Annotated in this window: 54 protein-coding genes (1 of these 54 cut by a window edge); 18 read left to right on the plus strand and 36 right to left on the minus strand. The window is 67.3% G+C overall.

The window, feature by feature from the left end; all coding sequences use genetic code 11:
- Both BKG60_RS15285 and mtr read left to right on the plus strand, forming a co-directional pair.
- Window positions 1-88, plus strand: the 3' portion of a protein-coding gene (locus BKG60_RS15285) for an alpha/beta hydrolase (RefSeq protein ID WP_075909745.1). The gene continues 944 nt to the left of window position 1, outside the view; only the last 88 of its 1,032 coding nucleotides appear in the window; the start codon falls outside the window, past its left edge; it ends in the stop codon at window positions 86-88.
- Window positions 89-97: 9 nt separating this feature from the next.
- Entirely contained in the window at window positions 98-1,483 is a 1,386-nt protein-coding gene (mtr, locus tag BKG60_RS15290; protein ID WP_075909746.1) for a mycothione reductase, read from the plus strand.
- Here mtr and nicT read toward each other — a convergent pair.
- From nicT to BKG60_RS15330, 8 genes are all read right to left on the minus strand, one after another.
- A complete protein-coding gene (gene nicT / locus BKG60_RS15295) occupies window positions 1,480-2,586 on the minus strand; it encodes a Nickel transporter NicT (RefSeq protein WP_070187986.1) in 1,107 nt (368 codons plus the stop codon). The two genes, mtr and nicT, sit on opposite strands and share 4 nt — an antisense overlap.
- Window positions 2,587-2,642: 56 nt before the next feature.
- Window positions 2,643-2,972 (minus strand): ArsR/SmtB family transcription factor, encoded by a 330-nt coding sequence (locus BKG60_RS15300; protein WP_171054962.1) that lies wholly within the window; start codon window positions 2,970-2,972, stop codon window positions 2,643-2,645.
- A gap of 9 nt (window positions 2,973-2,981) precedes the next feature.
- On the minus strand, window positions 2,982-3,734 hold the full coding sequence (locus BKG60_RS15305; protein WP_075909747.1) for a FadR/GntR family transcriptional regulator: 753 nt from the start codon (window positions 3,732-3,734) through the stop codon (window positions 2,982-2,984).
- Window positions 3,735-3,751: 17 nt separating this feature from the next.
- Window positions 3,752-4,525 (minus strand): 3-oxoacyl-ACP reductase, encoded by a 774-nt coding sequence (locus tag BKG60_RS15310; protein ID WP_070187983.1) that lies wholly within the window; start codon window positions 4,523-4,525, stop codon window positions 3,752-3,754.
- Entirely contained in the window at window positions 4,526-5,890 is a 1,365-nt protein-coding gene (locus BKG60_RS15315; RefSeq protein WP_075909748.1) for an aldehyde dehydrogenase family protein, read from the minus strand. It lies immediately after the preceding gene.
- Complete coding sequence (locus tag BKG60_RS15320; RefSeq protein ID WP_207553884.1) at window positions 5,887-6,627, minus strand: gamma-glutamyl-gamma-aminobutyrate hydrolase family protein; 741 nt, start codon at window positions 6,625-6,627, stop codon at window positions 5,887-5,889. The genes BKG60_RS15315 and BKG60_RS15320 overlap by 4 nt, the downstream gene beginning before the upstream one ends.
- A gap of 1 nt (window position 6,628) precedes the next feature.
- Window positions 6,629-7,996, minus strand: a complete 1,368-nt coding sequence (locus BKG60_RS15325; RefSeq protein WP_075909749.1) for a glutamine synthetase family protein — start codon at window positions 7,994-7,996, stop codon at window positions 6,629-6,631.
- Window positions 7,997-8,170: 174 nt separating this feature from the next.
- Window positions 8,171-11,497, minus strand: coding sequence for a DEAD/DEAH box helicase (locus tag BKG60_RS15330; RefSeq protein ID WP_075909750.1), 3,327 nt, complete (start codon window positions 11,495-11,497; stop codon window positions 8,171-8,173).
- A gap of 97 nt (window positions 11,498-11,594) precedes the next feature.
- Here BKG60_RS15330 and BKG60_RS15335 point away from each other — a divergent pair, with 97 nt between their 5' ends.
- Both BKG60_RS15335 and ngg read left to right on the plus strand, forming a co-directional pair.
- Window positions 11,595-13,400 carry an N-acetylglutaminylglutamine amidotransferase gene (locus BKG60_RS15335; protein ID WP_070944090.1) on the plus strand — a complete coding sequence of 602 codons (1,806 nt, stop codon included), beginning with the start codon at window positions 11,595-11,597 and terminating at the stop codon, window positions 13,398-13,400.
- Window positions 13,397-15,202 (plus strand): N-acetylglutaminylglutamine synthetase, encoded by a 1,806-nt coding sequence (ngg, locus tag BKG60_RS15340; RefSeq protein ID WP_423226856.1) that lies wholly within the window; start codon window positions 13,397-13,399, stop codon window positions 15,200-15,202. Before BKG60_RS15335 ends, ngg begins: the two co-directional genes overlap by 4 nt.
- Before the next feature lie 140 nt (window positions 15,203-15,342).
- Here the strand turns inward: ngg and BKG60_RS15345 are convergent, their stop codons facing one another.
- From BKG60_RS15345 to map, 3 genes are all read right to left on the minus strand, one after another.
- Complete coding sequence (locus BKG60_RS15345) at window positions 15,343-15,906, minus strand: alpha/beta fold hydrolase (protein ID WP_070187977.1); 564 nt, start codon at window positions 15,904-15,906, stop codon at window positions 15,343-15,345.
- A 170-nt stretch (window positions 15,907-16,076) separates the two neighbouring features.
- On the minus strand, window positions 16,077-17,576 hold the full coding sequence (locus tag BKG60_RS15350; RefSeq protein ID WP_075909751.1) for a cobyric acid synthase: 1,500 nt from the start codon (window positions 17,574-17,576) through the stop codon (window positions 16,077-16,079).
- A gap of 19 nt (window positions 17,577-17,595) precedes the next feature.
- A complete protein-coding gene (gene map / locus BKG60_RS15355) occupies window positions 17,596-18,453 on the minus strand; it encodes a type I methionyl aminopeptidase (RefSeq protein WP_070944092.1) in 858 nt (285 codons plus the stop codon).
- A 115-nt stretch (window positions 18,454-18,568) separates the two neighbouring features.
- Here map and BKG60_RS15360 point away from each other — a divergent pair, with 115 nt between their 5' ends.
- Window positions 18,569-18,949 carry a PaaI family thioesterase gene (locus tag BKG60_RS15360; RefSeq protein WP_070187974.1) on the plus strand — a complete coding sequence of 127 codons (381 nt, stop codon included), beginning with the start codon at window positions 18,569-18,571 and terminating at the stop codon, window positions 18,947-18,949.
- A 12-nt stretch (window positions 18,950-18,961) separates the two neighbouring features.
- On the opposite strand, the gene BKG60_RS15365 is transcribed toward BKG60_RS15360, so the two are convergent.
- From BKG60_RS15365 to BKG60_RS15375, 3 genes are all read right to left on the minus strand, one after another.
- Window positions 18,962-19,549: a DUF1707 SHOCT-like domain-containing protein gene (locus BKG60_RS15365; RefSeq protein ID WP_070944093.1), complete on the minus strand. Its 588-nt coding sequence runs from the start codon at window positions 19,547-19,549 to the stop codon at window positions 18,962-18,964.
- A gap of 23 nt (window positions 19,550-19,572) precedes the next feature.
- A complete protein-coding gene (locus BKG60_RS15370) occupies window positions 19,573-21,396 on the minus strand; it encodes a penicillin-binding transpeptidase domain-containing protein (RefSeq protein ID WP_075909752.1) in 1,824 nt (607 codons plus the stop codon).
- A gap of 91 nt (window positions 21,397-21,487) precedes the next feature.
- Window positions 21,488-22,096: a TetR/AcrR family transcriptional regulator gene (locus tag BKG60_RS15375; protein ID WP_070944094.1), complete on the minus strand. Its 609-nt coding sequence runs from the start codon at window positions 22,094-22,096 to the stop codon at window positions 21,488-21,490.
- 75 nt (window positions 22,097-22,171) lie between these two features.
- On the opposite strand from BKG60_RS15375, the gene BKG60_RS15380 reads away from it, so the two are divergent.
- Window positions 22,172-22,729 (plus strand): peroxiredoxin-like family protein, encoded by a 558-nt coding sequence (locus BKG60_RS15380; protein WP_070944095.1) that lies wholly within the window; start codon window positions 22,172-22,174, stop codon window positions 22,727-22,729.
- Window positions 22,730-22,752: 23 nt separating this feature from the next.
- Here BKG60_RS15380 and BKG60_RS15385 read toward each other — a convergent pair whose 3' ends face one another.
- From BKG60_RS15385 to sigI, 5 genes are read right to left on the minus strand one after another with little or no spacing between them, the layout of a single operon-like run.
- A complete protein-coding gene (locus BKG60_RS15385) occupies window positions 22,753-23,607 on the minus strand; it encodes a GNAT family N-acetyltransferase (RefSeq protein WP_070944096.1) in 855 nt (284 codons plus the stop codon).
- Between the two features lie 55 nt (window positions 23,608-23,662).
- On the minus strand, window positions 23,663-24,832 hold the full coding sequence (ispG, locus tag BKG60_RS15390; RefSeq protein WP_171054961.1) for a flavodoxin-dependent (E)-4-hydroxy-3-methylbut-2-enyl-diphosphate synthase: 1,170 nt from the start codon (window positions 24,830-24,832) through the stop codon (window positions 23,663-23,665).
- A 10-nt stretch (window positions 24,833-24,842) separates the two neighbouring features.
- On the minus strand, window positions 24,843-26,063 hold the full coding sequence (locus BKG60_RS15395) for a M50 family metallopeptidase (RefSeq protein WP_070944098.1): 1,221 nt from the start codon (window positions 26,061-26,063) through the stop codon (window positions 24,843-24,845).
- Window positions 26,060-27,244 (minus strand): 1-deoxy-D-xylulose-5-phosphate reductoisomerase, encoded by a 1,185-nt coding sequence (gene dxr / locus BKG60_RS15400; RefSeq protein WP_070944099.1) that lies wholly within the window; start codon window positions 27,242-27,244, stop codon window positions 26,060-26,062. Before dxr ends, BKG60_RS15395 begins: the two co-directional genes overlap by 4 nt.
- A 33-nt stretch (window positions 27,245-27,277) precedes the next feature.
- Window positions 27,278-28,123 carry an RNA polymerase sigma factor SigI gene (gene sigI, locus BKG60_RS15405; RefSeq protein WP_070944100.1) on the minus strand — a complete coding sequence of 282 codons (846 nt, stop codon included), beginning with the start codon at window positions 28,121-28,123 and terminating at the stop codon, window positions 27,278-27,280.
- A gap of 93 nt (window positions 28,124-28,216) precedes the next feature.
- Here sigI and BKG60_RS15410 point away from each other — a divergent pair, with 93 nt between their 5' ends.
- Window positions 28,217-28,483, plus strand: a complete 267-nt coding sequence (locus BKG60_RS15410; protein ID WP_070944101.1) for an NAD(P)-dependent oxidoreductase — start codon at window positions 28,217-28,219, stop codon at window positions 28,481-28,483.
- A gap of 12 nt (window positions 28,484-28,495) precedes the next feature.
- A complete protein-coding gene (locus BKG60_RS15415) occupies window positions 28,496-28,948 on the plus strand; it encodes a nitroreductase family deazaflavin-dependent oxidoreductase (protein WP_070944102.1) in 453 nt (150 codons plus the stop codon).
- Here BKG60_RS15415 and BKG60_RS15420 read toward each other — a convergent pair.
- Genes BKG60_RS15420 through BKG60_RS15430 form a run of 3 tightly spaced genes read right to left on the minus strand, consistent with a single transcriptional unit; the run spans window position 28,945 to window position 31,187 of the window.
- Window positions 28,945-29,760, minus strand: a complete 816-nt coding sequence (locus tag BKG60_RS15420) for a DUF4097 family beta strand repeat-containing protein (RefSeq protein ID WP_070944103.1) — start codon at window positions 29,758-29,760, stop codon at window positions 28,945-28,947. The two genes, BKG60_RS15415 and BKG60_RS15420, sit on opposite strands and share 4 nt — an antisense overlap.
- Window positions 29,761-29,780: 20 nt before the next feature.
- Window positions 29,781-30,260, minus strand: coding sequence for a histidine kinase (locus BKG60_RS15425; protein ID WP_070944104.1), 480 nt, complete (start codon window positions 30,258-30,260; stop codon window positions 29,781-29,783).
- A 57-nt stretch (window positions 30,261-30,317) separates the two neighbouring features.
- Window positions 30,318-31,187: a TIGR03619 family F420-dependent LLM class oxidoreductase gene (locus BKG60_RS15430; protein WP_070944105.1), complete on the minus strand. Its 870-nt coding sequence runs from the start codon at window positions 31,185-31,187 to the stop codon at window positions 30,318-30,320.
- Between the two features lie 47 nt (window positions 31,188-31,234).
- Between BKG60_RS15430 and BKG60_RS15435 the strand changes: the two genes are divergently transcribed.
- Window positions 31,235-32,569: a cryptochrome/photolyase family protein gene (locus BKG60_RS15435; RefSeq protein WP_070944106.1), complete on the plus strand. Its 1,335-nt coding sequence runs from the start codon at window positions 31,235-31,237 to the stop codon at window positions 32,567-32,569.
- Between the two features lie 87 nt (window positions 32,570-32,656).
- Complete coding sequence (locus BKG60_RS15440; protein WP_070944107.1) at window positions 32,657-32,911, plus strand: DUF2631 domain-containing protein; 255 nt, start codon at window positions 32,657-32,659, stop codon at window positions 32,909-32,911.
- 22 nt (window positions 32,912-32,933) lie between these two features.
- Here BKG60_RS15440 and BKG60_RS15445 read toward each other — a convergent pair whose 3' ends face one another.
- Window positions 32,934-33,800, minus strand: a complete 867-nt coding sequence (locus tag BKG60_RS15445; RefSeq protein ID WP_070944177.1) for an acyl-CoA thioesterase — start codon at window positions 33,798-33,800, stop codon at window positions 32,934-32,936.
- Entirely contained in the window at window positions 33,800-34,387 is a 588-nt protein-coding gene (locus tag BKG60_RS15450; RefSeq protein ID WP_131827520.1) for a hypothetical protein, read from the minus strand. The genes BKG60_RS15445 and BKG60_RS15450 overlap by 1 nt, the downstream gene beginning before the upstream one ends.
- A 206-nt stretch (window positions 34,388-34,593) precedes the next feature.
- Here BKG60_RS15450 and BKG60_RS15455 point away from each other — a divergent pair, with 206 nt between their 5' ends.
- Window positions 34,594-35,301, plus strand: a complete 708-nt coding sequence (locus BKG60_RS15455) for a DUF427 domain-containing protein (protein WP_070944108.1) — start codon at window positions 34,594-34,596, stop codon at window positions 35,299-35,301.
- Window positions 35,302-35,328: 27 nt separating this feature from the next.
- Window positions 35,329-35,823, plus strand: coding sequence for a polyketide cyclase (locus tag BKG60_RS15460; RefSeq protein WP_070944109.1), 495 nt, complete (start codon window positions 35,329-35,331; stop codon window positions 35,821-35,823).
- 9 nt (window positions 35,824-35,832) lie between these two features.
- Here the strand turns inward: BKG60_RS15460 and BKG60_RS15465 are convergent, their stop codons facing one another.
- From BKG60_RS15465 to BKG60_RS15500, 8 genes are all read right to left on the minus strand, one after another.
- Window positions 35,833-37,074: a MinD/ParA family ATP-binding protein gene (locus BKG60_RS15465; protein ID WP_075909753.1), complete on the minus strand. Its 1,242-nt coding sequence runs from the start codon at window positions 37,072-37,074 to the stop codon at window positions 35,833-35,835.
- Window positions 37,075-37,236: 162 nt separating this feature from the next.
- Window positions 37,237-38,160, minus strand: a complete 924-nt coding sequence (locus BKG60_RS15470; RefSeq protein WP_070944110.1) for an alpha/beta hydrolase — start codon at window positions 38,158-38,160, stop codon at window positions 37,237-37,239.
- A gap of 3 nt (window positions 38,161-38,163) precedes the next feature.
- A complete protein-coding gene (locus BKG60_RS15475) occupies window positions 38,164-39,696 on the minus strand; it encodes a flavin-containing monooxygenase (protein WP_075909754.1) in 1,533 nt (510 codons plus the stop codon).
- Window positions 39,678-40,382, minus strand: coding sequence for an SDR family NAD(P)-dependent oxidoreductase (locus tag BKG60_RS15480; RefSeq protein WP_242671605.1), 705 nt, complete (start codon window positions 40,380-40,382; stop codon window positions 39,678-39,680). The genes BKG60_RS15475 and BKG60_RS15480 overlap by 19 nt, the downstream gene beginning before the upstream one ends.
- A gap of 38 nt (window positions 40,383-40,420) precedes the next feature.
- Window positions 40,421-41,206, minus strand: a complete 786-nt coding sequence (locus BKG60_RS15485; RefSeq protein ID WP_075909756.1) for an HpcH/HpaI aldolase family protein — start codon at window positions 41,204-41,206, stop codon at window positions 40,421-40,423.
- Window positions 41,203-42,171, minus strand: coding sequence for a zinc-binding dehydrogenase (locus tag BKG60_RS15490; RefSeq protein WP_075909757.1), 969 nt, complete (start codon window positions 42,169-42,171; stop codon window positions 41,203-41,205). Before BKG60_RS15490 ends, BKG60_RS15485 begins: the two co-directional genes overlap by 4 nt.
- A 1-nt stretch (window position 42,172) precedes the next feature.
- Window positions 42,173-43,402, minus strand: a complete 1,230-nt coding sequence (locus BKG60_RS15495) for a cytochrome P450 (RefSeq protein ID WP_075909758.1) — start codon at window positions 43,400-43,402, stop codon at window positions 42,173-42,175.
- Window positions 43,403-43,410: 8 nt separating this feature from the next.
- Window positions 43,411-44,115 carry an NIPSNAP family protein gene (locus BKG60_RS15500; protein WP_075909759.1) on the minus strand — a complete coding sequence of 235 codons (705 nt, stop codon included), beginning with the start codon at window positions 44,113-44,115 and terminating at the stop codon, window positions 43,411-43,413.
- A 75-nt stretch (window positions 44,116-44,190) separates the two neighbouring features.
- On the opposite strand from BKG60_RS15500, the gene BKG60_RS15505 reads away from it, so the two are divergent.
- Together BKG60_RS15505 and BKG60_RS15510 are read left to right on the plus strand one after the other, a co-directional pair.
- Window positions 44,191-45,057, plus strand: a complete 867-nt coding sequence (locus BKG60_RS15505) for an SMP-30/gluconolactonase/LRE family protein (protein ID WP_075909760.1) — start codon at window positions 44,191-44,193, stop codon at window positions 45,055-45,057.
- 9 nt (window positions 45,058-45,066) lie between these two features.
- Window positions 45,067-45,888, plus strand: a complete 822-nt coding sequence (locus BKG60_RS15510; protein WP_075909761.1) for a thioesterase family protein — start codon at window positions 45,067-45,069, stop codon at window positions 45,886-45,888.
- Window positions 45,889-45,901: 13 nt separating this feature from the next.
- Here BKG60_RS15510 and BKG60_RS15515 read toward each other — a convergent pair whose 3' ends face one another.
- The 3 genes from BKG60_RS15515 to BKG60_RS15525 form a co-directional block, all read right to left on the minus strand.
- Entirely contained in the window at window positions 45,902-46,861 is a 960-nt protein-coding gene (locus tag BKG60_RS15515) for an IS481 family transposase (protein WP_083650305.1), read from the minus strand.
- A 106-nt stretch (window positions 46,862-46,967) separates the two neighbouring features.
- A complete protein-coding gene (locus BKG60_RS32695; protein WP_083650307.1) occupies window positions 46,968-47,315 on the minus strand; it encodes an alpha-hydroxy-acid oxidizing protein in 348 nt (115 codons plus the stop codon).
- Window positions 47,316-47,339: 24 nt separating this feature from the next.
- Complete coding sequence (locus BKG60_RS15525; RefSeq protein ID WP_075909763.1) at window positions 47,340-48,596, minus strand: cytochrome P450; 1,257 nt, start codon at window positions 48,594-48,596, stop codon at window positions 47,340-47,342.
- An 88-nt stretch (window positions 48,597-48,684) separates the two neighbouring features.
- Between BKG60_RS15525 and BKG60_RS15530 the strand changes: the two genes are divergently transcribed.
- Window positions 48,685-49,218: a TetR/AcrR family transcriptional regulator gene (locus BKG60_RS15530; RefSeq protein WP_075909772.1), complete on the plus strand. Its 534-nt coding sequence runs from the start codon at window positions 48,685-48,687 to the stop codon at window positions 49,216-49,218.
- Between the two features lie 35 nt (window positions 49,219-49,253).
- Complete coding sequence (locus tag BKG60_RS15535; protein WP_075909764.1) at window positions 49,254-51,467, plus strand: glycoside hydrolase family 3 C-terminal domain-containing protein; 2,214 nt, start codon at window positions 49,254-49,256, stop codon at window positions 51,465-51,467.
- Here BKG60_RS15535 and BKG60_RS15540 read toward each other — a convergent pair.
- Complete coding sequence (locus BKG60_RS15540; RefSeq protein ID WP_075909765.1) at window positions 51,455-52,636, minus strand: CaiB/BaiF CoA transferase family protein; 1,182 nt, start codon at window positions 52,634-52,636, stop codon at window positions 51,455-51,457. The two genes, BKG60_RS15535 and BKG60_RS15540, sit on opposite strands and share 13 nt — an antisense overlap.
- Before the next feature lie 54 nt (window positions 52,637-52,690).
- Between BKG60_RS15540 and BKG60_RS15545 the strand changes: the two genes are divergently transcribed.
- Together BKG60_RS15545 and BKG60_RS15550 are read left to right on the plus strand one after the other, a co-directional pair.
- The gene (locus BKG60_RS15545; protein ID WP_070944122.1) at window positions 52,691-53,830 is read left to right on the plus strand and encodes a phosphotransferase; all 1,140 of its coding nucleotides are present in this window, start codon (window positions 52,691-52,693) and stop codon (window positions 53,828-53,830) included.
- A 43-nt stretch (window positions 53,831-53,873) separates the two neighbouring features.
- Window positions 53,874-54,431: a TetR/AcrR family transcriptional regulator gene (locus tag BKG60_RS15550; RefSeq protein WP_070944123.1), complete on the plus strand. Its 558-nt coding sequence runs from the start codon at window positions 53,874-53,876 to the stop codon at window positions 54,429-54,431.
- The last annotated feature ends 249 nt before the right edge of the window (window positions 54,432-54,680 follow it).

The following is a 54,680-nucleotide window of genomic DNA, read 5'->3' on the forward strand; positions in this document are numbered from 1 at the left end:
CAGGGCGGCGGCCTACCACGAGCTCGATCGCTGGCTCGATTTTTACCTGAGCCGTCAAACCTGGCCGAGCACAACATCTTCCGGATAGGGCGCACACATGGAGCACTACGACCTGACGATCATCGGCACCGGCTCGGGGAACAGCATTCTCGACGAGCGTTACGCCGGCAAGAAAGTCGCGATCTGCGAACAGGGCACCTTCGGCGGCACCTGCCTCAACGTCGGCTGTATCCCCACCAAGATGTTCGTCTACGCCGCCGACGTGGCCGCCACGATCGAGAATTCCGCCCGGTTCGGCATCGATTCCCACATCGACAAGGTGCGATGGCCGGACGTCGTGTCCCGGGTGTTCGGCCGCATCGATCCCATCGCCGCCGGCGGCGAGGACTACCGCCGCAACGACCCGCACATCACGGTGTACGCCAGCCACACCCGGTTCGGACCCAAGAGCGCCGACGGCCGCTACACGCTGCGTACCGAGGCCGGGGACGAATTCAGCAGCGATCAGGTGGTGATCGCTGCAGGGTCGCGCGCCTACGTCCCGCCGGCCATCGTGGACTGCGGCGTGACGTACTACACCAGTGACGACGTCATGCGCATCCCCGAACTCCCCGAGCACCTGGTGATCGTCGGCGGCGGTTTCGTCTCAGCCGAGTTCGCTCATGTGTTCTCGGCACTGGGCGTACGGGTCACGATCGTGGTGCGTGGCGACTGCCTGCTCAGTCATTGCGACGCGACGATCTGCCACGAGTTCAGCGCGCTGGCCGCCGAGAAGTGGGATCTGCGTACGCATGAGAACGTGATCGGCTCCCACCACGACGGAGACAAGATCGTGCTCGAGCTCGATGACGGCAAGACGCTGCCTGCCGACATGTTGCTGGTGGCCACCGGCCGGGTGCCCAACGGCGACCTGCTCGACGCCGAGCTCGCCGGGGTGGAGGTCGACGAGGACGGCCTGGTCATCGTCGATGACTACCAACGCACCACCGCGCGTGGCATTTTCGCCCTCGGCGACGTGTCCTCGGAGTATCAGCTCAAGCATGTGGCCAACCACGAGTCACGGGTGGTCAAGGAGAACCTGCTGCGCGACTGGGATGACACCGATTCAATGGTGCGCAGCGATCACCGGTTCGTACCGTCGGCGGTGTTCACCGAACCTCAGATCGCGATGGTGGGGTTGACCGAGGAGCAGGCCCGCGACGAGGGCTACGACTACGTCACCAAGGTTCAGGCCTACGGCGACACCGCCTACGGCTGGGCCATGGAGGACACCACCGGCGTCGCCAAGCTGATCGGCGATCGGGCCACCGGCAAGATCCTGGGCGCCCACATCATGGGCTACCAGGCGTCCGCGATCATCCAGCCGCTGATCCAGGCCATGAGCTTCGGACAGACCGCTCACGAGATCGCCCGCGGCCAGTACTGGATTCACCCGGCCCTGCCCGAGGTGATCGAGAACGCGCTGCTGGGCCTGACGGACTAGGCCCGGACGGCCCAGCGCTGCTCGATCCGGCCGAATCGCCAGACCGCCAGCGCCACAAGCCAGCTCACCACGAAGAGTCCGACGATCGCGAATCCGACGAACTCCAGGTCGGCCGACCCGACGAACGCCAACGGCCCCGTCGTGATGCCGAGACGCTCGACCAGCAGGCCGGTCAGCACGATCACCCCGACCACCAGCGCCACGATCACCGACAACACCGTGACGGTCAGGTTGTAGTACACCTTGCGCACCGGCTGCAGGAAGGCCCAGCCGTAGGCCCGCGACATGAAGATGCCGTCCAGGCTGTCGAACAGGCTCATCCCCGCCGCGAACAGCACGGGCAGCACCAGCATCGCGTACCAGGGCAGGGTGAAGGCCGCCGTTCCCGCCGCCAGCACCAGCAACGCGACCTGGCTGGCGGTGTCGAAGCCCAGCCCCATCAGGAAGCCCACCGGGTACAGATGCCATGGCTTGTTGACCCGACGCATCACCCGGCCCAACAGGCGGGCGACGAAGCCCCGGTTGTCGAGCTGGCGTTCGAGCTCGGCCTCGTCGTACTCACCGCTGCGCATGGCCCGGAATACCTTGGCGATCCCGACCGCCGCGAACAGATTCGTCAGCCCGACCAGGATCAGGAACGTGCCGGCCACCAGCGAGCCCACCAGCCCGAGGGTCTGCAGCATCGTGGAGTCGGCGTCCTGCACCGGGCCGACGAGCGCCCGTACCCCCAGCGCCAGAAGCAGAGCCAGCCCGAACACCACGCTCGAATGCCCGAGTGAGAACCAGAATCCGGCCGACACCGACCGGGTTCCCTCACCGACCAGTTTTCGGGTGGTGTTGTCGATGACCGCGATGTGATCGGCGTCGAAGGCATGACGCACCCCCAGCAGGTACGCCGTGACACCGAGGCCCACCCCGAACACGCCGGCCGAGCCCAAGGTGATGTGTTGCGGGGCCACGCCGAAAACCAGTACGCCCCAACCGATGGCATGCAGCAGCAGGACGAATCCGGTGACAGCGGCGATGGATGTCCAGTCCGCGCGATCGAATCGGGTTGCCAATCGGGCGGATCGGGCGGTTGCCTGCGATGCACCGGTGGTCATCGATCGAGCCTAAGGCGACCGCCGATATCTGTCCATATGAACAGATGAGAACCCCGTCAGCCGTGCCGTGCACCGATCCAATGCAGCAGGTCGTGCACGGTCTCGTCGTCCAGCCGGTAGTTCACCGTGCGGCCCGCCCGAGTCGCGATGACCCAACCCTGTTCGCGCAGCACCCGCAAAGCCTGCGATACCGCGTTCTCCGAACGCCCCAGGGCCGCGGCCAGATCACCGACACAGATCCCGGGCGCCCGGTGCAAACCGAGCAGGATCTCCAGCCGGTGCGGATCCGACAGCAGGTCGAAGCGCTGCGCCCACCCTGACGTGTCGACGTCCGCCAGTGCCGATGTCGCGCGCTCGACCTGGCCGGCCTTACCGTGCTGGTCCACGATACGAATCTAATCCAGAAAGCCGTGCAGCAAGGCCGACGATCCCCCGACGTGGGCCAGCATGGCCGCGGCGGCCCGTTCGCTGTCCCCGGCCAGGATCGCCATCACGATCTCCTCGTGCTGCTCGTCGGAGTGGGCGATGTTGCGGGCCAGCAACGGAATCTGATCCAGCAGGGCGTTGAGCCGCATCCTGTTCTCGGCGACCAACGGCACCAGCGACGGTGACCCGGCCGCCTCCGCGATGGCCAGGTGCAGCCGCGAATCCAACCGCCGGTAATCGTCGGGTCCGGCGGCCCGGACATCGGCCAGCCGTGACCAGAGCCCGTCGCGCTCTGCCGCACTCAGCGTGCGCCCGGCCGCCATCCGCGCCGCTCCGACCTCAAGGATCTCGCGCAACCGCAACGCGTCGTCGATCTCCTCGCGGGTCGGGCGATGGCTGGCCGTGGGCAGCGCAGGTAGCTCAGCGGCCAGGAAAGTGCCGCCGTAGCGGCCCCGTTTGGACACCAGGTAGCCGGCGTCGGCCAGGGATTTGATGGCGTCCCGGACCGTGTCGCGGCTGACCCCGAGGCGAGCCGCCAGCTCACGCTCGGGCGGCAACGACTCCCCCGGACCCAGCACCCCCAGCCGGATCGTCTCCAGTAGCCGGCCCACGGTGTCCTCGAAGGCATTGCCCAACCGGACCGGGCGCAGCAGTGCACCGGCCGCAGCGGGCTGCGAATCAGGCTCTGTTGCGGCTTGCTGTGGATCCGGTTCGGCTGCCATGGCGAGCTACCAGGGTGTCACAGCGGCGTCACGTACGCGGAGCTGATGCCCCCGTCGACCAGGAACGTCGAGCCCGTGATGAACGAGGCGTCGTCACTGGCCAGGAACGCCACCGCGGCGGCCAACTCCTCGGGCTCGGCGAAACGGCCCAGCGGGATGTGCACCAGCCGCCGGGCCGCACGCTCGGGATCCTTGGCGAACAGCTCCTGTAGCAGCGGGGTGTTGACCGGGCCGGGGCACAGCGCATTGACCCGAATGCCCTGCCGCGCGTACTGCACACCGAGTTCGCGGGACATCGCCAGCACGCCGCCCTTGGACGCGGTGTAGGAGATCTGGGAGGTGGCCGAACCCATGACTGCCACGAACGACGCGGTGTTGATGATCGAGCCCTTGCCAGCGGGCACCATGTGGCGCAGCGCCGCTCGGCAGGACAGATACACCGACTTCAGGTTGATGTCCTGCACCCGCTGCCAGGCGGGCAGCTCGGTGGTCTCGATCAGATCGTCTTCGGGAGGTGAGATCCCGGCGTTGTTGAAGGCGATGTCCACCGAGCCGAATGTTGCTGCCGCAGTGTCGAAGAGATGGTCGACGGCATCTTGATCGGACACATCGACGCCGACGAACAGCCCGTCGAGCTCGTCGGCGGCAGCCTCCCCGGTGGTGGCGTCGATATCGCCCACCACGACGGTGGCGCCCTCGGCGCGCAGCCGGCGGCCGGTGGCCAGACCGATGCCGCCGGCGCCGCCGGTGATGACGGCGACCTTGCCGGCCAGACGCTGGGTCAGATCCATCTACAGCTCCTCTGTTGCGAAGAATACGTTCTTGGTCTCGGTGAAAGACAGCGGCGCGTCAGGGCCCAGTTCGCGTCCCAGCCCAGACTGCTTGAAACCCCCGAAGGGGGTGTTGTAGCGCACCGACGAGTGCGAATTGACGCTGAGATTGCCCGAATCCACCGCCCGCGAGACCCGCACCGCACGCGAGAGACTGTCGGTCCAGATCGAACCCGACAGGCCATAGGGCGTGTCGTTGGCCAGCGCGATGGCGTCGGCCTCGTCCTCGAACGGCAGCACGGTCACCACGGGGCCGAAGATCTCGTCGGTCACCGTGCGGTCGGTGCGCTGCGGCGTCAGCACCGTTGGCGGAAACCAGAATCCGGGACCCTCGGGGGCCGAACCCCGAAATGCCACCGGCGCCCCGTCGGGTACGTACGACGACACCGACTCCCAGTGCGGACGCGAAACCAAAGGGCCCATCTCGGTGTCACGAACCTTGGGATCTCCGACCGCGACACCTTTGACGGCCGGCTCCAGCAACTCCATGAAACGGTCATAGACACTGCGCTGCACCAGGATCCGGCTACGGGCGCAGCAGTCCTGCCCGGCGTTGTCGAACACCCCGTAGGGCGCGGTGGCCGCCGCCTTCTCCAGATCGCAGTCGTCGAACACGATGTTGGCGCTCTTGCCACCCAACTCCAGCGTGACCCGCTTGACCTGAGCTGCCGCCCCGGCCATCACCCGCATCCCCACCTCGGTCGAGCCGGTGAACACCACCTTGCGCACGCCCGGATTGGTGACGAAGCGCTCCCCCACCACCGACCCCTTGCCCGGCAGCACCTGGAAAAGCCCGGCCGGCAAACCTGATTCGATCGCGAGCTCGCCGAGCCGGATCGTGGTCAGCGGAGTCCACTCAGCGGGCTTGAGCACCACCGCATTGCCGGCTGCCAGCGCCGGGGCGAACCCCCAGGCCGCGATGGTCATCGGGAAGTTCCACGGGGTGATGATCCCGACGACACCGAGCGGTTCGTTGAACGTGACGTTCAAGCCACCGGCCACCGGGATCTGCTTGCCGCTCAAGCGTTCCGGGGTGGCGGCGTAGTACTGCAGGACATCCCGGACGTGGCCGGCCTCCCATTCCGCCTGCCCGATCGGGTGCCCGGAATTGGCCACCTCCAGGGCAGCCAGCTCATCGATGTGGGCATCGATGACGGCGGCGAAAGCGCGTAGCGCCGCGGCTCGCTCGGCCGGCGCCAGCCGGGCCCAGGCCCGTTGCGCGGCTGCGGCACGGGTCACCGCGTCGTCGACGGCGCTCACGTCGAGGAGGTCGACCGTGGTCAGCACCTCCTCGGTGGCCGGGTTGACGACCTGGCTCGATGTCATGAGATCCTCTCTGTCGCATAGGTTCTGGCCGCCTCGACGACAGCGGCGAACAGCCGTAGGTCATCGAGGGTCTCCTCGGGGTGCCACTGGACGCCCAGCACAAATGCCTCGCCGGGCAGCTCGACCGCCTCGATCACACCGTCGTCGTCGCGAGCGCTGACCACCAGGCCGGTACCGAGTCGGTCGATGGCTTGGTGGTGATAGCACTGCGCGTCGGATGTCTCACCGATCAGACCGGCCAGTCGGGTGCCGGGCACGGTGTGCACCGACGACGTGCCGAACTGGGCATTGCCCAACTGATGATGGGTATGCCCGATCACGTCGGGCAGGTGCTGATGCAGGGTGCCACCCAGTGCCGTGTTGAGCACCTGGGCACCCCGGCACACGCCGAGCACCGGCGTACTGCGCCGCAGTGCGGCTTCCAGCAGTGCGAACTCCCAGGCATCGCGAGCGGTGGCCGGCGCGTTGGTGGCCGGATGCGGTTGCTGGCCGTAGCGTGCCGGATCGACGTCGGGGCCGCCGGTGATCACCAGACCGTCGACACCGTCGAGCACCCGGTGGGCGATGTCACCGTCGACGGGTTGTGGGGGCAGCAGGACGCCGATACCACCGGCTCGGGTGACGCCCTCGAAGTAGACCTGCGGCAGGAAACTCGCCTGCACATCCCAGACCCCGGTCTGCGCCTGCTGCAGATAAGTGGTCATCCCGATGATCGGGTGGGTGCGCGAACCGCACATCTCAGAGCCGCTCAAACCCGCGCACCCTTTCCCAATCGGTCACCGCGGAGTTGAACGCCGCCAGTTCGACCCGCGCATTGTTCAGATAGTGCTCGACGACGTCGTCCCCGAACGCGGTGCGTGCCACCTCGGACTTCGCGAACAGCTCGGCGGCCTCGGCCAGGGTGGTGGGCAACCGTTGCGCCTCACTGGCATAGGCGTTGCCAGGCAGCGGATCGGGCAGCTCCAGCTCGTGATCGATACCGTGCAGGCCACCGGCGATCAGCGCCGACACCGCCAGGTACTGGTTGACGTCGCCGCCGGGCGCCCGGCATTCCACCCGCATGCCCGAGCCCTGGCCGACCACCCGCAACGCGCAGGTGCGATTGTCCACGCCCCAGGCAATGGCGGTGGGCGCGAAGCTGCCGTCGGCGAATCTCTTGTAGGAGTTGATGTTCGGTGCGTAGAACAGGGTCAGCTCGCGCAGCGTGGCCAGCTGGCCGGCGATGAAGCTGCCGAACATCGGCGACATCCCGCGCGGGCCCGCCTCGTCGGCGAAGACCGGCGCCCCGTCCTCACCCCGCAGCGAGATATGGATGTGGCAGCTGTTGCCCTCGCGTTCATCGAATTTCGCCATGAACGTCAGACTCTTGCCGTGCTGATCGGCGATCTCCTTGGCACCGTTCTTGTAAATGGTGTGGTTGTCACACGTGCGGCGAGCGTGGTCGTAGCGGAAGGCGATCTCCTGCTGGCCGAGGTTGCACTCCCCCTTGACCCCTTCGCAGTAAAGGCCCGCCCCCTCCATGCCGAGCCGGATGTCACGCAAGAGCGGCTCCATCCGGGTGGACGCCATCATGGCGTAATCGACGTTGTAGTCGCTGGCCGGTGTCAGGTCGCGATAGCCCGCGGCCCAGGCCTCGCGGAACGTGTTGTCGAACACCATGAATTCGAGCTCGGTCCCCACATAGGGCACCAGGTTGCGCTCGGCCAGCCGGTCGATCTGGCGGTTGAGGATGCTGCGGGGCGCCTGCTCGACGGAACGGCCGTCGAGCCACGACAGATCGGCCATCACCAACGCGGTACCGGGCAGCCACGGGACCAACCGCAAGGTGCTGAAATCGGCGGTCATCACCATGTCGCCGTAGCCGGTGTCCCAACTCGACATCGAGTAACCGTCCACGGTGTTCATGTCGACATCGACCGCGAGCAGGTAGTTACAACACTCGGCACCGTGGGCGGCGACCTCCTCGACGAACAACCGGCCCGAAACCCGCTTCCCGGTCAGCCGGCCCTGCATATCGCAGAAGGCGAGGATCACGGTGTCGATCTCACCAGCCGCCACCATTTGCTCCAGGTCGGCTCGTGCCAGCATGCCGGGGTTCTGGCTCATTGCGCACCCTCCTGTCCGTGTGGGACTCGGTGGCCAACGTGGGGTCCAGCCGACCATTGCCTTGCCGATGACGTGATGATCGTGCCCCGAGTCAGCACGATTGTCACCCCTTAAAGGTAGGACATCAGACCAATAACGGGCTGCAGTGCCTCCGGCGTAGAATTGCCGAGCCGATCACCCGAGCAGTTCACGAATGTCGGAGGCCGTGATGGCCGAGCCGAACAGGTCGCCGTCGTCGACCACGGCGGCGAACAGGGCCCGCTTGCGGTCCTGCAGTGCGACCACCTTCTCCTCGATGGTGTCCTCGGAGACCAGGCGGTAGACGGTGACCGGTCGGGTCTGCCCGATGCGGTGGGCCCGGTCGACGGCTTGCGCCTCGGCGGCCGGGCTCCACCACGGGTCGCACAGGAAGCAGTAGTCGGCGGCGGTGAGATTGAGCCCGAATCCGCCGGCCTTCAGGCTGATCAGGAAAACCCGCGAGTTGCCGGCGCCGAACTCCTCGATGGCTCTGGCCCTTCCGGCAGAGTCGACAGAGCCGTCCAGATAGCTGTAACCGATACCCGCCGCATCCAGATGCGCTCGCACGATGCCGAGGAACCCGGTGAACTGGCTGAACACCAACGCACTGTGGCCCTCGGCGACCAACTGATCGAGTTGTTCGACCAGGAAGTCGATCTTGGTCGACCCCACCGAACGAGCCGAGTCGTCGACCAATCCGGGGTGCAGACTCAGCTGCCGCAGCAGGGTCAGCGACCGGAAGATCTGGAACCGGTTCTTCTCCCAGTCGCCGAGCAGCCCCAACACCTTCTGCCGCTCGCGGGCCAGCCGCGTGTCGTAGACCTTGCGGTGCTTGGCACTGAGCCCGATGGTGAGCACCTGTTCGCTCTTGGGCGGAAGCTCGCCGACAACCTGACTTTTCGTGCGGCGCAACAACACCGGCTTGATCCGCCTGCGCAAGACCGGCAACAGGTCGTCGGCCGAGCCCGATTCGATCGGCTTGCGGAAATAGGTCTCGAACACCTTGGGAGAAGGGAAGAGCCCGGGCACCGTGATGGACAGCAGCGACCACAATTCCATCAGGTTGTTCTCCATCGGGGTGCCGGTGATGGCCAACTTGAACGGCACGTCGAGCAGGCGCGCGGCCTGGTGAGTCTTGCTGTGGTGATTCTTCACGAACTGCGCTTCATCGAGAACGATTCCGGCCCATTGGATTTGCGAGTACGCCGCGACATCCATGCGCAGCAGCGTGTAGGACGTGACGACGATATCCGCCTCGGCCACCTGTTCGGCCAATGCGACACTTGCCCGCGCATCGGTCGAAGTCACCACCACCGCGTTCAGCCCGGGAACGAACTTGCGGCATTCGGCCACCCAGTTACGCGCCACGCTGGTCGGCGCCACCACCAGGAACTTGCCCGCGCCGGCGGTCACCGCGCGGGTGATGAGCGCCAAAGTCTGCACGGTCTTGCCCAAGCCCATGTCGTCGGCGAGCACCCCGCCGATCCCGTTGTCCCACAGGAACGCAAGCCAGTCCAGCCCGTCGCGCTGATAGTCGCGCAGCTCGGCGTCGAGCTCGGCGGGCGGGTCGACGGGCACCGGAGGGCGGGCCGCGGCCAGCCGCGCCAGGTGGGCCCGCCACCGGGCGAGTTGCTCGTCGACGACACCGAGCTCGAGCAGTTCGTCCCACAGGGTGATGTTCATCGACGCGGCATTGACCTGGTCGCCGTCGATCTCGCCGAGCGCCCGCGCCTCGTCGAGCAGTGCCCGCAACCGGACCAGCTCCGGAGTATCCAGCCGGAAGTAGATGCCCGAGGGAAGGAGCATATGCGTCGCGCCGGAGGTCAATTCACGGATGACCTCGGCCAAGGCCACGGTCTCGCCGTCGACGCCGACAGTGATGTTCAGGTTGAACCAGTCCCCCGGCAGCGAGGTGTCCCCGGAAAACGACAGGACCGGGTCGCCAGCAGCCGCCCGATGCCGGACGTCGGTATCGATCCGCAGTTCGGCGAAGCAGTCCAACTGCGGCAGGGTTTGGTCGCACAGCACCGCAGCCTCCACCAGGGTCAGGTTCACCCCGCCGAGCAGCGTGCGCCCAGACGCCACCGCTACCGCCTGCCCGGGGCTCGCGGCGTTTACGATGGCGCGCAGCTCGTGGACGGCGTCGGTGTCCAGGGTCGTCGTTATCCGGCGATTCACGTGCTGTGCCGCTTGACGTTTCCAGTCCCGTGCCGCCGCCGCGACGGCTTGCAGCGCAGGTGTCACCCGCTCCCAGAGCGCTTGTTCGGCGGCAGCGTCCCGGTACCCGATCAGACCCGACACCGACATCGGGTCGAAATCGTGGTGCTGATCGTTGACCTCGTACCGGGTACTCCAGAAGGCCCGCGCGCCACCGTCGGCGATCTGGACCGTCAGTGCGGGGATCGGGCCCGTGATGGTCGGTGGAACGAACAGGCCGTCAGCCACTTCCAGGTCCACGGTGCCGGCCAGGCGCGGCAGAATGTCCACCGCGAGTTCGCGTCCCATGTCGGCCGGGATGTGCACCTGCTCGCGGTGGGCCAGCAGCTCGGCCATGGTGCGCCCCGGCACCGGGTCGAAGGCGCCCAGGCGTAGCACCGAGTCGACAACCTGAAACATCCCGTGCGGGGCCGGCATGCCGATCAACCCGACGCCGTCGGAGTCGCTGTCTTGTCCGTCGACGATCAGCGCCACCGACATCACCGCACCGCCGCCGGACTCGGCCGCGAAGTCCAAGCGCAGGTGGACGTTCTTGGCCAACTCGACCGCGCTGATGCCGCAGGCGGCATCGGCCAGGATGGTGACGCCGGCATCGAGCACCTCGGCGAGCCGGGGCCACAGGGTGGCGGGCATGCCGTTGAGCATCATCGCGTCGCTGCCGTGCGGCTCGGAGTAGCGCGCGACCTCCGACACCAGCGCCCGGACCGCCCGATACTGGTCGCGCTCGAACTCGCCGGGATCGGGATGATCGACGAGGCGCCGCCACGTCAATGCGCGGGTGATCCAGGTACCCCGTTTGCCGAGGCTGCGCGGGCGCAGCATCAGCGTTGCGCCCGGACGGTAGCGGGTCGGACCGCGCACCGAGAATTCCAGCGCAATCGGCTTGCCGCCGCCCTCGGGCACCGTGACTTCGCCGAGCACGTTGTCGAGCACGTAACGCCAGCGCTCGACCAGCGGCTGCTCCGGGTCAGAAGGAACCACCGCCAGCACCAGCGCGACCGCATGTTTGCAGAACGACCCGACCGGGCATGAACACAATGCCCACTCCACGACAGCCCGACTTCCGGGCGAGAGCCCGACCTCAAGGATGTACAGCTGACCATGCGAGCCCACGCACCGCCCGCGCAGCAGACGCTCATCGGAATCGAACTCGATGTCGCGGACGCGGCCTTCGGCGGCGTAGCGTTCGCCCCGCACGGTCGTCTGCGCGCCGAAATCGCGAATCAGCTCATCACGGGCAATCCCGAAGCCGAATCCAGGCCTCATGCGAGGAGAATAGGGCCACCGTCCGACATGTCCTGGTCACGTACCCGACACACCGTTGGTGACGCGCCGTCGCCGAATCCTGTGTAGGGTCGAACTGATGTGTGGAGCCGCCGGGGAGGTGCGTCTCGATGGCCGGACACCGGATATTTCCGCGGTGTCGGCCATGGCAGACGCGATGACACCCAGAGGTCCGGATGCGGCCGGTGTGTGGTCGCAAGGCCGGGTCGCACTGGGTCACCGCCGCCTGAAAATCATTGACCTGACCGAAGCGGGCGCCCAGCCCATGGTCGATCCCGAACTGGGTCTGACCGTTTGCTGGAACGGCTGCATCTACAACTACCAAGAGCTGCGCCGGGAGCTGTCGGGGCATGGTTACCGCTTCTTCTCGCACAGCGATACCGAAGTGTTGCTCAAGGCCTATCACCACTGGGGTGACCGGTTCGTCGAGCACCTGCAGGGGATGTTCGCGTTCGCGATCGTCGAGCGCGACACCGGCCGGGTGCTGCTGGGCCGGGACCGGCTGGGAATCAAGCCGCTCTACATCACCGAAGACAACCACCGGATCCGGTTCGCCTCATCGCTGCCCGCCCTGCTGGCCGGCGGTGGTGTCGACACCCGGATCGACCCGATCGCGCTGCACCACTACCTGACGTTCCACTCGGTGGTGCCGCCTCCGCTGACGATCCTGCAGGGCATCAAGAAGGTACCGCCGGCGTGCGTGCTCGCCATCGAACCCGACGGCAGCCGCCACACCACGGTGTACTGGTCGCCCGACTTCACGCGGCACGCCGATCGGTCCGACTGGTCGGAAAGGGACTGGGAGGACGCGGTTCTGGAGTCGCTGCGGCGCGCGGTCGAACGCCGGCTCGTGGCCGACGTCCCAGTCGGATGCCTGCTGTCCGGCGGCGTCGATTCCAGCCTTATCGTCGGTCTGCTCGCCGAGGCGGGCCAACACGGCCTGTCCACCTTCTCGATCGGTTTCGAGTCTGTCGGCGGGGTGGCCGGCGACGAATTCAAGTACTCCGACATCGTCGCCGAGCATTTCGAGACCGACCACCATCAGATCCGCATCGGCACCGACCGCATGCTGCCTGCCCTCGACGGCGCCATCGCCGCGATGAGCGAACCGATGGTCAGCCATGACTGTGTGGCCTTCTATCTGCTGAGCCAAGAAGTGGCTAAGCATGTCAAGGTGGTGCAGTCCGGTCAGGGCGCCGACGAGGTTTTTGCCGGGTATCACTGGTATCCGCCGATGGCCGAACCGGGCGCCGCCGGCCTCGAAGGTTCGGTGGCCAGCTACCGCGGGGCGTTCTTCGACCGCGACAGCGCCGGGGTGAGCGCGCTGATCAGCGACGGCTACCGGAATGAGGGCGATCCCAGCGGGGTTTTCGTCACCGACCACTTCGCCGCGGCGGGCGCAGAAACCGGCGTGGACCGGGCGCTGCGACTGGACACCACGGTGATGCTGGTCGACGATCCGGTCAAGCGGGTCGACAACATGACCATGGCCTGGGGTCTGGAAGGCCGCGTGCCGTTCCTCGATCACGAGCTCGTCGAGCTGGCTGCCACCTGCCCGCCCGGCCTGAAGACCGCGTACGGGGGCAAAGGCGTGCTCAAACAGGCTGCGCGCCGAGTGATTCCGGCAGCGGTGATCGACCGACCCAAGGGGTACTTCCCGGTCCCGGCGCTGACCCACCTCGAGGGGCCGTACCTGGACATGGTCCGCAATGCGTTGTATGCACCGGAAGCCAAGGAGCGCGGTCTGTTTCGTCCCGAGGCTGTCGACCGGTTACTGGCCGACCCGAACGGCAGGCTGACCCCGCTGCGGGGCAATGAGTTGTGGCAGATCGCGCTGCTGGAGTTGTGGCTGCAGCGCCACGGCGTGACGGGGGCTGCGGCGTGACGGCGACTGACCATGACGCGTCGGCAGCCTCGTTGGGGCCTGAGCACAGCGATCACCCCGATCACACCGAGGCGATCACCCTGGGCCTGCACGATGCCTCACCGCAACACCTCGTCGATGCCATGGCCGACGATGTGGTTCTCGAATTGGGTTGGGGCCGATTGATTTTCGGGCAGACCTTCGCCGATCCCGAACAACTCGCCGAGGTGCTGCAGCGGGAAGGCCCGGGCCGCCGCGACATCTGTATCTACGCCCGTGAATCGCATGTGTTGGTAGCCCGGTCCCCCACCGAGTTGTTCATCGACCCGAGCCACACCTACCGGCTGCGGTTCACTGACGAACTCGACGCGGCCGAACCGCTCGGCTTCACGGTGCGCACCCTGCAGACACCGATGGACGCCGACGCGATGAACCGGGTGTACGTGCGGTGCGGGATGGTGCCCGCGCCCATCGACGTCATCTGGCACAACCACACCCTGACGCCCGCGGTGGTCTATCTGGTCGCGGTGCGCGACGACGACGGCGCCGTGGTGGGCACTGTCACCGGCGTGGACCACAAGCGGTTGTTCGCCGATCCGGAGGACGGGTCGAGCCTGTGGAGCCTGGCGGTGGACCCGGCGGCCGGGCTGCCCGGCGTCGGCGATGCGCTGACCCGCACGCTGGCCGGCATATTCCGTGAACGCGGCCGGGCCTACCTGGATCTGTCGGTGGCCCATGACAATTCGGCCGCCATCGCGCTGTATGAAAAGCTTGGCTTCCATCGGGTGCCGGTGCTGGCCGTCAAACGCAAGAACGCGATCAACGAGCCGTTGTTCACCCATCCACCCGAGACGGTCGACGATCTCAATCCGTATGCGCGCATCATCGCCGACGAGGCGATGCGCCGCGGCATCCGGGTCGAGGTGCTCGACGCCGGCGCCGGCGAGATGAAGCTGTCCCACGGTGGGCGGAGCGTGATCACCCGAGAGTCGCTGTCGGAGTTCACCTCCGCGGTGGCCATGGCCCGCTGCGACGACAAACGCCAGACCCGGCGCATCGTCTCCGAAGCCGGGATCACGGTGCCCAAAGGCCGGCTCGCCACCTTCAACAACGAGGATCACGAGTTCCTGGCCGAGGTCGGCGACGTGGTGGTCAAGCCCACGCGTGGCGAGCAGGGCAAGGGCATCACCGTCGGCGTGGACGGCGGCGAAGAACTCGACGCAGCGCTGCACCGGGCGCGCGAGCAGTATCCGGAGGTGCTGATCGAGCAGCGTGCCCCCGGCGACGATCTTCGCCTGGTCGTCATCGACAGCAAGGTGGTGGCCGCGGCCATCCGCAGGCCCGCCGAGGTCGTCGGCACCGGCAAGCACACCATCGGTGAGCTCATCGAGGCACAGTCGCGCCGCCGGGCAGCGGCCACCGGCGGAGAATCACGGATCCCGATCGACGACGTCACCAAGGGCACCGTCGCCGAGGCCGGCTGGTCCTTCGACGACGTGTTGCCCGAGGGGGAACGGCTACGAGTGCGGCGTACGGCCAACCTTCACCAGGGCGGGACGATTCATGATGTCACCGCGGAGGTCAATCCCGAGCTGTGCCGGGTCGGTGTGGCAGCGGCCGAGGCGATCGGCATACCGGTGACGGGCATCGACCTGCTGGTTCCCGATGTGACGGGCCGAGAGTACGTCTTCATCGAGGCCAATGAACGGCCCGGCCTGGCCAACCACGAGCCCCAACCCACCGCGGCCGCGTTCGTGGATTTCCTGTTCCCGCAGCAGCCGGGACTACCGCAGGCCTGGACCCCTTCGGAAGCGACCGACTGAGCGTTCGCGTGGAGCAGGCTCGGCACGCGCATGCCACCCGCACCTGTCACTCCAGCGTGGCGCTCGGCGTCGACAGCCACCCCAGCGTGGCAAACGGCGGGCGATACGAGCGCAGGAGCGCAGCTGAACCTGAGCCGAGGTCACCAACTGCTGGTGCGCAGCACGATCTCGGCTGCGAGCTGGGCGGTCGAGTCACCGGCATTGCGTCGTCCCGCGATCTCCACGAGCCGGAAGTCTCCGTACACATAGCGCTGGCTGGCCTTGGCGACGGCGCGGGCGGCCGGGGAGCTGACGAGCACGGTGGTGTTCATCTCGACCGGGGGGCAGTCGTCGTCACGGATTGCCCCGGTGGCGTCGGCGACGCGGGGATGCCCGCGATCCACCACCACCAGACCGATGAACTTGTCCAGTCTGGTCGCCGCGAGCTCCCAGGCAAGTTCTCCCCCGAGGCGGTCGCCGACCAACAGCGCCCATCTGATGTTGAGTGAGTCGAGGATCCCGACCACCGACTTGGCGGTCAGCCGCGGATCGGGACCGATGATCACCGTACGCAGTGAAGCGGTGTGCAAGCGCCGGCAGATCGGCTCGTATGCGGCCGGACCGTGGTGGCCGGCGCTGAGCACTACCACGGTGGAACCCTGCTCGGGTCCCGAGACGTCGACGGGTGTGGTGAATCCGTCGATCGTCGCGACGGTGGTAAGCATTCGGACAAACTACCGTCCAGTAGCGACGGGCGGGCCGAAATCAACATTGTCTTGACGTCTGCGTCAGCGGCTGGGCGATCCATCGGCCTTGGTACCGAAAACCGCCCAGCTGCCGCTGTTTTCGAAGGCGAGGAAGATGCACTGGTCGGGCCCGCCGGTTACCGGGCGCATTACCGGGCCACGACGGTCAGTGCAGTGGTCATGGTGGGCCGCGGTGGCGCCCCCTGCCTCACCAGTTCCATCACGGCCGTGACGTCCAGGTGGGCGGCCAGCAGGTCGGCCATCCGATCCAGCTGAGCGTCCCGCCGGCCCGGCACGTCGGTGTCGTCGGCAACCACGAACCCGCTGCGACCGGCGCGGTGGGCGACTTCGGTGAGCCAGTCTCGGCGCAAGCGGTCGTTGTCGAGCAGGCCGTGCCAGTGCGTGCCGTAGACCGCGCCACGGCGCAGCCCGACCCCGAGCCAGTCATCGGCGGCCGCGCGGGCCACCTGGCCGTGATGAATTTCGTAGCCCCACAAGGGCTTTTCCCAATGTCGCAGGGTTTTGTCGACGGCGAACTCGATGTCGGCGTCGAGCAGACCGAGACCTTCTACCGGCTGCAGGCTCGAGGATTCGACCGCGTCGTCGATACGACGGCACAGCATCTGGAATCCGCCACACACCCCGAGCACCGGAAGCCCCTGCGCGGCGTGCCCGAGGATCGCCTGGGCCAGGCCACGTCGACGCATCCATGCCAGATCACTCACGGTGGCCTTGCTGCCGGGGATCACCACGAGGTCGACGCCGGCCAGGTCGGCGGCATCGGCCACCCAGCGCACCACCACGCCCGGTTCACAGGCCAGGGCCTCGATGTCGGTGGAGTTGGAGATGCGCGGCAGCCTGATCGCGGCGACGGTGAGCGACTGCGGCCCGCGGGGCGGTTGCGGTGTGCCGACCATGCCACCTGGCCGCACCGATACCGAATCCTCGGTGTCGAGCCAGATTCCGTCGTCGAACGGGATCACCCCGTAGGTGGGGCGGCCGGTCAGCTCACGCAACTGGCGCAGGCCCGGCTCCAGCAGGGCTGGGTCACCGCGGAACTTGTTGACGACGAATCCCGCGATGAGCGCCTGGTCTTCGGGCTCGAGGACGGCCACGGTGCCGTGGAGATGGGCCAGCAGGCCGCCGCGGTCGATGTCGCCCACCACGATGACGGGCAGATCCGCGGCCCGGGCCAGCCCCATGTTCGCCAGGTCGGTCGCGCGCAGGTTGATCTCGGCCGGCGAGCCCGCACCTTCGCAGATCACCACGTCGAATTCAGATCGCAGTGAGGCCAATTCCTCGGCGACCACCGCGGCCAGCCGCTCGCGGTGCGTGAAGTAGTCGCCGGCGGCCACCGTTCCGGCCACCCGGCCCCGGATCACCAACTGCGACGTGCGGTCCCCGCCGGGCTTGAGCAGGATCGGGTTGAAGCGGGTGCTCGGGGCCTGCCCGGCCGCGCGGGCCTGCATGGCCTGGGCCCGGCCGATCTCCCCGCCGTCCACGGTCACGGCCGAGTTGTTCGACATGTTCTGCGCCTTGAACGGCGCCACCGACAGGCCGTCGCGGGCCAGCAGCCGGCACAACCCGGCCACGACCATTGACTTACCGGCGTCGGAGGTTGTCCCTGCGACCAGCAGCGCGCCGCTCATATTCGTTGCGCGAGAAGTGTCACGGCAGGGTCAGGATCTCGGCGCCGTCGTCGGTGACCACCAGGGTGTGCTCGAACTGGGCGGTCCACTTGCGGTCTTTGGTCACCACGGTCCAGTCGTCGTCCCAGATCTCGTAGTCCAGCGACCCGAGGTTGATCATCGGTTCGATGGTGAATGTCATGCCCGGCTCCAGCACGGTCTCGACCGCCGGCTGGTCGTAGTGCAACACCACCAGGCCGTTGTGGAACGTGGTGCCGATGCCATGGCCGGTGAAATCACGAACAACGTTGTAACCGAACCGGTTTGCGTAGGCCTCGATGACGCGGCCGACGATCGACAGCGCGCGCCCGGGCTTGACGGCCTTGATGGCGCGCATGGTCGCCTCATGGGTGCGTTCGACGAGCAGCCGATGCTCTTCGGAGACCTCGCCGGCCAGGAAGGTGGCGTTGGTGTCGCCATGCACACCGTCGATGTAGGCGGTGACGTCGATGTTGACGATGTCACCGTCCTCGATCACGGTCGAGTCCGGGATACCGTGGCAGATCACCTCATTCAGCGAGGTGCAGCACGATTTGGGAAACCCCTTGTAGCCCAACGTCGACGGGTAGGCACCGTGGTCGAGCATGTACTCGTGGGCGATGCGGTCCAACTCGTCGGTGGTGACGCCGGGCGCCACCGCCTTGCCGGCCTCGGCCAGGGCCGCGGCCGCGATCCGTCCCGCGACGCGCATCTTCTCGATCACCTCGGGGGTTTGCACCCAGGGTTCGCTGCCCTCCTGCACGGTGGACTTCCACGCGTATTCCGGCCGCGGGATCGACTTCGGAACCGGCAGGGTCGGGGACTGCACGCCGGGGCGCAGGGCGGTACGAACTGGCATGTGGACAGCTTAATCGTCGCCCATCCCGACCGAGGCGCTGCGGTGCACCGGCAGAGAGCGGCCCTCTCGTCAAACGGTAATGGTGTTACCGTACGGGGGTGATTGAGGCGCGGCGATGACCGAGACCGTTCATGTCCTGGAAATGCTGGATTACCGCGAGGTGGAGTCGAGCGCCGACCGGCTGGTGCTGGAGATGGACAACCGGCCGGACCTCGCCAACGTGCGCGGCGCCCTGCAGGGCGGGCTGGTGGCCACCCTGATCGACATCGCCGCGGGCATGCTGGCAGGCAATGCCTCCGGCGTCGGTTACGACGTGACGACCGCCGACCTCAACATCCACTTTCTGGCCCCGATCATGGGCACCGCCCGCGCCGAGGCGAAGGTCGTACGGGCCGGCAAACGACTGATCGTGACATCGGTGGATGTCACCGACGTCACCCGCGATCGGCTGGCCGCGCGCGCGACGCTGACATTCGCGGTGCTTGAACCACGCTGAGTCGCGCTGACGTCAGGCCCGGCGCAGCGTCAGCTTCCAGTTCCGGCGGGGCCCACGAATGTCGACAGAACCGCACACCACCTTGCCGGTGAGGATGATGTGCGGGGTGCCGTCGGCCGGCGCGTCGCGGCGATGATCGTCGGCGCTGCCCACGATCACCTCGACGTCGTCGATCGATGCGCTGGCCCCTTCGGGCAACCGGATGTCCACCGACCCGAATCTCATGTCCAGCTCGATCACGACCATCGGCCCGGCGAACCGGGCCCGGGTCAGATCCAGTTCGACCGAACCCATCCGACGTACCAGCGCCAGCCGGGTGGGAACCGTCCATTCACCCTGGCGCTTCAGCGAACCGAGCACGCCGCGCAACTCGACGCGATCGGTGGCGGTGGTCACGATCGCGCCAGGGCCCGGCAGGTCACCCACCAACGCGTCAAGGTCCGAATGCAGGCGAGCGCGCGACACCATCGCCGAGCGTTCCTCGAACTCTGCGATGTCGATCAGTCCGAGCGCGACGGCATTGTGCAGCCGCCGCAGTGTGCCGTTGCGATCGGCATCGGAGACCCGAAGGTCCACGGATTGTTCGTTGATCCCTGTCATGGCAGGTTCAACGGTACCGCCGTTCAGGCCAGATAGGCCGGGGGCAGCCCGTCGAACATGGTCTTGCACATCCGCACCGCGTACTCCGAACTTCCGCCGCCGACGATGAGCGCCGCAAACGCCATGTCCCCGCGATAGCCGGCGAACCAGGAATGCGAGCCACCCATGAACTCCGCCTCGCCGGTCTTCCCACGTACATCGCCGAGCCCGTTGAGTTCTTTTGCCGTGCCGTTGGTGACCACCAGGCGCATCATCGGCCGCAGCCCGTCGACCATCTTCGCGCTGATCGGGGCGCCCGCGCGGTCGACCATGGTCTGGCGGCCCTCGATGAGTTGCGGCACCGGGGTCCTACCGGCCGCCACGGTCGCGGCGGCCAATGCCATCCCGAACGGGCTGACCAGCACCTTGCCCTGACCGAAACCGTCCTCGGTGCGCTCGGCCAGGTCCACCGTCGGCGGTACCGAACCGGTCAGGGTGGAGATCCCGTCGACCTGGTAGTCGGTGCCGATGCCGTAGCGCGCGGCGGCCTGGGTCAGACCGCGCGGCGGCATCCGGCTGGCGAGTTCACCGAAGGTGGTGTTGCACGAGTTGGCGAATGCCCGCGACATCGGCACCATGCCGAGATCGAACGCGTCATAGTTCGTGACGGTGCGATGCCCGATGTCGAGCGTGCCTGGGCAACCCAAAAGCGTGTTGGGCGTTGCCATGTCGCGTTCGATGGCGGCCCCCGCGGTGATCATCTTGAACGTCGAACCGGGCGGGAACTGGCCCATTGTCGCGAGCGGTCCGGCCGCATCGGCGGCCCGGTTCTGCGCAACGGCCAGGATTTCCCCCGTGGAAGGTTTGATCGCGACGATCATCGCCTGCTTGCCGGTGGTGTCGACCGCATTCTGCGCGGCGTCCTGCACGGCTCGATCGAGGCTGATGGTGATCGACGGGGCCGGATCGCCCGCCACCTCGTTGAGCACGTCGACGTCGACGCCGTTCTGGTTGACCGTGACCACTCGCCAGCCCGGCTGACCGGCGAGTTGGTCGGCTACCGATTTCTTGACTTCGTTGACGATCACCGGAGCGAAAGTCTCGTCGGTGGGCAACATTTCGGGCTGCGGCGTGATCACGACGCCGCGGAGCCGCCCGATCGCGGCCGCGACGCGGTCGTTGTCGGCTCGCTTCAGGGTGATCAGGCTCATCGGTTGTGCCGATGCGCTGGCCCGCTCGGCAAGCACTTGGGGATCACCCAGGGCCGGGTCGAAGCCCCGCAGCGCGTCGGCGACCGCCCGCGCCGTCGGCATCAGCGCGGCGCCGGCCGCCCTGGCATCCAGCGCGTAGTGGTAGATGTAACCGGGCACCAGGACATCGGTACCGCCGCGCTCGTTGACCGAGGCCCGCCGGGGGGCGTCGGCCCGCAGAGCGAACGTCTGGTTCTCCCCCAGCCTCGGGTGCAGCCCGGTGGCATTCCAGCGCACCTCCCACCGGCCCTCGTCGCGGATCATGTTGAGCTGCCCGTCGTAGGTCCAGGTGCGGTTCTTGGGCAGATGCCACGTGTACCGATAGGTGACGCTGCCGGTGTCCTGGGCGTACTTCGAACCCAGGATCTGCGCGTCGAGGCCGGTGGCCTGTAGTCCGTTCCAGGCTTCGCCGAGGGCGGTCTTGGCGTCCTCGGGCCGGTCGGCCAGCTCCGCGGCGGCCGCGGTGTCACCAGATGCCAGCGCGGCGAAGAACCGCTCTGCGGCGGGTTCGGGCCCGTCCGGGCGCGGGGTGCACGCGCTCAGCGCGGTTACCCCGACGACCGCGAGCACCGTCAAAAGTCCCCCGGCCCGTGTGACTGATGATGTTTGAGTTGCCATTGTGGCTGATGTTAGAAACGTCTGCGCCGGATTCGGCGGAGGCGCACCGAGATAGAACCGAGACTGTGGTGAGACCGACCGGTTGCCGTCGTCAGACCTCCAGCGCACGCAACAGGATTTCGAGACCGCGCCGGAACTCCTCGTGCGGTTCGATACCGCCCGCGACCGCCGCAGTCTCGGACAGCAAGGGATACTCATTTACCGGCAAACTCGCCAGGGCGTCGGTTCCCGGCCCGGCCAGGCTACCCAGCATCTCGATTTCCAGCGCCCCGAAAATGTAGGCCAACAGCGCCCGGAACGCGTAGACCCGTCGCTTCCCGTCATACCCCGCGGCGGTGAGCACAGCGAGCACCGATTCACCCCAATTCAACGACGCGGGCGAGCGGTGCCGATGCGTGAGGATGAGCGGCGCCACCGCGGGATGCCGCCCGGCTGCGGTGCGCACCCGCTCCGCGAGCTCGGCGAGCTGATGGCGCGCCGAACCGCGGGGCGGCCCGGGATCGACCCCGTCGAGGACGAGGTCCACCACCATCGCTTCGAGCTCGTCGCGATCGGCGACATACCGGTAGAGCGACATCGTGCCCATGCCGAGTTCGCGGGCCACAGCGCGCATCGACAGGCCCTGCAGGCCGCAGGCATCGATCACCGCGAGCGCAGCGGCGGCGACCTGGACCTGGCTGAGTGAACGGGGGCGTGGCATGACGATTGACAGAGTACACCGTACGCTTATACTGGCGACCATAGGCGTACGGTGCACGCTAGCCAAGGAGAAGTCATGGCTCCATCCACCTCCAACCCACCCACGACGGTCGGCCGAAACCAATTCCTCAGTGTCACAGGCGAACACATCCCGGTACCGGATCCGGACAGTCTGGTACATCTCCAGTTCAGGCGGTTCGCGGGTTGTCCGATCTGCAATCTGCACCTGCAGTCGTTCGTGGCGCGGCACGCTGAGATCCGGGCCGCCGGCATCCGCGAGGTGGTCTTCTTCCACAGCCCCGCAGCCGAATTGGCCGAGCACACAGCGGATCTGCCGTTCGCCACGATCGCCGATCCGGACAGGAACGTATACCGGCAGTTCGGCGTCGAATCCAGCCCCCGTGCCCTGCTCGATCCCCGCAGCTGGCCGGCGATCGTCCGGGGCGGCGCCCTGACCGTGCGCGGACGCTTCCGCGCTCCGGCCGCCAGACAAGCCGGTGGACGGCTCGGGCTCCCCGCGGATTTCCTCATCGCACCCAACGGTGCGGTGCCGGCCGCGAAATACGGTGCCCACGCGGATGATCAGTGGTCCGTCGATGACCTTCTGGAACGGGCCGCCACAGCCCGGCCGTGATGGCGTCGCTCAGTCCAAGTCGCTCAGTCCAACAGGACGGTGGCGAACGTGCCGACCTGTTCGAACCCGATGCGGGCGTACGTTGCTCGCGCCACGGTGTTGTAGCTGTTGACGTACAGGCTGGCAATGCGGCCCGAGCCCACCACGGCGGCCGCCAGCGACGCTGTTCCGGTGGTGCCCAACCCGTGGCCGCGCCACTCCGGATGCACCCACACACCCTGGATCTGGCCGACCGACGGCGATTGCGACCCGACCTCGGCCTTGAACACCACTTCGCCGCGCTCGAACCGGGCCCACGCCCGTCCCGCAGCGATGAGGCCGGCGATGCGGCGGCGGTAGCCCCGGCCGCCGTCACCGAGGCGTGGGTCGACACCGACCTCGCCGATGAACATGTCGATCGCCGCCACCAGATAGGCGTCGAGTTCCTCCATGCGCACCGGGCGGACCGCCGGGTCGATCGCACAGTTCGGCATCGAGTTGAGCGCCATCAAGGGTTGTTGCTCCCGGACGTCACGTGCGGTGCCCCACACCGATTCCAGCCGCCGCCACATGGGCAGGACCAACTCGGCCCGGCCGACCAGAGACGAGCAGCGACGCGCGGTGCTCATCGCCTTGTCCGAGAACGCCTTGAGATCCTCGGCGTCCCCGCGCAACGGGATCAGATTGGGCCCGGCGTAACACAGTGACTCGGTGACACCGCGCCTGGTCCACAGTTCGCCGCCGATCGCGCCGTGCTCGACCCCGAACTCGGCGACCCGGGCGGCCACCATGCACGAGCCCACCGGATCTTCGTCGAACACCTGCAGGCAAGGGGTGGCGTCGCGCACCACGGAGACTCGGCGCTCATCGACGAGACGGAACAGTGGTGGAGCCGACATAGACGATTCTCTCTGTTAATGCCGAGGCTGGGTGACCCCGCTCACAGGGTCGCTATCAGCTTACGGTCACCACAGGCGAACCGCTCGCATGATCAGACTCGCCATCTGTGCCTGTTTCGGCAGCCAGCCGCATTGCCTCTTCGATCAGCGTCTCGACGATCTGCGCCTCGGGCACGGTCTTGATGACCTCGCCCTTGACGAAGATCTGACCCTTGCCATTGCCGGAGGCAACCCCGAGATCGGCTTCGCGGGCCTCGCCCGGACCGTTGACGACGCACCCCATCACTGCGACCCGCAGCGGGACGTCCAGCCCATCCAGGCCTGCGCTCACCGCGTTGGCCAGGGTGTACACGTCGACCTGGGCCCGACCGCAAGACGGGCACGACACGATCTCCAGACCGCGGGGCCGCAGGTTCAGCGACTCCAGGATCTGGTTGCCCACCTTGACCTCTTCGGCCGGCGGGGCCGACAGCGACACCCGGATGGTGTCGCCGATGCCCTTGGACAGCAATGCGCCGAATGCGACCGCGGACTTGATGGTGCCCTGAAACGCGGGGCCCGCTTCGGTGACTCCGAGGTGCAGCGGGTAGTCGCACTGGGCGGCCAGCTGGGTGTAGGCCTCGACCATGATCACCGGATCGTTGTGCTTGACGCTGATCTTGATGTCGCCGAAGCCGTGTTCCTCGAACAGCGAGGCCTCCCACAGCGCGGACTCGACGAGAGCCTCGGGCGTGGCCTTGCCGTACTTCTTCATCAACCGGGGGTCGAGCGATCCGGCGTTGACGCCGATGCGGATCGGGATGCCCGCGTCGCCCGCGGCCTTGGCCACCTCTTTGACCCGGCCGTCGAACTCCTTGATGTTGCCGGGGTTGACGCGCACGGCAGCGCATCCGGCGTCGATCGCGGCGAAGATGTACTTGGGTTGAAAGTGGATGTCGGCGATCACCGGGATCTGGCTGTGCCGGGCGATCTCGGCGAGCGCGTCGGCGTCCTCCTGCCGGGGACAGGCCACCCGCACGATGTCGCAGCCCGACGCGGTCAGCTCCGCGATCTGCTGCAATGTCGCGTTGACGTCATGGGTCTTGGTGGTGCACATGGACTGCACCGCGATCGGGTGCTCGCTACCGATGCCGACACCACCCACATCGAGCTGACGGGTCTTGCGCCGCGGCGCCAGGGTCGGCGCCGGGGGTGCGGGCATTCCCAAACCGATGGACGCTGTCATGTGGGATCTCCTACTGGAAGATGCTGAGTGGGTTGACCAGGTCTGCGGTCACGGTCAGCAGCATGTAGCTGACCACTACCAGCAACACCACGTAAGTGGCGGGCATGAGCTTGAGGTAGTTGACCGGGGCTGCGGCGACTTTGCCGCGGGCCGTCCGGACCATGTTGCGGATCTTCTCGTACGTCGCGACCGCGATGTGACCGCCGTCGAACGGCAGCAGCGGTACCAGGTTGATCGCGCCGAGCACGAAGTTCAGTTGCGCCAGGAAGAACCAGAATGCGACCCACAGCCCGGCCTCGACGGTCTCGCCGCCGATGATGCTCGCGCCGACCACGCTGATCGGGGTTTCCTTGTCGCGTTCCCCGCCGCCGATCGCCTCGACCAACGCACCGATCTTGGTCGGGATCTTGGCCAGCGACTTGCCCAACTCGACGGCAAGGTCACCGGTGAACGAGACCGTCGCAGGCACCGCAGTCAGCGGGTTGTACTTGGTCGGGGGCTGGAGCGGGACGGCGCTGACGCCGATCGCGCCGACGGTGGCCGCCTCCTTGGCATCCGCGCTGGTGAACCGCTGCGTCTGGGTCACGTCCACGACGGTGCTGATCGTCTGACCGTCTCGCTTGAGCTCGATCGTCACGGGGCCGTTGAGCTTGCGGACCGCAGCAGCCATCTGGGAGAAGTCCGAGACCTGGGTGTCGCCGACTTTGACGATCTCGTCGCCGGCCCGGATCCCGGCCTGCGCCGCCGGACCCGCACCCTGGCACTCCCCCATCTTGTCCAGACTCAGCTGCGGTGCGACACAACCGGTTTCGCCGACGATCGCGGTGGTGGGCTGGGTGATGTTGGGCAGGCCCCAGGTGATCGCGATGGCGTACAGCAGCACCAGGCCGATGATGAAGTTCATCGCCGGGCCCGCGAACAGGACCGCGACGCGCTTCCACACCTTCTGCTTGTACATCGCGTACGGCCGGTCTTCCGGCGCGATCTCGTCGACCGATGTCATGCCGGCGATGTCGCAGAAGCCACCCAGCGGAATGGCCTTGACGCCATATTCGGTCTCACCGAGGCGGTTGGGCCGACGCGTCGACCACAGCGTCGGACCGAAGCCGACGAAGTAGCGGCGCACCTTCATCCCGGTGGCCCGCGCCACCCACATGTGTCCGCATTCGTGCAGGGCCACCGATACCAGGATGGCCAGCGCGAACAGCGCGATGCCGAGTACGAACATCATTTGGTGAGGAGCCCTTTTCTGACGGATTTCTGCTCGACGCGCGTATCGATGGCCTGTCCTGCCTTTTCTCTGGCCCAGCGCTGCGCGTCGAGTACCTCTTCCACGGTAGCGGGTTCCGCGGCCCACTGGTCGGCAGCGTGCAACACCTCACCCACGGTGTCGACGATGGCCGGGAAGCCGATGCGGCCGGAAAGGAAGGCTTCGGCTGCTTGCTCATTTGCCGCGTTGTACACCGCGGTCAGGCAGCCGCCCCGGGTTCCGGCTTCGGCCGCCAGCCGCACCGCGGGGAACACCTCGTCGTCCAGCGGCAGGAACTCCCAGGTGGAGGCGGTGGTGAAGTCGCAGGCCAAAGCCGCGCCGGGAATGCGATCGGGCCAGCCCAGGGCCAACGCGATCGGCAGCTTCATATCCGGTGGGCTGGCCTGGGCCAGGGTCGAACCGTCGGTGAAGGTGGCCATCGAGTGCACGATCGACTGCGGGTGCACCACTACTTCGATGCGGTCGTAGTCGATGCCGAACAGCAGGTGGGTTTCGATCAGCTCCAGGCCCTTGTTGACCAGCGTTGCCGAGTTCAACGTGTTCATCGGGCCCATCGACCACGTCGGGTGTTTGCCGGCCTGCTCGGGGGTGACCGATTCCAGGTCGGCGGCCGACCACCCCAGGAACGGGCCGCCGGACGCGGTGAGCACGATCTTGGCGACCTCGTCGGCGGAGCCGCCACGCAGGCACTGCGCCATCGCCGAATGCTCGGAGTCCACGGGGACGATCTGCCCGGGCGCGGCTGCCTTGAGGACCAGCGGGCCGCCGGCGACCAGCGACTCCTTGTTGGCCAGTGCCAGACGGGCGCCGGTGGCCAGGGCAGCCAGGGTGGGGGCCAGCCCCAGTGCCCCGACCAGCGCGTTGAGCACCACGTCAGCCTCGGTGTTTTCGATCAGCCGCGTCGCGGCGTCGGACCCGGCATATGTGACGTCGCCGATCTTGTCCGCGGCGGCCGGGTCGGCCACCGCGATGTTGCCGACGCCGGTCGCGGCGCGCTGGGCGGCGAGCAGGTCGGGGTTACCGCCCCCGGCTGCCAGGCCGACGATCTCGAACCGGTCGGGGTTGGCTGCGATGACCTCGAGCGCCTGGGTGCCGATCGATCCGGTGCTGCCGAGTATCAGCACGCGCGTTCTGTCGCTCACCGTTACATTGTGCCGCGCTGTGACCGGAGCCCCCTAATGCATCCGGGCCGACGGGTCGGCGGTGGCCTCGATCTTGAGTACCAGTCCGTTCCGGATGGTCAGCACCACGACTGCGAACAGTCGCCGCCGGTCGTAGGCCAGCAGCACCGGCTCGGCCGCACACACCACCGTCGCCCCCGGTCCGAGGTAACGCAGCAGGTTGGTCGCGACGTCGTGACGGCCGTGGTTGACCTGACGCAGCGCCGGGGCGGTGAGCACCGTGCCCACCCCCCAGACGCTCGGGTCGAGCACCGAGGCCAACGCCAGCACGTCACCGTTCGCGCAGGCGGTGATGAAAGCGTCGGTGACGTGGCGGTGCTCGCCACCGCTGACCTCGCCCAACGCCGGCGCGGCGGTGGACACCTTCGACCGGGCCCGGCGCGCCAGCTGGCGGCACGTCCCGACGGGACGGCCCACGGTGTCGGCGACCTCGCCGAACGGCACCCGGAAGATGTCGTGCAGGACGAACGCGACGCGCTCACCCGGACTGAGCCGGGTGAGCACGGTCAGTAGAGCTGAGCCGACCTGGTCGTCGAGCGTGACGCGGTCGGCTGGATCGGAGCCGACGGCCGCGGCAGTGTCCAGCGCGCCGGCGTGATCGGGCCGTTCGAATCGGACGCGCGCGGACCGCAGCACATCCAGGGACAGCCGACCTGCCACCACCGTCAACCAAGCCCGGACATCCTCGACATGCTCGTGGTCGGCGCCGGCCAGCCGCAGAAACGCCTCCTGAGCGACGTCCTCGGCCTCGCCGACATCGCCCAGCATGCGGTAGGCGAGGTTGACCAGATACGGGTGGTGGTCTCGCCAGGCCGCCTCGATACCGGCTGATCCGTTCATGTGTTTACGACGAATCCGGGGCCCGGAAAGTTACCGGGCGCGCGATCCGGTCTTCGTTGTAACTTTTCGGACGGCCGTCCCGTCCTTGGTTGCATGAAGACAATTCTCGTCACGGGTGCAACCGGCAACGTCGGCCGCCCGCTGGTGACCGAACTCATCCGGGCCGGCGACGTGGTGCGCCAGCGGTTCGTCGACATCGGGTTCGGCGCGGAGTTCGCCGATGCGTACATGGGCCTGTTGGCCGACACCGTCGGCCGGCCGGCACTGGTCACCCATGAGGTGGAGAAAATTCTGGGGCGTCCCGCCACCGCGTTCGCGGACTGGGTGGCCGGCCACCGTCGCCTGTTCGCCGCTAGCTGAGGAGCACGAGGCATGTCAGAGCACACGAGCGAGCCGCAGCCACCACGCTGGCTCAAGCCGATGAACAAGGTGATGATGGCGGTGCAGCGCCTCGGACTCCCGACCGGGCCTGCCATGGTGCTGACCGTCCCTGGGCGCAAGACCGGCAAGCTCCGCAGCACACCGATGACGCCGTTCGACCACGACGGTGGCCTGTACACGGTGGCGGGCTACCCCGGCGCGGACTGGGCGGCCAACGCCCGTGCGGCCGGCGCCGGAACCCTGACGCGGGGCCGGCGGTCTCGGAACGTCAGGATCGTCGAACTGACGCCGGACCAGTCGCGGCCGGTGCTGCGAGCGTTCGCAGCCAAGGTTCCGGTAGGTGTCGGCTTCGCCAAGCGCAGCGGCCTGGTGGTCGACGGCACACCCGACGAATTCGAGTCATTGGCAGGGCGCTTGGCGGTGTTTCGGTTCGATCCCGCCTAGTCGCGGCGACCGGAAACCGGCTCGACGGCCCGACGGATCGAGATGTCTCCGGAACCGGTACGGGCCTGCAGCATGAACGTCTGCTCGCCGTCGACCGGGCCGTCGGAGGACTGCAAGCCGTTGTCGACGGTGCCCGAGTGGGTCTTGAGTTCGAGACGTGCGGCGGTGCCCTCGGGAATGCCGACTTCGACCTCACCGCTGCCGGTTTGCGCGCGTAGCCCACCGGTGGCGGCGTCGGTCACCGTGACCGAACCCGATGCGGCCTGATGCTTGGCGTGCCCACGCAACCTCCCGATGGTGAGGCTGCCGCTGGCCGCCTGGAACCTCACATCCCCCTCGATCCGGTCGATCGTCGCGTCCCCGGATGCCGTGGCAATCCGGGCGTTGCCCTCCAGATCACCGACCGCGACATCTCCGGACGCGGTGTCCGCCTTCATATTTCCGGAAACGGTTGCCACCCGAAGCGGACCGCTGGCCGAAGCGAATCGGCAGTCCGAGTACACGCCGTCCGCATCGACACCGGCCGATGCCGACGAGATGTCGAGCCGGGAGCCTGTGGGCAGTTCGATGTCGACCCGCACCGCTCCCCCACGACCCAGTGGCAGGAGCTTTCTGCCTGCCGTCACCACGAGAGTGCCGTTGTGGAAATCGATGCGGGCCTGCTCAGCCGCCCGCACGTCGGAGGCGCGTTCGGGATCACGCGGCGTGATGTCGATGACGGTGTCGTCGCGGTCGGTGGCCGCCAGGTGCACGGCCCCGGCCCCCACCTCGACGACAGCCGTGATGGGTTCAGGCGTGTGGAACGTGGGCATCGGTTTCTCCTGTCGTTCGGTCAGCGGACCCAGCCGCTGAAACTCTTGCCGGCGGAACGGGTTTGGCGCCCGGCCTCGCCGAGGGCGGACGTGGCAGCGCGCACGAGCCAGGCGTTGACGGACACACCGTCGCGGCGGGCGGCACCCTCCACCCCGGCGCGCAGGCTCTCGGGCAGCCGAAGGGACACCCGCCAGGTACCGCCGCTGCCGTCGTCGTCGGGAACGTCCATGACAGGCTGCAGCGCAGGCGTGTCGGCTTCGGCGGGCTCGACGGTGAACTCGGGGTCGCGGCCGTTGAGCCGGACATGTACCGATCCGGGCGCGAGTTCCCGCGTGATCTGCTCGGCTGCCTCGGACAGGGCTTCCAGCAGCGCGAGCCGCAGCGCCGATTCGAGCGGGGCGGTCAACCGCTGGGCCAGCGCCTCGGCCTCGACGCCTCCCGCTGCGGCGGCAACTCCGAGTTCATGCCGGACAGCGTCGACATACGGCTGCAGATCCATGCTGCCATGATGACATCACAATAATGTCATCGCAAGCGTCATTTTGATGTGACGGCGCTACCTCACCCTGGCGATCACGGTCTCCGCGAACTGCTCGATGGGTCCGCGGAATCGGTCGATACCGGTCGCGCCGTTGGGTGTGGTGAGCCATGGGGCGCACATCACCGCGGTGATGCCGAGCTCCTCGGCCCGCTTGTACAGATCCGGCGAGGGTGGATCGAGCAGCGCCAGGATGATGTCGAACGGCTCGTTCTCCCGGCCGTATTCGCGGCGGAGCTCGGTCAGGCGGGCGGTGTAGCCCGCGGCCCGCTCCAGCGTGTACGCGTAGCCGACCCACCCGTCGCACGTGCGGGCAGCGCGCCGCAGCGCCGTCTCCGACTCACCGCCGCACAGAATCGGCACCGGGGCAGGCGGGTGCGGTTCGATCATCATCTCGGGAACCGAGTAGTACTGCCCTTCGTACGACACCCAACCGCCGCGCCACAGTTCGCGCAGTGCCGGGATCATCTCGTCGAGCCGATTGCCACGCGTGTCGAAATCTTGGCCCAGGAGCTCGAACTCCTCCCGCATCCAGCCGACGCCGACGCCGAGCGAAACCCGCCCGCCGGAGATCACCGCGGCCGTCGCCACCTGCTTGGCGACCTCGAGCAGTGGACGCGCGGGTGCCACGTAGATGGCGTTGGAGAACTGCAGCCGGCGCGTGAGCGCAGCCAGCGCACCGATCAGTACCCAGGAGTCCGGCCAGCCGGTCTCGGGTCCCCACGGCGGCTTACCCGTCGCCGAGTCCGGGTACGGCGAGGACAGTTCGCGCGGGTAGATCATATGATCCGAGCAGACCATGCCGTGGTAGCCGGCCTCGTCGAGCAACGGCGCCACCGTCAGCGCGTCGGCGGTGTCCATGAATGCCGTGCCGCTCCAAAACTGCATCTGAAACCTTCCGTGTGTTTTTCGGTGTGGACGGGAAGCATGTAGGCATGCCCACGCTGCTCTGGTTCCGGCGGGATCTGCGCTGTCATGATCATCCGGCCCTGCTGGAGGCCGCACGGCCCGACGGCGCGGTACTGGCCTGCTACGTGCTCGATCCGCGGTTGGAGGCATCCGCGGGCGCGCGGCGCCTGCAGTACCTGTACCGGGCGTTGCGCGAGCTGTCCGAGAACCTCGACGGAAATCTGCTGGTGACCCGCGGCTGTCCGCAAGAGCGGATACCGGCGCTGGCCCGTGCCGTCGGCGCCGCCTCGGTACACATCTCGCAGGACTGTTCGCCGTTCGGGCGGCGGCGCGACGAAACGGTGCAGGCGGCCCTCGGCGAAACCGACCTGTGCGCAACGGGATCGGCTTACCTGGTGTCGCCGGGCCGGATAACCAAATCTGACGGCACGCCGTATCAGGTGTTCACACCGTTCTTCCGGGCCTGGCGCCGGCAGGGCTGGCGCGCTCCGGCAGATTCCGGGCCCGGCTCGGCACGGTGGATTGCCCCGGTCCAGATACCCGCCGGCATCGGAGATCAGGTCGAGATTCCTTCCACCACCATGGATCTGACATTTGGCGTAGGCGAGAGCGCGGCGAGGCTTCAGTGGCGGGAATTTGTGGAGGAGGGCTTGGCCGGCTATCCAGCCCGGCGCGACCGCCCAGACCTCGACGCCACCAGCCGGATGTCGGCGCACCTCAAGTTCGGCACCATCCACCCTCGGACCATGGCAGTCGACCTCGATTCCGGCAACGATGCCTATCTGCGGGAGTTGGCCTTCCGCGATTTCTATGCCGCGGTCCTGCACCACTGGCCCGACAGTGCATGGCAGAACTGGAACCACGACTTCGATGCGATCGAAGTGGACGACGACAAGTCCGCCCGGCGGGCATTCGAGGCATGGAAGGCCGGCCGTACCGGTTTTCCGATCGTCGATGCCGGTATGCGCCAGCTGTCCGCCACCGGTTTCCTGCACAACCGGGTGCGCATGATCGTGGCTTCGTTCCTGGTCAAGGATTTGCATCTGCCCTGGCAATGGGGTGCGCGCTGGTTCCTCGAGCAGTTGATCGACGGCGATATGGCCAACAACCAGCACGGGTGGCAGTGGGCCGCCGGCTGCGGGACCGACGCCGCACCGTACTTCCGCGTCTTCAATCCGGACCTGCAGGGCGCGAAGTTCGATCCGGACGGCGCCTACATCCGGCGCTGGGTCCCGGAATTGGCCGACGTGGCCGACGTGCACAAGCTGGGCAGCGACCGGCCGTTGTCGTACCCGGAACCGATCGCCGACCACGCCGAAGAGCGACTTGAGGCGCTGCGCAGGTACCGACGCCTGGGTTGACCCCCCACGGCCGGCATACGACACAGCGTCGTATGCCAGAATGTCCGCAAGCCAAACCAGAAGCCAGTTCGATCCGGAGGAGCAACCGTGGCCAGCACCGAGGTGGAGCGCAACAACGGCGTCGACGTCGAGGAAGTGCCCTCGGCAGCGTGGGGCTGGTCGGACCTGAACATCAAGGTGATCCATCTCGGCGGCATCTTGTCCGCTCTCTTCCTGCTGGTCATGATGCGCGGCAACCATGTCGGACACGTGGAGAACTGGTTCCTCATCACCTTCGCCGCCCTGATCTTGCTGGCAGTGGTCCGCAACATCTGGATGCGTCGGCGCGGCTGGATTCGCTGACCGCACACCGTGGATGCCGGCCCTACAACCGGGCCGGCGCATCAATCGAAGTATCCAGCTGCCGCATCGGGCGAATCAGCCCTTCCTGGACGAATGACGCCAGCAGCTCACCGTCCTCGGTGTGCACCTGGCCGCGGACATACGACATCCCCCGCCCGGCCGCGGTGCTCTCGTGGCTGTAGAGCAGCCAGTCTTCCCACTCCACAGTTTCGTGGAAACTGATCGACGTCGACAATAGCGCCGTCGACACCGTCGCGTGCGCTTGCGCCGTGCCGACCCCGCGATGGGGTCGCATCGTGGTCGAGATGCCGAGTTGCCCGGTGAAGTACGCCAACAGGGCCTTGGCGAGGTCGTCACGGGCGGGGATCGGATCACAGCGCAGCCAGGCATAGAGTTCGGGCGGCCCCACCTCGTCAGGACTGTTGACATCGACGACGTCGACCAGCCGCAACTCGTGGCCGGCCATGGCCTGCCGCGCCGGATGAGCGTCGTCAGGCGTGTTTACGTCGGGCCGCAACGCGTGATGGCTGACCACATCGGGCGTGGGCACGTCGGCCAGCACCGTCACGGTGGCACACAGCCGTGACCCCTGCCCGACGGCAACGACCGCAGTTGCCGTCGAGCGCCCCTGATGCGCGACGTCGAGGGTCAGCTCGACCGTCGAGTCGATCTCGACCGGCCGGGTGAAGACGGCGTGTGCCGACCGAATCGTTTTGTCCGGGAACCTCTTTGCCGTCGCGACGATGGCCTGGCCCAGCGCTTGCGTTCCTTTGGCCACCTGCCGGCCGTCGGTCCCGGCCGGTCCGGTCACGCCGACGAATCGATCCGGACCGGCGGCCGTCACGTCGAAAACCTCCAGCAGGCCCGCGACCGACGCCCCCATCGGCATCAACACACCGGGACCAGCTCGGCGTCGAGCAGCCCTGCCGACCGCCCGCACCGGAACAAGCTCTCCATCCCGCCCGCCGATCCCGAGTCCGCCCCGACGACGGCCAACGCGTGGGCTTTGAATGCCTGCGCGGCTGCGCTCGGGCGATACTGAACCCGCTGGACCGGTCCCCCGAAATCCGGTGCGTGCGACCCGAAGAAGAGCACCGTACCGGCGGGGTCCCGCACGACGAGCCCATGGTCGCCGGATTCGAATCGAGAGGTGCCGATCACCGTCATCGCCACCGACTCCGCCTCCACCGGACGCCACAACGCATTGAGCCCAACAGCTTTCAGGCCGAGGATGCGCAGCGCACGCCCGTCGTCACCCTCTCCGAGGGCGACGCTCACCCGCCAGCCGGCCATCGCCCGGTCGAACAGCCATCCCCCGACACCGGACACGGTGTCGGCGACATCGGCTGCCAAGACGTTCAACTCGTACCGCAGCGCCTTGGCCGGCCGCACCTGCGGCCGATCGAACCGGACGTCGAGCGTGTTACCGCCGCGCACCTCGGACAACTGCGCGGACATTCCTGACTGTGGGGACATAAGGCATCCAATCCGGGTCCAAGGCCTCATCGGCCGGCACTCTCGACAGGGTGGTGCGGTGTGGGTCACCTCACCCAACAGCGTGACATTCTCCGGAGAATCTGTAAAGCTTCTATCGGGACGCAAAATTTGGTCGATCCATGACCGCCGATGCGTCCCACGGATGCGCCCGGATCCGGTCGATCAGCCAAATTGGAGGTGCGGCAATGAGTCTCGTCGCAGGGCGCGGCCCATTGAGTAAACAACCGGCCGGTTGGTTCACGCCCCCGCTGGCCGAGCGGTCCGTCTACATCGAGCCGCACCCGCGCCGCATCCAGGCCTTCCGCGGCACCACCGCAGTGCTCGACACCGAGCACGCCCTGATGGTGCACCGTGCCGGCCACCCGCTCAGCTACGCATTTCCCGGCGATGAGGTCCGCGATCTTCCCAGTGAGGCGGTGGCCGAGGCACCGGGATATGTCGCGGTGCCGTGGGACGCCGTCGACGCCTGGTTCGAGGAGGGCCGCAAGCTGGTGCACTACCCGCCCAACCCGTACCACCGCATCGACTGCCGACCTACCCACCGCGGCCTACGGGTGAGCGCCGGCGACGCCGTCCTCGTCGACACCGACGAGACGGTGATCGTTTTCGAGACGGCCTTGGAGCCACGGCTGTACGTGGATCCCGCGCACGTCCGCACCGAGTTGCTGCAGTCCAGCCAGACCACCTCGTACTGCAACTACAAAGGCACGGCAACCTACTGGTCGGTGGTCACCGGCGACACCGTCATAGCGGATGTGGCGTGGAGCTATCCCGACACCCCGCCAGAGTCCCTGCCCATCCAGGGGTTCCTGAGCTTCGACCCGACCCGCGTGGACGTGCTGGCCGACCTGCCCTCAACCGGGACGTCGACCACGTGCGGGTGCCACACCTGACCCGAAAACCGAAGAAAGCGAACACCATTGGGCATCGTGACCACCAGCTCCGAAACGGCATTCACCCAATCCGCCGAGGAGATCTACGACTTCGTCACCAATCCGGCGAACTGGGTCAAGACGTATCCGGGCAGCGCGCACATCGGCGGGCTGCCCGAGCGGCTGCCGCTACAGGTCGGTGACACCTGGACCGAGTCCGGGCCCGACGGCGCACGCATCTACACCTGGCATCTGGCGATCGCCATGCGACCGCGCATGTGGGTGTTCAACTCGGTCGGCCGGCTCGGACACGACCGCGACGGAAACGGCGGCCACGAAGGCCGCATCACCGTGCAGTACCAGTTCACCCGCCCGGGCCACGACATCACGCTGTTCAGCCGCACGATGACCATCGAGGCCTATAAAGACGCCCCGCTGCCGGATGCACTGTTCCGGGTGGTCAACCCGGCCAACATCGACGCTTACCACGCCGCGGTGGCCCGGGAGCTGGCGCTCGGTGGCGAATCAAGCCACCGCGGCTGAGCCCGCGAATCAGGCCAGCGCGGCGCCGCCCTCGAAATCGTCCGACAGCGCGGCCGCGAGTTCCAGGGTGCGGCGCCGGAACCGGGGCCGCAGCAGGTCGAAATGGATCTCGGTGCCGGCGGCGATGTGCTTGTCCCAGGGCAACACGAACACCCGGCCGGGCGCCACATGCTTCTGGAACTGATGCACCAGGTCGCCGGTGTCGACGTTCGGCTTGCCCGGCCCGACGTGGTTGACCACAACGCAGGAGCGGTTCAGCAGATCCTGGTAACCGTTGTGGCGCAGCCAGTCCATGGTGACCGCGGCCTGCCGGGCGCCGTCGATCGAGGCACTGGCCACGATCACCGCACCCGAGACCGTCGCCAGCACTCCCCGGCCCGCCGGGGCGAACATGTCCGCCGCGCAGTCGGCCAGGACCAGGTTGTAGTGCTTGGAGACTGCTGAGGTCGCGGCATTCCAGTCGGCGTCGTTGAAGGCCCGGCTCGCGCCGCTGTACTCGTCGCTGGACAGCACCTCCAGCTTCGACTCGTTCATGCTGGTGAAGGCTCGAACATCGTTGTAGCGCGACAAATCCTTGGCGGCCAGCAGGTCGCCGACCGTCGCCGCGGACTGTCGTCCCACCCGGTCGGCCAGGTTGCCGCCGGCCGGATCGGCGTCGACGGCGAGGATCCGGTCGCCGCGGACCGCGGCCAGTACCGAGCCCAGCGCGACGGTGACGACGGTCTTGCCCACGCCGCCCTTCAACCCGAAGACGCCGATCTGGTGGGATTCGCGAGCCGTGCGGCGAACCCTGGCGTACAGATCCAGTTCGTAGAGTTCGTCGCGGGAGAGCCCGAGGTTGAGGCGGGTGGTCGCGTAGACCGCACGCCGCCAGCCGCGGCGTGGCTGCATCTTGACCGAGGAACGCACGCCCACGCGAGAGAGGTTGTCGATGGCGCGCGCCTCGCCCGGTGCGGCCGCGGGGATCGGCTGTTCCAGGATCCAGCTTCCGGCCGACGACGATCCGCTGATCGGACGACCGGACACCACCGGGGGAAGCTTGGTGGTGATCTCGGCTTCGCGGGGAGCAGCGAAATTCGAGGTCAGCACTACCGGTGGCGTCGATACCCGGGCGTCGCCGTGCCGGGACCGCCCGTTCGGCAGCGCCGCGACCGGTCCGCCGAGCAGGGCGTCCAGCCCGCCGTACGCCAGCGGCTCCCTGGCGTGTTTGGCATCTCCGGAGTACATGAGCCGGTCGTCATCGGCCGACATGTTTACCTCTCAATCGCTCACTCACCGCCGGCACATCCCGGTTGACGCACCGGCCGCGTCGATTGTCCGCGCGAGTTTCACTTGCAAACAGACCTGCATTATTGCCCACAACGTCGATGACAACCACCGCCCCGCATGCTCCTGGGCGGCACAGCTACCAGCTCAACCGTGCAGCGCGCGGCGCAGCGCGGCGCCCTGCAGCGCAAAGAGTTGTTGACTGACCTCCCAGTCCGGAAGCAGCGAATCGAAGCCGTGGCAGGTCCCCGGGAACAGATGGAGTTCGGTGGCAACGCCGTCGGCCAACAGCCGGCGTGCATAGTCGAGCGCCTCGTCACGCAGCGGGTCGAGCTCCGAACAGGTGATCAGCGCCGGCGCCACACCCGCCAATCCCTCGGATCGGGCGGGCACCGCTGACTCCGGCACCTCCCGCCCGCCGGCATAATGTCGCCACATCGCGCCGGTGGCCGGGCCGTCGAAACCGGGGGTGTCGGTGAACTCCTCCTTCGACCGGGTGAGCCGGTCGTCGAGCACCGGCTGGTGCAGGGCCTGGAACACCACCGGCGGCGCCGAGCCGGCTGCGGAGTACTGCGCCAGCAGCGCTGCCAGAGCCCCGCCGGCGCTGCTGCCGGCGACTGCGATACGCGCCGCGTCGATGCCGAGCTCGTCGGCCAGTGTGGCCGCCCAGTTGAGCACCACCGTCGCGTCGTCGACGGCAGCCGGATAGGGATGCTCGGGCGCCAATCGGTAATCCATCGCGATCACCGTGCAGCGGGCCCGCCGAGCCAACTCCACACATTGAAGCTGGTCGGTGTCGAGGTTGCCGAGGACGAACGCGCCCGAATGGCAGTAGAGAACCGCGGGCGACGGCGACGGCCCGCCCCGATAGATCCGCACCGGGATCGTGCGCCGTCCGAGCGCGACGCGGGCCCCGACGATCTCCACCCCCGGGGTGTCAAGGACCTGCGCGGCGTCGCGTCGGCGCTGATCCAGCGAGGCACGCACCACGCCCAACTGGTCGGTGGCCAAATCGGTGCGTGCCTCGGCAAACCCCCGCAGTGCGGGGTCGAGGCGCTCCAGCCAGGCCATGGCTCAGCCGTCCGTCCGATCGGCGGCCGCGGTGACCTCGGCCGGATAGTTGGTGGGCGGTTCGAAAGTGTAGTCGGCGGACCGGAACCGCCGTGTCATCGTCCAGAATGCGCGGGCACTGCGCGGCCACTGGGTGACCACCCGTCCGCTCGGTGCCCGGAAATAACTGCTGCACCGGGTCAGCCACACCGTGCCCTGCATCCACCGGTCGATGTCGGCCAGGAACGCGGCCACGGCACTGGGACGTACCGCCAGATATGACTTGCGTTTGCGCCGAAGGTGTTTCAGGGCCCGCACCACGTAGCGAGCCTGCGCCTCCAGGATGAAGATCACGCTGTTGGAGCCGACGTTGGTGTTGGGCCCGTAGAGCATGAAGAAGTTGGGGAAACCGGGCACCGCCATCCCCAGGTACGCGAATGCCCCGTCGCTCCAGGTGTCGTGCAGCGATACCCCGTGCTCCCCGATCACCTCGATCTGTCCCAGGTAATCGGCGGCGGCATAGCCGGTCGCGCACACCACCACGTCGACGTCGAGCTCCCGACCGTCCTCGGTGACCAGCGACCGGGCCCGCAGCGCACGGGCCGGGCTGGATACCACCTCGACGTTCGGCTTCGTCAGGGTTGCGATGAAATCCGGCGAGAACACCAGTCGCTTGCAGCCCAGCGGATGGTCCGGGGTGAGCCGGGCCCGCAGTTCCTCGTCGGCCACGGTGGATTCGAGAAGGCCCAGCGCCAGGGCCTTGAACTGCTGGGTCTTGTCACTGCCATTTTCGATGACGGCGATGTTGGACTCGCTTCGCAGCCAGAGCCGGGTCCGGTAGATCTTCTTCGCGAACGGCACGTGGGCGAACAACCAGCGTTCCCGCTCGGTATACGGACGGTCGGGTTTCGGCAGCACCCAGGTTGCCGACCGCTGCACCGAGTACACCTTCTCGGCGACCTTTGCCATTTCCGGAACTACTTGTGAGGCAGTCGATCCGGTACCGAGTACGGCCACCCTGGCACCTTCGAGGTTCACGTCGTGGTCCCAGTCGGCGGTGTGCATGACCGTTCCCGTGAACGGTTCCTCGGCCACCAGGTCGGGTTGCAGTGGCTGGGTGAACAGGCCGATCGCCGAGACCACGACGTCGAAACGATGCCGCGTTCCCGCCGCCGTGGTGAGCACCCAATTGGCGGCGCCGGCATCCCAGCGCGCCGCGGTGATCTCGGTGTTCAGTCGCAGATGCGGGCCCAGACGGTAGCGCTGTGCACACCGCTCGAAGTACGCCAGGATCTCCGGTTGTCCGGCCCACAACCGGCTCCAGTCGGCGTTGAGATCGAAGGAGTACGAGTACAGGTGCGACTTCACGTCGCAGGCCAACCCCGGATAGGTGTTGATCCGCCAGGTTCCACCGACCCCGTCCTCGCGGTCGAAAATGGTGAAGTCGTCGAAACCTGCCTTCTTCAGGAAGATTCCGAGCGCCAGACCGCCTGGTCCGGCTCCGATGATCCCTACAGACGGTGAGACCGACACCGGCCCTATCCGATCTGCAGACATTGGCCGCCGTCGACGATGAGCTCCGAGCCGGTGATGAACGCCGCCTGGTCCGACAACAGGAAGGCGACCACGTCGGCCATCTCGCTCGGCTTGCCCAGCCGCCCCAACATCGCCCGCTGCGCCAGCCGGGCCTGGGTGGGCTCGTCGAGCATCGGTGTTTCGACGGGGCCGGGAAAGATCGCGTTCACCCGGATCCCGTCCCGCCCGAGCTCGGCGGCGGCCACCTGGGTGAGCCCGCGCAGCGCCCACTTCGATGAGCCGTAGGCAGCGTGGCGTGGAAACGGACGGATCGCACCGGTGCTGCAGGTGTTCACCACCGCGGCGTTGTCCGCCCGCCGCAGCGGTTCGAGCGCGGCCTGCAGTCCCAGGAAGGGCCCCAGGCAATTCGCCCGCCACAAACCCTCGAAGCCGCTCGGGGTCTCCTCTGCGATCGAGGCACTGTGCAGCACACCGGCGTTGTTCACCAGTGCGTTGAGCCCGCCGAAGCGTGACACGGTGGCCGCCACTGCCGCCTGCCAGTGCTCGGGCGACGTCACGTCCAGTTCGACCGCCAACACACTGTCGCCGAATTCGGTTGTAGTAGGGACGAGTTCGTCGATCAGGTGATCCCCGGCGGTCACGTGGTAACCGTCGGTCACCAGTCGGCGCACGATGGCCGCGCCCTGGCCCCGCGCGGCCCCCGTCACCAGTGCGACCCGGTCCCCGCCCGGTGCTGCTGCTGCGTTCAGTTGTAGCCTCCTCGTTCGGTGGCCGGTACGGCCTGTCCTACGGCTTCGTTGAGATGCTCGGCGGCGCCGCGGCGCAACGCCTGCGATTCCGAGGCCAGGGTGATCATCTGGAAACCCAAGCCGGCCATCACGTTTCCGAGCCTGCCTGTGCCGGCGTGGATTCCGGCGACCAGCCCGGCCGCGCGCGCAGCGGCCTGGATCTTGACCATCGCCGCCCGCACCTCGGGGTGGGTCCAGGCGTCGGAGAGTTGGTACCCCATCGAAATGGCCAGGTCCGCCGGGCCCACGTAGATCCCGGTGAGCCCGGGCACCGCCGAGATTTCGTCGGCGGCGGCCAGGCCCTGTGCCGTCTCGATCATCGCGAACACGCTCACCCGGCCTTCCAACTCGGCGGTGTCATGTCCCAGACTCGCCCGTAGCGGCCCGAAGCTGCGGACGCCGGCCGGGGCGTACCGGGTGGCTGCGACCGCCGCAGCGGCCTGATCGGCTGATTCCACCATGGCGATGATCACCGCGTCGGCACCCGCATCGAGCACCCGGCCGATCGGCGCCGGATCGGCCGAGGGAAGTCGCACCGCGGTGGCGATCGGCACGTGCTCGAGCCGGCGTAGCAACAGTGCCACGTCGGCATCGTCGAGATAGCCATGCTGGACATCGAACCCGACGTAGTGGTATCCGGCCGCCGCGAACTCCTCGGGGCCCAGGATCGTCGGCCCCACCACCCAGCCGCCCCAGATCTGGGCGTTGGCAACCAGCGCGTCCTGCAGCCTGCTGGGGTTCATCGGGTGATCGCGATCTTGACGCGCTCGGGCATTGGACGGCAGGCGAGTTCGAACGCCGCCGGCACGTCGTCTGAGCCGAAAGTGTGGGTGACGTAGGCGGGCAACAGGTCGGGATGCTCGCGGGCGAACTCGTCGGCTCGGCGCAGCACGCGCTGACGGTCCAGCGTCACACCGGATTTCAGGGTGAGGTTGTTGCGCAGCATGGTGCGCATGCTGATCGGATAGCTGTCGTCGTCGGGTACGCCAAAGTAGAACACCGTGCCGCCGAAGGCCGCGGCTTCCAACGCGTGGTTGAGCGTGGCGACCTGATGCCCGACGGCCTCGATGACGACATCGGGCTTGCCGTCCGGCCCCAGGTGCCTGACCCAGCGGTCGCTCGTGGCCCGGACCGTGTGATCAACGCCGAAACGGGTGCCCACCGAAGAGCGGTCCACCGGGTCCACCCCGGTGACCTGCGCGGCGCCGAACGCCTTTGCCACATAAGAGAAAAGCAGCCCGATCGAACCCTGCCCGATGACCGCGACGTGGCGGCCTGCCAGGTCCGGCAGTTGCTCGACGGCGTACAGGACGCAGGCCAGCGGTTGCAGGCCGACGGCGAGCTCCGGGGCCAGGGCCGGGTCATAGGGCACCAGGCCGGCTCCGTCGGCGATCACGCGTTCCATCAGGCCGTCGAAGCCCGACGCCCACCCGACCACCCGCTCCCCCGGCCGGTGGTCCGGATGCCCGCTCGCCACCACCTCGCCGACGATCTCGTGGATCGGAAACCCGTTCATCTCTGCGGCGCAGCATCCGGTGTCTCCCGGCAGTTTCCCTTGGGTACCGCGGAATCCGGGCAGGTCGCTGCCACAGATCCCGGCGGAGAGGAAATCGAGCAGCACCTGGCCGTCGGCCAACGATTCCGGCGATGGTTCTGAAACCTCTTGCCGCTCAAACGTATACGGAGCGACGAGCCGATACGACCACACGTCACACCTCCACGGGAATGTTGTTCCAGCCCCACTGAAAACTCGACGGCGGCCGCGACGCCGCGGTCTCGTCGATGTGGTAATCGGGCACGCGCTTGAGGAATTCCTGGATCATGATGGTGATCTCCAGCCGCGCCACGTGCACACCGAGGCAGAAGTGCTGCCCATGCCCGAACGACAACAGCCGCTCGATGCGCCGGTTCCACACGAAGTCGTCCGGGTTCTCGTACTCCCGTTCATCCCGGGCCGCCGAGCCCAGCAGGGTGATGATGCGCTGTCCGGGGTTGACGGTGGTGCCGTGAACGGTGTAGGGCCGCCGCACGGTTCGGGCGAACCACTGTGCGGGGGCACTGTGCCGGATGATCTCTTCCCGCGCGACCGGCACGTTGCCCTCGAGATCGGCGCGCACCGCGGCCAACTGGTCAGGGTGCCGGAGCAACTGCCACAGCCCGGTCGCGGTGATCTTCGGGACCGTTTCGGTCCCGCCGATGAACACACCGAGCATCTGCACCGCGGCTTCGGTGTCCCCGAAACCCGACCCGTCGGGCAGCCTGTGCTCGATCAGGGCGTCGGCGATCGGCACGCTGCCGTCGTGACCTTCCGCGCGCCGCCGCTCGATGATCGGGGTGAGGTAGGACAGGTAGCCGGGACGGGCGTTGGCCACCTCGACACCTTCGCCCGGTTGCGCGAGGCTGCCGGCATTGACGGTGGCCAGCACCTCTGGCGCGAGATCGACTGGTAAACCGACGAACTCGCAGACCATGGCGGCGGCGACGATCCCGCCGTAATCCTGGGTCAGGTCGAACGCGCCGCGCGGCAGCAACTCGTCGAGGCGCTCGTTGGCCAGTGTCCTGATCCGCTCGGCCAATTTGGCCGCCGATCGCGGTCGGAACTGTGCCGACGTACACCGCCTGACATCCTCGTAGATCGGTGAATCGAAGTTGGCGTGGAAGGGCATGGGATGCAGCGGCGGATCGGGTACCGGGCCGTTGTTGCGGTGTGCCAGAACGTTAGCGGCCGGCAGCGTCCCCTCGGATGCGACGAAGGTCCCGTCGTTGACCCCGAGCATGTTCCAGATGTCCTCGAAGCGGGACAACGCATAGGTGTCCCACTTGTCGATGTAATACACCGGATATTCGTCGCGCAATATCCGGTAGTACGGCAACGGGTCGGACATCACTTCCGGATCGAACGGATCGTAGGTGAAGTCCCGCAGCACAGGATGATTCATGGCCAAACCTATTTCAGTGGCGAGGGCGGCAGGGCTGAAAGGATGGAATCCTCCCAGCCGTCGCGCAGCGCGGGGGCCACGCTCATCCAGGTGACGATCTCAGCGGGCGGATTGCCCTTCCACGACGGGTAGTGGTTTTCGAAGCAGTCCCAGTCATCGTCGAGCGCCCAATAGTGGATCACCTCGTTGAACCTGAAGGTGGTGATGAAAGAGCCCAGCCAGCGCTTACCGGTGCTTTCCGACCACGGCACGTACAGCCGCTCGAGCTCCCGGATGTAGTCGTCCTGGCGCCCGGGCTTGGTCTCCATGATCTCCTGGATCACCAGGCCCGCGCCGAAGTTCGCTTCCCTCAGCTGCGCGAGGGTCCGGTTGTACTTGCCGGCGTACATGATTCGGCCCTCACCGCGGGCTCCGACCTCGGACAGGTATGCCGCCCACCGCAGTGCCGGCTTCTCATGACTGCCGCCGGCTGCCTGCGCTTTCCCGATCCGGGCATAGTCGGAGAACGCGTCGATCTCCCAGATGATCGTCACCTGCGGCCAGTGCCCGTTGTAGGGCGTGGTTTCCCAGATCGCGAACAATCGGGCGCCGAGATCCTCCATCATCGGCTGGTAGATCTCCCCGAACGGGCCGGTGAATTGGTCGGTGCGCCCCGACCCCAGGTCGATGGTCTCGTGCAAATACAGCAGCGTGTGGCCATAGAACTTCTTCATCACGACGCCCCGATAGTTGACAGTGGCACCATGCGAGCGTGACACTTAGGGCGTGTTTTGTAAAGGTGTGTGGAGATGACGGCAGAAACCGACCAGGCCGGGACAACCGAACTGGCGCATGGTTTCTGTTTCGGCGAAGGGCCGCGATGGTTCGAAGGCCTGCTGTGGTTTTCCGACATGCTGGGCGAAGCCGTACACACCGTCACGTTGTCAGGCTCCATGACCACCCTGCCCGTCGCAGGACATTCCCCGTCCGGCTTGGGTTTCGGGCCCGACGGCACCCTGCTGATCGCGTCCACCCAGCGCAGGCAGGTGTTGCGCTACGACGGCGACACCGTCGAGCTGCTGGCCGATCTCAGCGACCTGGTCCCCGCGCCGCTCGGTGACATGGTGGTCGACGAGCACGGCCGGGCCTATGTCGGGTCCCAGGCCCGCACCCGCGGGGTGATCGTGCGCATCGACCCCGATGATCGGGTGAGTGTGGTGGCCGAGGATCTCGACTTTCCCAACGGCATGGTGATCACCCCGGACGGCGCCACCCTGATCGTCGCCGAGTCCACCGCGCGACGCCTCACCGCTTTCACCATCGCTGCCGACGGCGACCTCACCGACCGGCGGGTGTTCGCCGAGGGACTCGACGGCCCGCCGGACGGCCTCGCGGTCGACGCCGAGGGCGGGGTGTGGGCGGCATTGACCTTGGCGCAGGAATTTCAGCGGTTCGCCCCGGACGGCTCCGCGGTCACCGACCGCGTCGACGCCGACGGCCGCACCGCGATCGCGTGCGCCCTGGGTGGTGTCGAGGGGCGCACCCTGTTCATGGTGACCACCACCGACGCCTATCCAGAACGGCTCATCGGCACCAAGCTGTCGCGGGTCGACGCGTTGATGGTCGAAACGCCCGCACCGGGCGATCACGACGCCGGCCACCATCACCACCACTGACAGGTAGACATGTCTGACTCTTACTACGAACTGATCGACGAGAGCGACGCGATCGGTGAAAAGTTCCGCGCGACCGATATGGCCCGGGGCACCTGGTCGGCGGCGATCCAGCACGGCGCGCCGGTGTCGGCGTTGCTGGTGCGGGCATTGGAACGCTGCGAGCACCGCGCCGACACCCGGTTGAGCCGGGTGGCCATCGATCTGATGGGCGGGGTGCCCGCCGACGGCGACCTGTGGGTGCAGGCCCAGCTGGAACGGCCGGGCAAGCAGATCGAACTGGTCAGCGCCGAGATGCTGGCGCCCGGGCCCGATGGCGCGCCCCGGGTCGTGGCGCGGGCCAGCGGGTGGCGCATGCTGCAACTGGACACCACCGCGGTCGCACACACCGGCGTCGAGCCGCTACCCCCGCTCGAGGAGGCGCGCAGCCGCGACATGGCCAAGAACTGGGAGCCCAACTACGTCCACAGCGTGGATTGGCGCTGGCTGACGGTACCGCAGGCGCCCGGCCCGGGTGAGTCCTGGCTCAAGCCGACGGTCGACGTGGTCAACGGCGAGCCGATGACGCCGTTGCAGCGGTTGTTCGCGGTCGCCGACGACGCCAACGGCATCGGCTCCAAGATCGACATCCGCAAGTGGACGTTCCTCAACACCGACCTGGTGGTGCACATCCACCGGGTGCCCGAAGGCGAGTGGATCGGCATCCGCGCCGATACCAACTACGGGCCCGACGGCATCGGTACCACGGTGGGCACGCTGTTCGACCAGACCGGCGCGGTCGGTGCGATCCAGCAGTCGGTGCTGGTGCGGCCCCGCCCCTCCCGAACGTCCTAGCTGTATCCGGCCATCAGGTTGGTTGCAGTCGGCTGACTGGTGGCAGACCTCCAAGTGCGCTGTGGCGTCGTTGAGTGTTGTAGAACTCGACCCAGGGTGCAAGGGCTCGGGCTCGGTCTGCGTTGGAGTTGAACACTCGGCGGTAGGACCATTCGCTTTGCAGGGTGCGGTTATAGCGCTCCACCTTGCCGTTCTGCCAGGGGCAGTGCGGTTTGATGAACAGATGTCTGGCGTGTAGTTCGTCGATGACCGCAGCGACAGCCGTTGAGCGCCGGTAGCTCAGATGGTTGTCGGTGATGACCCGTTCGATGCGCGGAATGCCTTGGGATTGAAAGTATTGCGCTGCCCGGGCGATGAACCCCGCACACGTCGATCCTTTCTCGTCGGCATGAATCTCTGAGTACGCGAGCCGGCTATGGTCATCGACCATCGAGTGCACGTAGTCAAATCCGATGCCGCGGCCGCGGACCTCTTCACGGCGGCCGTGGGCACGCCATCCGCCCCCGTCAGGGATGCGGCCGAGCTTCTTGACATCGACATGGACCAGTTCGCCGGGGCGATCGCGCTCGTAGCGCACCGCGGTGGCTTTGGATGCTTTGATCACCGCGCCGGTCATCGGATCGCAATCACGCAGGTAGGGCGCACCGCGACGGCGCAGTATCCGGGCCACCGTGCGGGCCGGGATTCCGAGCTCGGGGCCCAACCAGTCTTGGCCGCGGCGATGTTTGCGTCGGGCGGCGACCACTTGGCGTTCTACGCGTGCTGGGGTCTTGGTGGGGCTGCGGTGCGGTCGTGAGGACCGGTCGTGCAGTCCGGCTTCGCCTTCGGCCGCGAAACGGCTGATCCAGGTATGTACGCATTTGCGGGAGATGCCCATCGCCGAGGCGATATGGGCCTGCTTCCAGCCCTGCTGGTGTCGTTGCACGATCAGCATCCGCCCATGCAGAGTGGTGCGGGCATTACGGTGGGACACGAGAACCTCCGGGTTGGTGATGGGCCTTCGACAAGCCACACCTCACCCGGAGGTTCTCCTCACATCAAGCCAACACGCCCGCTACCAACGTCATGGCCGGATACACCTAGCGCCGAAGGTGTGAGGGGTTCAGGTCGGCGACGCCGGCCACACCCATCAGGGTCAGCGTCGAACGGATCTCGGCCGCCAGGATGTCGAGCACCGCACTCACGCCCGCCGCACCGGCCACCGCCAGTCCGTAGATGCAGGGGCAGGCATGAACCTGGCCCGCCTGGAGGCCCAGATCTTTCTCGAGGAGTTGATCGACACCGTGGGCGACTGACAGCTGGCCGGTCCGCTGGACTACGGCACCAACTACACGGTGCGCGGGCCGAGCCGGGTGTTGGTGGCGCTGGACTGATGCCCACCCGGCCAGTGGCCAGTTGCGACACAAATTCTTGGAAATCGTGTGCAATAACTGGCCACTCGGGCCGTGGGACTACGCGATGTGCGCAGGCACGCGCTTGATGCCGTGCACGAAGCTGCTGTACAGCAGTTCGGGCTCACCGAATTCGACGGTATTCAGCCGGGTCAGCAACTCGCGGAACAGATGTCGCAGCTCGGTCTTGGCCAGCTGGTTGCCCAGACAGAAGTGCGGGCCGCCGCCACCGAAGCCGATCTGCGGATTGGGTGAACGGCTCAGGTCGAAACGGCCGGGCTCGGTGAACACCGACTCGTCGCGGTTGCCCGAACAGTAGAACAGGCCCACCTTGTCACCGGCCCTGATCTGCTGACCGGCCACCTCGACGTCTTCGGTGGCATGCCGGGCGAATTGGATCACCGGGGTGGCCCACCGGACGAATTCCTCGGTGGCCAGCCCGATCCGATTGTCGAAATCTTCCAGCAGCCAATCCTTTTGGTCGGGATTGGCCGCCAAGGCCATCATCGCGTGAGTGGTGGTCTGTTTGGTGGTGTCGTTGCCGGCCGAGGCCAGCAGGATCAGGAATGCCCCGATCTCCTCGTCGGTGAGCCGGTGTCCGTCGACTTCGGCGTTGACGATGCTGGTCATCAGGTCGTCACCGGGATTGGCCCGCCGGAACTTGGCCAACTCCACCCCGGTGCCCGAGATCAGCATGATCTCGTTGATGGTGGCCGTCGCGCGCTCTTCGAGCGACGAGTACTCGTCATCGCTCATGCTGAATAACTTCTCGGCCGCCTTGGCCAGCGCCGGCTGATCGGCGGCCGGCACACCGAGCATGTCGGAGATAGTGCGCATCGGCAGCTGCGCGGAGCAGGCCTCGACGAAGTCGACGTCCCCGGCGCCGATCAGGTCGTCCACGATGGCGACGGCGTTGCGGTGAATCTGCTCTTCGATCTTGCGTACGTTCCGCGGGGTGAAGGCCGAGCTGATCAGGCGACGGTACGTGGTGTGCTGGGGCGGATCCATCATCAGGAAGAAGGTGGCGAACTTCTGCACGTCGGCCGGCATCGGATCGAGCGCAACACCCTGGGTCGAGGTGAACAGTTCGGGATGCTGGCTGACGAATTGGATGTCCGCGCGCCGGGTCACCGCCCAGAAGCCGGGCTCTTCGACGTCGAACAGTGTCGGTAGCGGCTGATGCCAGCTCAGGCCTTCACCGGCCCGCAACCGGGCGAAGGTCTCGTCGCGCTCGGCGAACGGCCGGCTCCAGAAATCGTGCGACGTGATGTCGAACGGGCTGTATTCGCGTGCCTGCGGTGAGCTGGCAATTGTCACGGTATTCCCCTCCTGCGCGGGCGTCCGACAGCGGTGTCGCGCCACGAATTAGCGTGACAGTTCGGCGATAGTTTGTAAAGCTGTGGACATGGCGGAAATATCGTCCATCGACGACGACAGCAGCACCCGCGGACGGATCCTGGCCGCCACCGCCGAAGTGCTCGGGGCCAACGGGAAGACCAAGCTCAGCCTGTCCGAGGTTGCCGCACAAGCCGGGGTATCGCGGCCCACGCTCTATCGCTGGTTCGCCTCCAAACAAGAGCTTCTCGACGCATTCGTGGTGTGGGAGCGCAAGTATTACGAACGGGCCGTGGCGCAGGCCTCCGCCGGCCTACCCGACGATGAACACCTGGATGCCGCGCTGCGCACCGTGGTCCAGTACCAGCAGTCCTACCCGGGGCTGCGCATGGTCGACATCGAACCCGAGCACGTCATCAAGCGGCTCGCCCAGGTGATCCCGCTGATGCGGGAACGGCTGCAACGCCTGACCACCGGACCGGATGCCGACATCGCCGCGGCCACCGCGGTGCGGGTGGCGGTCTCCCACTACCTGGTGCGTGGCGACGACGCCGACGACTTCCTGGCGCAGTTGCGCCACGCGGCGAGAGTCAAACATTCCTGACCAGCACTTGGCGCCCCGGCGCTACCCTGGGCTCGGTGAGCGATTCAGCTGATCCCATCGCCGGGCTTGACCTGACCGAACAGGCCGCGCTGGGCAGCGGCGCCAGTTTTTGGACCACCAAGGCGATCGGCCCCATACCGGCGATCGTATTGACCGACGGCCCCCACGGGGTTCGCAGGCAATCCGGTAGTGCCACAGACCATCTGGGCCTGTCCGGCAGTGAACCGGCAACCTGCTTTCCCCCGGCGGTCGGCCTCAGCCAGACCTGGGACCCCGAGTTGGTGGAGCGCGTCGGACAGGCGCTGGGCGAGGAAAGCCGCGCGCTCGGCGTCCATGTGCTGCTCGGCCCGGGAGTCAACATCAAGCGCGACCCGCGGTGCGGTCGCAACTTCGAGTACTACTCGGAGGATCCGCTGCTCTCGGGGAAGCTGGGCGCGGCGTGGGTGCGCGGGGTGCAGAGCCGCAGCGTAGGCGCATCGCTGAAACATTTCGCGGTGAACAACGCCGAGCACGACCGGATGCGGGCCAGTTCCGACGCCGACGCCCGCACCTTGCGTGAGATCTATCTGCGGACGTTCGAGATCGTGGTACGCCAGGCCCGGCCCTGGACGGTGATGTGTTCCTACAACCGGATCAACGGGGTGTACGCCTCGGAGAACCCGTGGCTGCTGACCACGGTGCTGCGCGGCGAATGGGGTTTCGACGGCGCGGTGGTCAGCGACTGGGGCGCGGTGGCCGACCGCGCCGCGGCCATGGCCGCGGGCCTGGATCTGGAGATGCCGACGACGGGAGGCGTCTCCGACGCCGAGGTGGTGCGTGCGGTGAGCGCCGGCACGCTGGACACCGCCACTGTCGCGCGGGCCGCAGGCCGGGTGGCGCAGCTCACCCAACGGGTCACCCAAACCGACAACACCGCTACATCTTTCGATGCCGATGCCCATCACCAGCTGGCACGTGAGGCAGCGCAGCGGGCCATCGTCCTACTGAAGAACGACGGCGATCTGCTTCCGCTGGCGCCGTCACCGCTGGCGGTCATCGGCGGATTCGCCCAGGAACCGAGATATCAGGGTGGCGGCAGCTCCCATGTGAACCCGACCCGGCTCGACATCCCGCTGGACGAGATCCGCAAGCTCACGGGCGATCACCCGGTGAGCCACTGCTCTGGAACCGACATCGCGGCTGCGGTGGCCGCCGCCGAATCTGCCGAATCCGCAGTCGTATTCCTCGGCCTCACTGCCGAAGAGGAGTCCGAGGGCTACGACCGCGAGCACATCGACCTCCCGGAAACCCAGCTCAAGCTGCTGCGTGCCGTGGTGCAGGCCCAGCCCCGCACCGTCGTGGTGCTGTCGCACGGCGGTGTGGTGCGTCTGGACGCCGTCGCCGGACTGGCCCCCGCCGTGGTGGACGGGGCCCTGCTCGGGCAAGCCGGGGGCGGCGCGCTGGCCGACGTGCTGTTCGGTGTCGTCAACCCGTCGGGCCGGCTGGCCGAGACCGTGCCGCTGAGGCTGCAGGACTGCCCGGCCTACCTCAACTTTCCGTCCGAAGCGGGCCATACCGTGTACGGCGAGCGGATGTTTGTCGGCTACCGCTGGTACGACACCCGGGACCTGCCGGTGGCGTTCCCGTTCGGCCACGGCCTGTCCTACACCCGGTTCGAGTACTCCGACCTGGCGGTCAGTACCGTCGACGCGGGATTGTCCGTGCGGCTGACGGTGACCAACACCGGTACCCGGTCAGGTCGTGCGGTGGTCCAGGTCTATGTCGGGCTACCCGGATCTTCCGTCGGGCGGCCGGTGAGGTGGCTGGCCGGATTCGGGGCGGTCACGCTGGAACCCGCGGAGCAACGTGCAGTCGAGATCTCCATCAGCCGAGACGATCTCGCGTATTGGAGTACCGATGCCGGGCGGTGGGTTGTCGAGACCGGCGAATACGCGGTCTGGGTCGGCGCGTCGAGCCGGGACCTGCGGTTGACGGCGGCGGTGACGGTGACCGGCGACGAGCCGACGCGCCCGTTCACCCGCGATTCCACCCTGGGCGAACTCCTCGCCGATCCGGTGGCGGCCCAGACCATCGCGGACATACTCAGTAGCGCCTCACCGTTCGACACCGGCGATTCCGCACTCGGCACGAATCTGCTGCGGATGCTGGAGTCGGTGCCGATCGGGCGGATGGTGGCGTTCTCGGCGGGCAAGGTCACCGGCGAGCAGCTCGACCAATTGCTGGCGAGCGTCAACGCTCAACGCTCCTGACCGCGGCGCAGCTCGGCCAGGATTTCGTCGGTGTGCGCGCCGAGCGCCGGCGCGACCGTGCGCGGCTGCCACGGAGTGGCCGAAAAATCGGCTGGGCTGGCCACCATCGGAACCGTCGAAATCCCGTCGGGCACTTCGACAATGCCTCCCGCGGCATGGAACTGCTCATCGGCGATCACATCGTCGAGGCTGTTGATCGGTGACCAGAAGAAGTCCGGTTCTGCATCGAACAATTGGGCCCAGTGGTCCATCGGATGGCCGGCGAAGATGCCGTCCAGCTGCCCGATCAGCTCGCGGGCATTGACGTATCGGTCGCGCGCCGTGGCGAACCGCGGATCGGTCAGCCAGTCTTCGCGGCCCACGACCCGGCACAGTGCAGGCCAGTGCCGGTCCCCTTGCAGCCCCACGATCCAGAAGCGTTTCCCGTCGCCGGTGATGTAGTTGTTCATGCACGGGTTGGCCATCGCCTCACGCTGGCCGATCGCGACCTGCTGCCCACTCATCAGCATGGTGTTGAGATCGAAGCTGACGGTGTAGGCGCCCTGGCGGTAGAGCGAGGTGCTGACCAATTGACCTGTCCCCGTGCGATTCCTGGCCAGCAAGGCGGCGCACACCGCGGCTGCCAGCGTCGTCCCGGCGGAGTGGTCCCCCATCCCGCCGCGCTGGAACGGCGGGGTGTCCCCCGGACGAGTGAGCAGATCGGCCAGCCCGGCGCGGGCCCAGAACGCGGCGACGTCGTAAGCCGCCCGGTCGGCTTCCGGTCCGGCCAGTCCGTAGCCGGTGATCAGGCCGTACACCAGGCGCGGATTGCGTACGGCCACGGTCTCGAAGTCCAGTTCGAGCCGACGCAATGCGGACGGCCGCACATTGGTGAGGAAAACGTCTGCGGTGGAAAGCAATTCGTTCGCGGTCTGCCGCCCTTCAGCAGTACCGAGGTCGAGCACGATACTGCGCTTGGAGCGATTGTCCATTTCGAACGGCGGGTTGGCAGCCACGCCGAGCTCGGGTTCCAGGCCGAGCATGCGACCGAATGTTCGCGCCGGGTCGCCTGACGGCGGTTCGATCTTGATCACGTCGGCGCCCCAGTCGGCCAGGAGCGCTCCGGCCGCCGGTGCGGCGACCCACACACCCAACTCGACGACCCGGAACCCCTCCATCGGACCCGCCATGCCGCTCCTTCCCAAACCGCTTTACAATCAGGCGCAAATTTGTAAACTTGGCCAATGCTCACACCGGCCCGTCGCCTCGTCCCTGCCGCCGGTCTGGCGGCACACATCGGCCACGGCGTGCAACGTATCGCAACAGACGCGGTCATCGGCCGCATGCGCGCACTGCCCCGCCGCGTGGCCGACCTCGACGCGGCCCACCTCTCTGACCTCACCGGCCGCAACGTCGAGTCGGTGTCGGTGGTCGGCGGCGACGCAGGCACGTCGTCGCGTGCCCGGCTGGCGCTGTCCGGCACCGGGGTCCCCGAATCCGTCTTCGTCAAGATGCCCGCCGAAACCGCGGCCACCCGCATGATGGGCGAGCTGGGTCGGCTGGGACATACCGAGGTTCGCTTCTACCAACAGCTGTCCGCGGGTCTGCCCGGCGTCCCCCGTGCCCATGGTGCGGCCTTCGACGCCCTCACCGGGCGGTACGTGCTGGTGCTGGAGGACCTGACTCTGGGCCCCTGCGAATTCACCGACACCTTGCACCCGCTGGACAAGGACCGCGCCGCGCGGACGGTGGAGCTGCTGGCCCGGGTACACGCGGCATTTTGGGGCAAGCTGCCGGACCGCAGTGGCAACGGGCCGTTGGGCTGGCTGTATTCGGCATCGGGCGATCACACGTCGTTGATGACCGGCTCGCTGCTGAAGTTGTCGGCCAAGCGACTCGCCGAGCGCACCGACATCCCCGTCGCCGACGGGCGGTTCATCGACGAGAACTACCGCGCGGCCGCACAGCTGCTGGACCGCCCGCCACACACCGTGATGCACGGCGACGCGCATCCGGGCAACCTGTTCTTCCGCAATGACGAGGCCGGCCTGCTCGACTGGCAGGCCGTGCGCCGCGGACATCCGGGCCGTGAACTGGCATACACCCTGGTCACCTGCATGACCACAGCCGATCGCCAGGCCGCCGAGCGGGATCTGCTCGACGAGTACCGTCGCGCGCTCGCCTCGGCCGGTGGTCCACAGCTCGATCACGACGAGCTGTGGGAGCGCTACCGCCTCGGCGCGGTCTATGCCTACGCCGCACCCGTCATCACCGCCGGCCTCGGCGGTATGCAGGACGAAGGCATCGCGATCGAAGGCGCGAGACGCGGTGTGGCGGCTTTGGCCGACCTGGAGACTGTGGCAATACTCAAGAAGTTGCTGTGATGGTCCTACCATTTGGTGAACCACGATCAACCAAGGCCTGGACGTGAATGAACCTGTACCCGCGCAGCGGGACGCACCAGTCGAAGACACCTCGACGCGCCATCGAATCCTGGTCGCGACCGCCGAGGTACTGGCCCGCAGCGGTCAGACCAAGCTCAGCCTCTCCGAGGTGGCGTTGCAAGCGGGGGTCTCCCGGCCCACGCTGTACCGCTGGTTCGCCGACAAACAGGAGCTGCTCGACGCGTTCGGCACCTACGAGCGCGAGATGTTCGACCACGGCATCAGCCGTGCCACCGTCGGGCTGCGGGGCACCGAGAAGCTCGACGCCGCACTGCGTTTCATCGTGCAGTATCAGCAGTCGTATTCCGGGGTCCGGCTGGTCGACATCGAACCCGAGGTCGTGATCGCCCAGCTGGCCAACGTCATACCGTTGATGCGGGCACGGCTGCTCAAACTCCTGTCGGGCGCCAACGCCCCGGTCAAGGCCGCCACCGCGATCCGGGTCGCGGTGTCGCACTACATCGTGCGTAGCGATGACGGCGATCAATTCCTGGCGCAGCTACGCCACGCCGTCGGCATCAAGCAGCCCGACTCCAACTGAGGGCTACGGTCTCAACTCTCGTTTCCGCATCTCCTTCCGCACTCCCAGCCACTCTGACCGGAAAATGCCTGAAGGTGAGTGGGCAGGCCGAAGGCAGCCGGCGCAGCCGGCTCTGTGTTTTGTGGTGTGCTTAGGCGGCGGGTTCGACGCTGACGCGGTAGCCCATGGCCGTCAGTTGGGCGATGTGGTTACGCATGCGGCGTTCGATGTTGACCCGCCGGGTGTAGTAGTCGGCTCCTAGGTCATGGA

Origin of the sequence: Mycobacterium syngnathidarum (genome assembly GCF_001942625.1) — a bacterium.
Lineage (GTDB): Bacteria > Actinomycetota > Actinomycetes > Mycobacteriales > Mycobacteriaceae > Mycobacterium > Mycobacterium syngnathidarum.

Coding starts and splice junctions, on each gene's coding strand:
- mtr (WP_075909746.1), top strand. CDS start 98: ATGGAGCACTACGACCTGACGATCATCGGCACCGGCTCGGGGAACAGC.
- nicT (WP_070187986.1), bottom strand. CDS start 2,586: ATGACCACCGGTGCATCGCAGGCAACCGCCCGATCCGCCCGATTGGCA.
- BKG60_RS15305 (WP_075909747.1), bottom strand. CDS start 3,734: ATGGCAGCCGAACCGGATCCACAGCAAGCCGCAACAGAGCCTGATTCG.
- BKG60_RS15310 (WP_070187983.1), bottom strand. CDS start 4,525: ATGGATCTGACCCAGCGTCTGGCCGGCAAGGTCGCCGTCATCACCGGC.
- BKG60_RS15315 (WP_075909748.1), bottom strand. CDS start 5,890: ATGACATCGAGCCAGGTCGTCAACCCGGCCACCGAGGAGGTGCTGACC.
- BKG60_RS15320 (WP_207553884.1), bottom strand. CDS start 6,627: ATGTGCGGTTCGCGCACCCACCCGATCATCGGGATGACCACTTATCTG.
- BKG60_RS15325 (WP_075909749.1), bottom strand. CDS start 7,996: ATGAGCCAGAACCCCGGCATGCTGGCACGAGCCGACCTGGAGCAAATG.
- BKG60_RS15330 (WP_075909750.1), bottom strand. CDS start 11,497: ATGAGGCCTGGATTCGGCTTCGGGATTGCCCGTGATGAGCTGATTCGC.
- BKG60_RS15335 (WP_070944090.1), top strand. CDS start 11,595: ATGTGTGGAGCCGCCGGGGAGGTGCGTCTCGATGGCCGGACACCGGAT.
- BKG60_RS15345 (WP_070187977.1), bottom strand. CDS start 15,906: ATGCTTACCACCGTCGCGACGATCGACGGATTCACCACACCCGTCGAC.
- BKG60_RS15350 (WP_075909751.1), bottom strand. CDS start 17,576: ATGAGCGGCGCGCTGCTGGTCGCAGGGACAACCTCCGACGCCGGTAAG.
- map (WP_070944092.1), bottom strand. CDS start 18,453: ATGCCAGTTCGTACCGCCCTGCGCCCCGGCGTGCAGTCCCCGACCCTG.
- BKG60_RS15360 (WP_070187974.1), top strand. CDS start 18,569: ATGACCGAGACCGTTCATGTCCTGGAAATGCTGGATTACCGCGAGGTG.
- BKG60_RS15365 (WP_070944093.1), bottom strand. CDS start 19,549: ATGACAGGGATCAACGAACAATCCGTGGACCTTCGGGTCTCCGATGCC.
- BKG60_RS15370 (WP_075909752.1), bottom strand. CDS start 21,396: ATGGCAACTCAAACATCATCAGTCACACGGGCCGGGGGACTTTTGACG.
- BKG60_RS15375 (WP_070944094.1), bottom strand. CDS start 22,096: ATGCCACGCCCCCGTTCACTCAGCCAGGTCCAGGTCGCCGCCGCTGCG.
- BKG60_RS15380 (WP_070944095.1), top strand. CDS start 22,172: ATGGCTCCATCCACCTCCAACCCACCCACGACGGTCGGCCGAAACCAA.
- BKG60_RS15385 (WP_070944096.1), bottom strand. CDS start 23,607: ATGTCGGCTCCACCACTGTTCCGTCTCGTCGATGAGCGCCGAGTCTCC.
- ispG (WP_171054961.1), bottom strand. CDS start 24,832: ATGACAGCGTCCATCGGTTTGGGAATGCCCGCACCCCCGGCGCCGACC.
- BKG60_RS15395 (WP_070944098.1), bottom strand. CDS start 26,063: ATGATGTTCGTACTCGGCATCGCGCTGTTCGCGCTGGCCATCCTGGTA.
- sigI (WP_070944100.1), bottom strand. CDS start 28,123: ATGAACGGATCAGCCGGTATCGAGGCGGCCTGGCGAGACCACCACCCG.
- BKG60_RS15410 (WP_070944101.1), top strand. CDS start 28,217: ATGAAGACAATTCTCGTCACGGGTGCAACCGGCAACGTCGGCCGCCCG.
- BKG60_RS15415 (WP_070944102.1), top strand. CDS start 28,496: ATGTCAGAGCACACGAGCGAGCCGCAGCCACCACGCTGGCTCAAGCCG.
- BKG60_RS15420 (WP_070944103.1), bottom strand. CDS start 29,760: ATGCCCACGTTCCACACGCCTGAACCCATCACGGCTGTCGTCGAGGTG.
- BKG60_RS15425 (WP_070944104.1), bottom strand. CDS start 30,260: ATGGATCTGCAGCCGTATGTCGACGCTGTCCGGCATGAACTCGGAGTT.
- BKG60_RS15430 (WP_070944105.1), bottom strand. CDS start 31,187: ATGCAGTTTTGGAGCGGCACGGCATTCATGGACACCGCCGACGCGCTG.
- BKG60_RS15435 (WP_070944106.1), top strand. CDS start 31,235: ATGCCCACGCTGCTCTGGTTCCGGCGGGATCTGCGCTGTCATGATCAT.
- BKG60_RS15445 (WP_070944177.1), bottom strand. CDS start 33,800: ATGCCGATGGGGGCGTCGGTCGCGGGCCTGCTGGAGGTTTTCGACGTG.
- BKG60_RS15450 (WP_131827520.1), bottom strand. CDS start 34,387: ATGTCCCCACAGTCAGGAATGTCCGCGCAGTTGTCCGAGGTGCGCGGC.
- BKG60_RS15455 (WP_070944108.1), top strand. CDS start 34,594: ATGAGTCTCGTCGCAGGGCGCGGCCCATTGAGTAAACAACCGGCCGGT.
- BKG60_RS15465 (WP_075909753.1), bottom strand. CDS start 37,074: ATGTCGGCCGATGACGACCGGCTCATGTACTCCGGAGATGCCAAACAC.
- BKG60_RS15470 (WP_070944110.1), bottom strand. CDS start 38,160: ATGGCCTGGCTGGAGCGCCTCGACCCCGCACTGCGGGGGTTTGCCGAG.
- BKG60_RS15475 (WP_075909754.1), bottom strand. CDS start 39,696: ATGTCTGCAGATCGGATAGGGCCGGTGTCGGTCTCACCGTCTGTAGGG.
- BKG60_RS15485 (WP_075909756.1), bottom strand. CDS start 41,206: ATGAACCCCAGCAGGCTGCAGGACGCGCTGGTTGCCAACGCCCAGATC.
- BKG60_RS15495 (WP_075909758.1), bottom strand. CDS start 43,402: ATGAATCATCCTGTGCTGCGGGACTTCACCTACGATCCGTTCGATCCG.
- BKG60_RS15500 (WP_075909759.1), bottom strand. CDS start 44,115: ATGAAGAAGTTCTATGGCCACACGCTGCTGTATTTGCACGAGACCATC.
- BKG60_RS15505 (WP_075909760.1), top strand. CDS start 44,191: ATGACGGCAGAAACCGACCAGGCCGGGACAACCGAACTGGCGCATGGT.
- BKG60_RS15510 (WP_075909761.1), top strand. CDS start 45,067: ATGTCTGACTCTTACTACGAACTGATCGACGAGAGCGACGCGATCGGT.
- BKG60_RS15530 (WP_075909772.1), top strand. CDS start 48,685: ATGGCGGAAATATCGTCCATCGACGACGACAGCAGCACCCGCGGACGG.
- BKG60_RS15540 (WP_075909765.1), bottom strand. CDS start 52,636: ATGGCGGGTCCGATGGAGGGGTTCCGGGTCGTCGAGTTGGGTGTGTGG.
- BKG60_RS15545 (WP_070944122.1), top strand. CDS start 52,691: ATGCTCACACCGGCCCGTCGCCTCGTCCCTGCCGCCGGTCTGGCGGCA.